Source organism: Mycobacterium sp. MUNTM1 (genome assembly GCF_054660795.1).
The window spans coordinates 115,344-173,014 of the sequence record NZ_BAAGDE010000003.1 but is presented as its reverse complement, the minus strand read 5'-3'; the positions used below and the strand labels follow the sequence as shown (position 1 = coordinate 173,014).

Here is a 57,671-nt window from a genome sequence, read left to right as displayed (position 1 = left end):
CACATCGTGCGCGTGCGCCGGCAACGCAGGACCGGCGAGCCGTTGCTGGTGACCGACGCCTGGCTGCCGCCGGAACTGGCCCCGGTGCTGACCGAGGCCGCATTGCGGCGCGCGCCGCTCTACGAGCTGCTGTCCGACGGCGGCATCACCATGAACCGGGTGCGACACGAGATCACGGCCGAAATCGCGGGCCCGCGCAACGCGCAGCTGCTCGACATGCCGATCGGCGCGGCCCTGTTGCGGGTCAACCGCCTCGTCTACGCGGCCGACGCACCACACCACTACCTCTCGGCCCTGCTATCGCCGAGCCGAAGTCGCGTGCTGCTCACCCAGGCGGCCGACGAGATGGACACCGGTGACCGCCTGAGAATCGCCCACGACGTCGGCGGGCAGAGCCGCTAGGACGCGCCGCGGACCGCCCTGTCGATCGCGCTGGAGTCGGGTGCGCAATCACCGGCGCCGGCCACCAACGTCGCCAGCGCACCCGCCGCGCACGCACGCTGCAACGCCAGCCGCCGCCGATCCCTCGAGCCCGGATTGGACGGCCAATTCGCGGCCAGCACGCCGGCGAACACGTCGCCGGCCCCGGTGGTGTCCACCGGATCCACTTTCGGAGCCGGCACCGTGTACTCGCCGTCGGTGCCAACGTAGCGGGCGCCGTGCGCGCCCAGTGTGATCACTAAATGATCTGGGCGCCAAGGCCATTCGTCGGCTTCGTCTTCGTTGGTGATCACCACGTCCGCCGCGGCCGCCAATTCGCCCAACGAGCGGGGGTCCTGGCCGGCCGGCGAGGCATTCACGACGACGATCGCTCCCGCCGAACGCGCGTGCTGCGCCGCCGCGACAGCCGTGTCCACCGGTATCTCCAGCTGGGTCAACATCACATCGCAGTCCGCGACGGCCGCACGCGCACGGTCGTCGGTCAGCGTGAAACGACCGTTGGCGCCCGGCGCGACCACGATGGTGTTCTCGGCGTTCGCGTCGACTACCACGACGGCCGTGCCGCTGGGGCCGGGGATCTCGACGGCTCCGTCCAGCCCGACGCCGTTGGCCTCGAGGTGGGCGCGTAGTAGTCCGGCGGCCCCGTCATCGCCCACCGCCCCGACGAACTGCACCTGCGCGCCCGCGCGCGCCGCCGCCACCGCCTGATTGGCGCCCTTGCCGCCGGGGGCCTGGGTCAGCGACGACGCCAAAACCGTTTCGCCAGGCCGCGGAAGGGCATCGACACCCAACGACAGATCGAGATTCACGCTGCCCACTACACAAACCCCAGCCATGACGCCGACGTTAGTCGCGACGGGATGGCAAGGCACACCAGGGCCACCAGCACTTTCGATGCCGAATCGCGTCACGGCAAACACCGAATAACTCGATGGCCGCGCGATATTCTGCTCCGTTAGGGGTGCTGGATCCCGAGAAAAGGGGCAGGCGGTTGACCACGAGCGAGCTAACAGACGCTGAACCCCATATCGATCCCGAACCGGCCCAACCGGCCACGAAGCGCCCGCGTCAGCGTGCCCTGGCGCGATTCCGGTTCGGCATCCAATCCAAGATTCTGATCACGATGCTGCTGTCGAGCATCCTGGGCGTGGCGGTGATCGGCGCCATCGGGGCGGTGTCCGGGCGCAACGCGTTGCGGCAGGTTGAGTCCGAACGCCTGATCGAGATGCGCGAATCCCAGAAGCGAGCGGTGCAGTCGTTGTTCCGCGAGGTGTCGAATTCGCTGATCACCTGGAGCGGCGGGTTCGGCATCAACCAGGCGACGGCGGCCCTCACGGCGGACTTCGCTCAATTGAACAATGCGCAGATCTCTTCGGCCCAACAGCAGTCGCTGGTCGATTACTACGACAAGGACATGATCAAACCGATCAAGCGAATCACCGGGGACACCATCGACATCAGGGCCGTCCTGCCAAGTTCCAACGCGCAGAAGTACGTTCAGGCGTACTACACCGCCGCGCCCCGGCCGAGCCCCGACGCGCTGCCCGTCCTGGACGCGGGCGACGGCAGCGCATGGTCGGCGACCAACGCGCGCTTCGACTTCTACATGCGCGGCATCGTGACGCGCTTCGACTATCGCGACGCGCTGTTGTTGGACATGCAGGGCAATGTCGTCTACAGCGTGCTGAAGGGTCCCGATCTCGGGACCAACATCCTGACCGGCCCGTACCGCGAGTCGAAGCTGCGGGAGGCGTATCAAAAAGCCTTGGCGTCCAACGACCTCGACTTCGTCTGGATCACCGACTTCCAGCAGTACCAGCCGGCACTCGACACCCCCACGGCGTGGGTGGTGTCACCGGTCGGCATGAACGGCAAGTTCGAGGGCGTGATGGCGCTGCCGGTGCCGGTCGCCAAGATCAACAAGATCATGACCGCCGACAAGCACTGGGAGGCCGCCGGCATGGGGCCGGCGACCGAAACGTATCTGGCCGGGCCCGACGACCTGATGCGTTCCGATTCGCGGGATTTCATCGAGAACCCGAAGGAATACCGGCGCTCGGCGATCGACGCCGGCACGCCGCCCGACGTCGTGGACCGGGCGTTGCGGCTGGGCACCACCACCCTGGTGCAGCCGGTTGACACCGCCGGTCTTCGCGCCGCAAAACGCGGCGAGACGGGCGTGGTCAGCGCCACCGACTACATGGGCAACAAGGAATTGGAAGCCTATTCACCGCTGAACATCCCCAACTCCGACCTGCACTGGTCGATCCTCGCGACGCGCGACAACTCCGATGCGTTCGCCCGGCTTGGCAGGTTCAGCAAAAATCTGGTGATCGCGGTCGCTGCGATGATCTTCGCCATCTGCGTGGCCTCGATGTTCGTCGCTCAGGCCGCTGTGCGACCGGTCCGGCGCCTCGAAGAAGGCACCCGCAAGATCAGCTCCGGCGATTACGAGATCAACATCCCGGTCAAACATCGCGACGAAATCGGTGATCTCACAGCGGCGTTCAACGAGATGAGCCGGAACCTGGCGATCAAGGAGGAGCTGCTCAACGAGCAGCGCCGGGAAAACGACCGCCTGCTGCTGGCGTTGATGCCTGAATCGGTGTTGCAACGCTATCGCGAGGGCGAGGAGACCATTGCCCAGAAACATCAGGACGTCGCCATCATCTATGCCGACATCGTGGGCCTCGACGAGTTTTCCAACGACGTGCCGGAAGACGAGTTGGTCGCCACCGTGGACGACCTGTTCCGGCAATTCGATTCGGCCGCCGAAGCCCTTGGCGTCGAACGGATTCGCACCTTCCACAACGGCTATCTGGCCAGTTGCGGGGTGGTCACCCCGCGCCTGGACAGCATTCACCGTGCCGTCGACTTCGCCCTCGAGATCGGTCGCATCATCGATCGATTCAACCGCCAGGCCGCGCACCAGCTGGGTCTGCGGGTCGGGGTGAACACGGGCAACGTGGTGAGCGGGCTGGTCGGCCGCTCCAGCCTGGTCTATGACATGTGGGGCGGCGCGGTCAGCCTGGCGTATCAAATGCACAGTGGCGCACCGCAGCCCGGCGTGTACGTGAGTTCGCAGGTGTACGAGGCGATGCGGGACGTTCGGCAGTTCACGCCCGCGGGCAGCATCTCCATCGGCGGTGCCGATCAGGCCATCTACCGGTTGTTGGAGCGCTGATGAACCTCTTCAACTCGACATGGTTCTACTGGGCGATCGGCATCGCCGTCGGACTGCCGCTCGGGTTGATCGCGCTCACCGAGCTCCACGACGCGCTGCTGCGCCGGAACAGCCCGCTGGCCCGGCAGGTCGGCCTGCTGCGCAATTACCTGCTGCCGCTCGGTGCGCTGTTGCTGCTGTTGGTTCAGGCCTCGCAGGTTCCGGCAGGCGACGTTCCGGTGCGCGTTTTGACCACGGTGTTCGGTCTGCTGGTGCTGGTGCTCGTGCTGTCCGGCCTGAACGCGACGATGTTCGAAGGCGCGCCCGAAAAGAGTTGGCGCAAAAGGCTGCCCACCATCTTCCTGGACTGCGCCCGGTTGGCGGTGATCGGCGTCGGCCTGGCGGTGATGTCGTCCTACATCTGGGGTGTGCGCATCGGCGGCATCTTCACCGCGCTGGGCGTCACGTCGGTCGTCATCGGCCTGATGCTGCAGAACTCCGTCGGCCAGATCGTGTCCGGCCTGTTCATGTTGTTCGAGCAACCCTTCCGCATCGACGAATGGCTGGACACCGGCACGGCCCGCGGGCGCGTGGTGGAGGTGAACTGGCGCGCTGTGCACATCGACACCGGCAGCGGCATTCGGGTCATGCCGAACTCGATGCTCGCCAGCAACGCGTTCACGAATCTCAGCCGCCCGCCCGGCGCGCACAAGCTGACGGTGACGACGATGTTCTCCAGTGTCGACCCGCCGGACCGGGTGTGTGCGCTGCTGTCGCGGATCGCGCAGGGGTTGCCGCAACTCAAGGCCGGCAGCGTGCCGCGCACCGTCCCGGCGGGCGCAGGCGAATACCGCACGACCATCGGGTTGGAGTCACCCGCGGACGCCGGGTCCGCCAAGGCCACGTTCCTGCGCTGGGCCTGGTATGCGGCCCGGCGGGAGGAATTGCACCTCGACGGCGCCGACGACGACTTCTCCACCGTCGAACGGGTAGAGCACGCGTTGCACACGGTGGTGGCGCCGGCGTTGCGGATCGGCGCGGAGGAACAGCGAGCGCTGCGGTCCGCGGCGCGGATTGTCCGCTACGGGGCCGACGAGGTGGTGGAGTACGCCGGCCAGGTGCCCGCCACCATGACGTTCCTGATCTCCGGGCGCGTGCAGCTGACCGCGACCGCCGACGACGGGTCCCTGGTGCCGATCAGCACGCTGGTCGAGGGATCGTTCCTGGGGCTGACGGCGCTGACCCGGCAACCGAACCTGGCCAGCGCGTACGCGCTGGATGAGGTCACCGCGCTGGAGATCGACCGCGAGCACATCGAGCACCTGGTGACGCGCGCGCCGCTGTTGTTGCAGAACTTCGGCAACATCATCGAAGAACGCCGCGGCAAGGTGCGCAGCGCACGGCGCGGCGAGCGGGTGGGGTAGTGGCGATCGTGAGCGCGGCGGTGCCGGGCGAAGCGGGTCGCCACCATCTGGGGTAGTGGCGATCGTGAGCGCGGCGGTGCCGGGCGAAGCGGGTCGCCACCATCTGGGGTAGTGGCGACTCACCCGGGGTTTCGCCGCCGGATACCCTGGTTCAATGAGTCTGCAAGCACCATCGCTTCCTGACTTGCGCCAGGAGGTACACAACGCCGCACGCCGCGCCCGGGTCGCGTCGCGTGTCCTGGCATTGTTGCCGACGGTTGCCAAGGATCAGGCGCTGCGGTCTGCGGCCGACGCGATAGCCGCCCACACCGAGCTGATCCTGTCGGCCAACGCCGAAGACCTCGACGCCGCCCGCGCCGCCGGCACGCCATCGGCGATGCTCGACCGGTTGGCCCTGGACCCCAAACGCGTCGACGGCATTGCCGCCGGCCTGCGTCAGGTCGCCGGGCTGCCCGACCCGGTCGGGGAGGTGTTGCGCGGTTACACGCTGCCCAACGGGCTGCAGCTGCGCCAGCAGCGGGTGCCCCTGGGCGTCGTCGGCATGATCTACGAGGGCCGGCCCAACGTGACCGTCGACGCCTTCGGGTTGGCGCTGAAGTCCGGCAATGCCGTGTTGCTGCGCGGAAGTTCGTCGGCGGCGCGGTCCAACCAGGCCCTGGTGCAGGTGCTGCGGGCGTCGCTGGTCAGCGAGGACCTGCCGGCCGACGCGGTGCAACTGCTTTCCGCCGATGACCGCTCCACGGTGACGCATCTGATCCAGGCCCGCGGCCTGGTCGACGTGGTGATTCCGCGCGGCGGGGCGAGCCTGATCGACGCGGTGGTCCGTGACGCGCAGGTGCCCACCATCGAGACCGGCGTCGGCAACTGCCACGTCTACGTGCACGAGGGCGCCGACCTGGATGTGGCGGAGCGAATCCTGTTGAATTCCAAGACCCGTCGGCCCAGTGTCTGCAATGCCGCCGAGACACTGCTGATCGACATCGGGATCGCCGAGGAGGCGCTGCCCCGGCTGGTGAGCGCCCTGCAGGACGCCGGCGTGACCGTGCACGGTGGATTCTCCAAGGACGCGCACGAGGACGACCTGCGTCGCGAGTACCTGTCGATGGACATCGCGGTGGCGGTCGTCGACGGTATCGACGCCGCGATCGCGCACATCAACGAGTACGGCACCGGACACACCGAGGCCATCGTCACCACCAATATGGCTGCGGCGCAGAAGTTTACGGATGGCGTTGACGCGGCCGCTGTGATGGTGAACGCGTCCACTGCGTTCACCGACGGTGAGCAGTTCGGCTTCGGCGCCGAAATCGGCATCTCCACCCAGAAGCTGCACGCCCGCGGCCCGATGGGGCTGCCCGAGTTGACCTCGACCAAATGGATCGCGTGGGGTGACGGACAAACTCGTCCGGCCTGATATCCCGCGTGCAGCAAGTGTTTTAGGAGAACCGATTGTGAGTGTGCCCGCCCGGTCCAAGCCGTTGTTCGACGACATCGACGACGTCTCGCGGCGGTTGGCCGAGACCGGCTACCTGCCCGACACCGCCACCGCGACGGCCGTGTTCCTGGCCGACCGGCTCGGCAAGCCGTTGTTGGTGGAAGGCCCGGCCGGCGTGGGCAAGACGGAGCTGGCCCGCGCCATCGCCCAGGCCACCGGCTCGGGCCTGGTGCGCTTGCAGTGCTACGAGGGCGTCGACGAGGCGCGCGCGCTCTACGAGTGGAACCACGCCAAGCAGATACTTCGCATTCAAACCAGCAACGCTGCCGGACACGGGGACTGGGACCAGACCAAGGACGACGTGTTCAGTGAGGAGTTCCTGCTGCAGCGTCCGTTGCTGACCGCGATCCGGCGCACCGAGCCCACCGTGCTGCTCATCGACGAGACCGACAAGGCCGACATCGAGATCGAGGGCCTGCTGCTGGAGGTGTTGTCGGACTTCGCGGTGACCGTTCCCGAGCTGGGCACCATCACCGCCGAGCGCACCCCGCTGGTGGTGCTGACCTCCAACGCCACCCGCGAACTCTCCGAGGCGCTCAAGCGTCGTTGCCTGTTCTTGCACATCGACTTTCCCAGTCCCGACCTGGAACGCCGCATCCTGCTGTCCCGGGTCCCCGAGCTGCCCGCGCACCTGGCCGAGGAGCTCGTTCGCATCATCGGCGTGCTGCGCGGCATGCAGCTCAAGAAGGTGCCATCCATCGCCGAGACCATCGACTGGGGCCGCACGCTGCTCGCGCTGGGCCTGGACACCATCGACGACGCGGTCGTCGCGGCCACGCTCGGCGTGGTGCTCAAACACCAATCCGACCAGCAGCGCGCGACCGGCGAACTGCGGCTGAATTAGGACCGCCGCGATGGCCACCCGCCGTATCCGACCCTCCCGGCCGCTCGCCCCACACGGGCTGCCGGGCCACCTGGTGGGATTTGTCGAAGCGCTTCGCGGGGCAGGGATTTCGGTCGGTCCGTCGGAGACGGTGGACGCCGGGCGGGTGATGGCGACCCTCGGCCTGGAGGACCGCAAGGTGCTGCGCGAGGGCCTTGCGTGCGCCGTGCTGCGCCGCTCGGATCACCGCGAGACCTACGACGCGATGTTCGACCTGTGGTTCCCCGCGGCGCTGGGCGCTCGCGCGGTGGTTGCCGACGAGGAGGCCGACGACTCGCGGGACGACGATGCGTTGCCGGCCGACGACGTCGAGGCGATGCGCCAGATGCTGGCCGACCTGCTGACCGAGAACCCGGACCTCGCCGAGATGGACGAGCGCCTGGTCGCGATGATCGCCCAAATCGTGGAGATCTACGGGAAATACAGCTCCAGCCGCGGCCCGTCGTTCTCGTCGTACCAGGCGCTCAAGGCGATGGCGCTGGACGAGCTCGAAGGCAAGTTGCTGGCCGGGCTGCTCGCCTCGTACGGCGAGGAACCCACCCCCAGTCAGGAGGAGATCGCCAAAGCACTTGCTGCGCAGCGGATTTACCAGATACGCAAGCTGGTCGACTCGGAGACCAAACGGCGCACCGCGGAGCAGCTGGGCCGCGACCACGTCCAGATGTACGGCATTCCACAGCTTTCCGAGAACGTCGAATTCCTGCGCGCGTCCGGTGAGCAGCTGCGCCAGATGCGCCGGGTGGTGGCCCCGCTGGCCCGCACGCTGGCGACCCGCCTGGCGGCCCGGCGGCGGCGCGCCAGGGCGGGGGCGATCGATCTGCGCAAGACGCTGCGCAAGTCGATGTCCACCGGCGGTGTGCCGATCGACGTGGTGCTGGCCAAGCCGCGCCCGGCGCGGCCGGAACTGGTGGTGCTATGCGACGTGTCCGGTTCGGTCGCCGGGTTCAGCCATTTCACCCTGCTGCTGGTACACGCGCTGCGCCAGCAGTTCTCGCGGGTGCGCGTGTTCGCCTTCATCGACACCACCGACGAGGTGACCCACATGTTCGGCCCGGAGGCCGACCTGGCCGTCGCCATCCAGCGGATCACCCGGGAGTCGGGCGTGTACAGCCGCGACGGCCATTCCGATTACGGCAACGCGTTTGCGTCGTTCGTGCAGGCGTTTCCGAATGTGCTGTCGCCGCGCACCTCGCTGCTGGTCCTCGGGGACGGCCGAACCAACTACCGCAATCCGGAGATCGAGCTGCTGACCCACATGGTGACCGCCAGCCGGCACGCGCACTGGCTGAATCCCGAGCCCAAGCATCTGTGGGGCAGCGGCGACTCGGCGGTGCCGCGTTATCAAGAGGTCATCCCGATGCACGAGTGCCGGTCCGCCAAGCAGCTGGCCGCGGTGATCGACCAGCTGCTGCCGGTCTGACACCGCCTTCGTGCGGGCGTCGCTCGCCTCGCCGAGTGTCACGCCAGCGTGGCGTCGGACCGCGGTTGCCACGCCAGCGTGACGCTCGCGACGAATCGAACCCGTACCTGGGAAATCGGGCCGTAACACCGGCTCAAGTAAGCTGGCAAATCGTGCAAAAGCAGCTTCGCAGGTTAGGGGTGATGGGTGGGACGTTCGACCCCATCCATTACGGCCACCTGGTTGCCGCCAGTGAGGTCGCCGACCTGTTCGACCTCGACCAGGTGGTGTTCGTGCCCAGCGGACAGCCCTGGCAGAAGGAGCGGCAGGTTTCCGCCGCCGAGGACCGGTATCTGATGACGGTCATCGCCACGGCGTCCAATCCCCGCTTCTCGGTCAGCCGGGTCGACATCGACCGCGGCGGTCCCACGTACACCAAGGACACGCTGAGCGATCTGCGCGCCCTCAACCCGGACTCCGAGCTGTACTTCATCACCGGGGCCGACGCGCTTGCCTCCATACTGTCGTGGCAGGGCTGGGAGACGGTGTTCGACCTGGCGCGCTTCATCGGGGTCAGCCGGCCCGGCTACGAGCTGCGCCGCGAACACATCACCGGCGTGCTCGGTGAGCTGCCCGACGACGCGCTGACCCTGGTCGAGATCCCGGCGCTGGCCATCTCCTCTACCGACTGCCGTCAACGCGCGGCGCAGCGCCGGCCGCTGTGGTACCTGATGCCCGACGGTGTCGTGCAGTACGTCTCCAAGCGCCGGCTCTACCGCGACGAGGGGCCGCCGGTGATCGTGAACGAGACACGCCTGAGCACAGGGGAACACCCGTGAGCGCCACCCCGGAGGCCATCGACATGGCGACGGTGGCCGCCGGCGCCGCCGCCGCCAAGCTGGCCGACGACGTCGTGGTCATCGACGTTTCGGCCCAGCTCGCCATCACGGACTGCTTCGTGATCGCCTCGGCGTCCAACGAGCGACAGGTCAACGCGATCGTCGACGAGGTCGAGGAGAAGATGCGGAAGGCCGGCTACAAGCCGGCGCGTCGCGAGGGTACGCGGGAAGGCCGCTGGACGCTGCTGGACTATCGCGACATCGTCGTTCACATTCAGCACCAGGAAGACCGCGACTTTTATGCCCTGGACCGGCTGTGGAGTGACTGCCCGATGGTGCCGGTGGAGCTGGACGAGCGTCCCGAGGACTCTGAAGGCTCGGGTGCGCAATGAGCATTCGTCGTCTGATCATGTTGCGGCACGGGCAAACCGAGTTCAATGCCGGCAGCCGGATGCAGGGCCAGCTGGATTCCGAACTGAGCGAACTCGGGCGGGCGCAGGCGATCGCCGCCGCCGAGGTGCTGGGCAAGCTGCAGCCGTTGCTGCTCGTGTCGTCGGATCTGCATCGCGCCTACGACACGGCGGTCAGGCTGGGGGAGGTGACCGGTCTGCCGATCCGGGTGGACCAGCGGTTGCGCGAAACCCATCTGGGCGACTGGCAGGGACTGACCCACACCGAGGTCGACACGCAGGCCCCGGGCGCGCGGCTGGCCTGGCGCGAGGACGCCACCTGGGCGCCGCACGGCGGTGAGAGCCGGGTCGACGTCGCCGCCCGCAGCGTGCCGCTGGTCGCCGAACTGGTGTCCGGCGAGCCGGAATGGGGTGATCCCGACGGGCCGGATCGCCCGGTGGTGCTGGTGGCCCACGGGGGTCTCATCGCCGCGCTGTCGGCCGCGCTGCTGAAGCTTCCGGTCGACAACTGGCCGATTCTGGGTGGCATGGGCAATGCCAGCTGGGTGCAACTGTCCGGCCACAGTGACGATCCCGCCGACGCATTCGACGTCATCCGTTGGCGTCTGGATGTGTGGAACGCTTCGGCGCAGGTGTCCAACGATGTCCTCTGAGCGGCCACCGAGGCCTACCCTGCTGATCTTCGCCGACTCGTTGGCCTACTATGGGCCGACCGGGGGTCTGCCCGCCGACGATCCGCGCATCTGGCCGAATATCGTTGCAGCACAATTGGATTGGGATGTCGAGCTGATCGGCCGCATCGGTTGGACGTGCCGCGACATCTGGTGGGCGGCGACCCAGGACCCGCGGGCCTGGGCGGCGCTGCCCAGGGCCGGCGCCGTCATCTTCGCCACCGGCGGCATGGATTCACTGCCGTCGGTGCTGCCCACCGCGCTGCGCGAGCTGATCCGCTACGTGCGGCCGCCCCGGCTGCGGCGCTGGGTCCGCGACGGCTACGGCTGGCTGCAGCCCAGGCTCTCGCCGGTGGCCCGCTCGGCCCTGCCCCCGCACCTGAGCGCGGACTACCTCGAACAGACCCGTGGCGCAATCGATTTCAACCGCCCCGGCATTCCGATCGTGGCCTCGCTGCCATCCGTGCACATCGCCGACACCTACGGCCGCGCGCACCACGGGCGCGCCGGGACGGCGGCCGCGATCACCGAATGGGCGCAGAACCACCAGGTGCCCCTGGTCGACCTCAAAGCCGCTGTCGCCGAGCAGGTTATGAGTGGGCGCGGGAACCCCGACGGCATCCACTGGAATTTCGAGGCTCACCAGGCGGTCGCGGAGCTGATGCTCAAGGCGCTCGCCGAGGCCGGCGTGGCAACGATGCGGGACGCGCAGCGCGATGAGGAGGCGCCGCGCAATCAAGTAGGCGTGTCTGACGAGAAGCCCCGCGGGTAGCGCCGTGACTGTCGTGGTGGTGACCGACTCGTCGGCACGTCTGCCCGCCGAGCTGCTGGAGAAGTGGGGGATACGTGTCGTTCCGCTGCACATCCTGCTCGACGGCAACGATTTGCGCGACGGTGTCGACGACGTTCCCGGCGACATCTACAAGCTCGCGGCCACCACCGCCGCGGCCACTCCGGCCGAACTGGCCGACGCGTACCAGCAGGCACTGACCGACAGCGGCGCCGACGGCGTTGTGGCCGTGCATATTTCGTCGGCGTTGTCGGGCACCTGCCGGGCCGCCGAGCGCACCGCCGCCGACCTCGACCCGAACGTGCGCGTCGTCGACTCCAAGTCGGCCGCGATGGGCACCGGTTTCGTCGCGTTGGCCGCCGCGCGGGCCGCGGCCGACGGTAAAGACGTCGACGCCGTCGCGGACGCGGCGCGCGCGGCCGTGGACCGCGGACACGCCTTCATCGTGGTGCACCGGCTGGACAACCTGCGCCGCAGCGGACGCATCGGCGGGGCGAAGGCGTGGCTGGGCACCGCGCTGGCACTCAAACCGTTGTTGCGCATCGATGACGGCAAACTCGTTCTGGCCCAACGGGTCCGAACGGTCAGCCACGCGACGGAGGCGATGATCGACCGGGTCTGTCAGGTCGTCGGCGATGACGCCGCCGCCCTGGCGGTGCACCACGTCAACAACCCGGACGGCGCGCGTGAGGTGGCGACGGCGCTGGGCGAGCGGCTGCCGGCGTGCGAGCCGGCGATCATCACCGAGCTGGGACCGGTGCTCGCGCTGCATGTCGGCGCGGGCGCGGTCGCGGTGAGCGTGGCGCTCGCGGCGAATTAGGTGGCGCCCACCGGCCGTCGCGCGTTGTCACCGCGCGGGTGCACCACTTGCGGCCACCAGAACCACCGCCCGAGCAGGGTGGCGATCGAGGGCATCAGCAACGTGCGCACGACCAGCGTGTCGAGCAGCAGACCGATGCACACGGTCGAGCCGAACTGACCGAGCACCCGCAGATCGCTGCCCAGCATGGACGCCATGGTGAAGGCGAACACCAGACCGGCGGCCGTCACCACCCCGCCGGTGCCGGCCATCGACCGGATGATGCCCGTCTTGAGCCCGCCGTGGATCTCTTCGCGGAACCGGGAGACCAGTAGCAGGTTGTAGTCGGACCCGACGGCCAACAGGATGATGACCGACAGCGCCATCACGATCCAGTGGATCCTGATGCCGAACAGATCCTGCCAAATCAACACGGACAGACCGAAAGACGCCGCGATCGAGCTGGCCGCCGTGCCCACGATCACCAGCGCGGCCACCACACTTCGGGTCAGCAGCAACATGATCATGAAGATCAGCGTGAGCGCCGACACCACCGCGATCATCAGGTCGTATTTCTCGCCGTCGGCCATGTCCTTGAAGGTCGCGGCGGTTCCGCCGAGATACACCCGGGCATCCGACAGCGAGGACTGCTTCAACCCCTCCTGCGCGGCGGTGCGTTCGGCGTCGACGCGCGCGATGCCCTCCGGCGACATCGGATCGCCCTGGTGGGTGATGAAGAACCGCGCCGACTTACCGTCGGGCGACAGGAACATGCGAAGACCCGTCTGAAAGTCGGGGTTGTCAAAGGCTTCCGGCGGGAGATAGAAGAAGTCGTCGTTCTTGGAGTTGTCGAAGCTTTGCCCCATCACGATGGCGGTGTTGCTCATCGCCTCCATCTGGTCGATCATCGCCTTGAACGTCTGGTAGAGCGTCAGCGTGATGCCCCTGGTGGTCTTCAGCGTGGTGATCAGCGTGGGAAACAGCGCAGTCAGGTCGCGTGAGGCTTTGGCGGTGTGCGCGATGTCGGTCGTCAAATAGTGGAACTGCTCGGCCAGTTGGTCGAACCCGTCGAACGTGTCGAAGAGGGACCGCAGCCCGATGCACACGGGAATGTCGTAGCAGTGCTTCTCCCAATAGAAGATGCTGCGTATCGGCCGGAAGGTGTCGTCGAAATCGGCGATGTGGTCGCGCAGGTTGTCGGTGATCTGCGACGTCACGGCCGTAGTCTTTGCGCTGTCGTCGGCGGCGTTGGCCAGGTCCAGCGACACCTCGTATTGGCGCTGCGTGGTGTCGATCTGGGTTTGCAGGTCGTCGGCCATCTTGAGGATGTCGTTCATGCGTTCCTTGAGGAAGCCCATGTTCTGCATCGTCGTCTGGCTTTGCACGCTGTTCTGGAAAGGAATCGAGCTGTGCTGAATCGGAATGCCCAGTGGCCGGGTGATGTCCTGGACCATGGCGATGCCGAGCGTGCGCATCTCGTTCTTGGCCACCCGGTCCAGCACCAGCATGTCCGCCGGGTTCCGCATGTCATGGTCGGACTCGACCATCAGCAGGTCGGGATTCATCCGCGCTTCGGAGAAATGCCGGTTCGCGGCCTCTTGCCCTTGATTGGATGGGGCTGACAACGGCAGGTAATGGCGGTCGTTGTAGCTGGTGTGGAAGCTCGGCAGGGCGATCATGCCGACCAGCACTACCGCGGCGCTGACAGCCAAAACCGGTGCGGGCCAACGTACTACGGCGGTGCCCACCCGGCGCCACAGCCGACCACGCTTGGCCTGCTTCTCGAAGAGGTGGAAGCGGCTGCCGATGAAGACGACCGCGGGGCCCAGCGTGATTCCGGCCAGCACCACGACCAGCATGCCGATCGCCACGGGCGCGCCCATGGTGTTGAACCAGGGCAGCCGCGAAAAGCTCAGGCAGTAGGTCGCGCCCGCGATCGTCAGGCCAGATCCCAAGACGACCGGCGCGACGCCCTTGAAGGTGGTGTAGTACGCGGTTTCTCGATCCTCGCCGGCGGCCAGCGCCTCCTGATAGCGGCCGACAAGGAAGATGCCGTAGTCCGTTCCCGCGGCGATCGCCAGCATGGTCAGGATGTTGGCGGCGAAGGTGGTGAGCCCAAACGCGTTGTGGTACGCGAGGACCGCGACGACGCCGCGCGAACAGGCCAGTGCGACAAAGGTCATGAACAGCTGCACGAGTGTGGTCACGATGGACCGGTAGACCAGCAGCAACATGATCGCGATGGCACCCAGGGTGAACAGCGTGATCTTGGCCAGGCTGGCGTTACCGATGATGTGCATGTCGTCGGACAGCGCCGCGGGACCGGTGACGTAGGCCTTCACGCCGGGTGGCGCCTTGTTCTCGTCGATCACCTTGCGCACGGCGTCCACGGATTCGTTGGCCAGGGTCGTGCCCTGGTTACCGGCGAGGTTCACCTGAACATAGGCGGCCTTGGCGTCGGCGCTCTGCGCGCCGGCGGCGGTGAGCCGGTCGCCCCAGAAGTCCTGGATGTGCTGAATGTGCTTGGGGTCCTGGCGGAGTTGCCGAATCAGCTTGTCGTAGTACTGATGCGCGTCCGGGCCGAGCGGGTGCTGACCCTCCAGCACGATCATGACGGTGCTGTTGGAGTCGAACTCGTGGAAGTTGTGGCCCAGGCGCATCATCGCCTTCATCGACGGTGCGTCGAGCGGTGTCATCGGCGCCGAGTGCGCCTCGCCGACTTTCTCCAATGTGGGGACGATGACGTTCACCAACACGGTGATCGCGACCCAGCCAATGATGATCGGTACCGCGAAGATGCGGATCGCGTGGGGAAGGTAGGGGCGGTGGCCCCGCTCGGCCTTGGACAGGCGCCCCGTTGTGATCGGTCCGGTGTCAGCGGCGCTCAGGTCGCGCTCGGTCTCGTTGCTCGTGTTGCTCATGCGGACTTCACCAGGCAGAAGGTCTGGGCGTTATGGCCGTTGGAGTTCTGGTTGTCGCGGACGACGCCGTCCACGGTGATCTTGCAGCTGATCGTGCTGCCGTCGCTCTGCGCCATGATGTTGGCGCTCACCGACGGCAGCGTGGTCGAGATCGTGGCCGTCCAGGGCAGTGGGGCGTTGTTGACCTGATGCGTGTTGGCGTTTTCGTCCCAGTAGTTGATGTTCGCGGTCGTACCCGGGTTGCCGGAGATTTCGTAGACGACGACCTTCGGGTTGAACTGCACGATTTCGATCCCCTTGCCGGCGTTTGCGTTGAGATCTTCCGAGCCGAAGATCTTGTGCAGCCGCGACACGATCAGCGCCGAGGTCGCCAGAACGACCACCAGCAGCAGCGGGATCCACCCTTGTTTCAGTACGCGGGTCACAATGCCGGGGCGGGGACCTGAGTCCGGACTAGCCACCACCTGACCGCCTTCCGCAAAGCTCACCAACCGTCGCCGACGACACCACTGTCAACGGAACATTTGCTCAGTTAGGGATCCTAACCTTAGTGCACGCAAGCGTTCCTCCCGGGGGCCGCCAGTTGTGGCGAACGGCATACCCGCTAGTAGGACAGCCGACCGGTGACGGGGGGCAAGTCCGCCAGCGTCACGATGCCGGGCTCGGCGGCCACCACGGCCGGGACGGCGTTGGTAACTGGCATCGCGGTGTAGATCATTCCCAGTCCCATGAACCCGGGCTCCGTCCAATCCTTGGGCGGCAGGCAGTGCAGCACGGTGCGCATGTTGGGCAGCCCGAATACCTGGATGACGTGGCCGTGCTCGAGTGGTTTGGGTGGGACGACGTGGCTGCCCATCGTCCAGTTGAACCCGACGCTGACGACGTTGCGATCGCCGACCCAGCCGCGGTGGTAGCCGTAGACGCTGCCGACCGTTCCGGCGGGAATCTTCATGAAGCCCAGATCGGAGTCGCCGGTGGCCGCGGTGAACGTGACGTCGAAGGTCATCTTGTCCAGCTTCGCCCCGATCGCGTCGGCCATCATCGCGGCCGATTCGGCGAACACCTCGCTTTCCCGCCGGACGTTTTCGGCCAGCCCGGGGGTGTCGGGATCTTGCGAAAACCCCATGGCCGTCTGGGTTTCCGCCGATTCGTAGGTCGAGCAGTCGACGGACTCGGTGATCCGGATCTCGTCGACACGCTCGCACGAGGCGGACAGCACCATGCCCACCATGTTCGTCATGCCTGGGTGGGCCCCGCTGCCGAAGATCGTCGAGTTGCCCTTCTGGCAGGCGTCCTCGATGCGCTTGAGGTCCTGCGGTGTCTGCTTGCCGCCGGTGATCCACGCCGCGCTGGTGCACACGTTGACCCCCGATTCCAGCAGCCGCACCAACTCATCGACGCACGCCCACAACGGGTTATAGCAACACGCGTCGGCGCCCAGGGCCAACAGCGCGTCGATGTCGTTCGTCGCACGCACCCCGGTCGGCTCGGGCCAGCCCGCCAGATCGGCGGCGTCGACGCCCACCTTGTCCGCGCCGTGCGCGTACACCCCGGCCAGTTCGAGGTCGGGCCGCCCGATGATGGCGTGCAGCGAACGGCGACCGATGTTCCCCGTCGTCCACTGGATCACCCGCAGCGGACGGGACGGACTGGTCGTTTTCATGCGGGCTCCTTTGCCGTGCGATTGACTCATTATGTTCAACCCGGACCACGTGCACACCAGCCGGTGGTCAAAGGCCGGCCGCGCCGGCCGCCAGGAACAGGCAGCCGGCCGCGCCAAACAGAAGCGCGACTTCGCGGCGGCGCCGCGATCGAATCCAGCTGTGCAACGCCTGCATCGACCTGGCGGTTCTCTCGGGCGCCAGTGAATAGGCGAGCAGCGGAATTTCCACGAGGGCGAAGGCCACGATGTTGAACATCAACAGCGTTGCGACTTGCGTCGGGACTGCCGCGCCCGAGGCCAGTATGACCGCTAGCGCGGCGAGATAGTCGACCGACGGCAATGCGATGCTGCTACCGGCGATTCCCGCGACCGACAACGAATGCCCCCGCAGAAATCGTTGGGCCGGCGTCGCCAATCCTGCTTGGTGCGAGCCCAATCGCCCGGGGATGCCCACGGCCACGGCGACGGCGGCCGCCAGCGCCAGGAAACCGATCAAGATCTGAACCTTCGGCACGGTGAAGTAAGTGGACTCCGTCAGCGCGCGGCGAAGCAGGAACAAGACCACCAGCCCCACCGTCATTCCCATCGCGAAGGCGCCGGCCAAGAACGCGAGCAACTGCAACGCCGGCCTGGGCCGGTTCAGCATGAGCACCGTCATACCGATCCGAAAAGGTTCGACGCTGACGGCAACGGCCATTACCAGGACGGTGATCAACATGGATACGGCTGCACCCCGCAGTTGGTTGGTTCAGGCGTCCAGCCGGACAAACCGCTCCTGCCGGTACTCCTCGATACAGGCGGCGCGGCGGATCTTGCCGCTCGTCGTGGTGGGAATGGATCCGGGTGATACCAGCACCACGTCTTCGACGTTCAAGCCATGCGCGTTGGATATCGCGGCGGTGACATCGCTTCTGACGCTCGCGAGCCGGTGCGCCGTGTCCTGGGAATCGCTGCGCTCCTTGAGTTCGATGATGCTGACCAGCTTTTCGGTACCGTTGGCCGGGACCGATATCGCCGCGACCCGGCCGCGCGTGACTTCCTGGACGGTCGTCTCGATGTCCTCGGGATAGTGATTGCGCCCGTTGATGATCAGCAGATCCTTGATGCGGCCGACGATGAAAAGCTCGTCGTCGAAAAGGAAACCCTGATCGCCGGTTTTCAGCCAGGGCCCGCGGGGTGTGCCCGGCGACGGGTCCACCAGGGTGGCGCCGAAACAGGACTGTCCCTGCGGCGGTCTGCGCCAGTAGCCGTCGGCCACGTTTTCGCCATGCACCCAGATCTCGCCGACCACCCCGGGCGGGCACTCCCGGTTTGTGTCGCAGTCGACGATGCGCAGCGTCGGTGACTGCGCCACTTGGTATTTCACCAATCTCGTGCCGGTCCCGGCCGCGCACCGCCGAGCGCGTCCGGCGGAGAGCTCCCCGGCATCGAAACGAACCGCGCCGGATGATTCACTCCAGGTGCCCGCCGCCGCGAAGACGGTTGCCTCTGCCAAGCCATACGATGGACGCACCATCTCGTCGCGAAAATTGAAGTGAGCGAACCGATCAACGAATCGTTGCAAGGTGGCCGGCTCCACCCGTTCGGCGCCGCTGATGATGCCCAGCACCCCACCGAGGTCCAGCCCGGCCAGGTCGCTGTCGGAAGTTTTGCGGGCGGCTAAGTCAAAGGCGAAGTTCGGTGCCGCGGACCACGCGTGCGGGTTGCTGGCCAGGGCCTGCACCCATCGAGCCGGGTTCTCCAAAAACGAAATCGGACTGCTCAATTCGCCGCGGTAGCCACCCAGGACAGGGGCGCAGACCCCCAGCACCAGACCCATGTCGTGGTAGAAGGGCAGCCAGGAAACGATGGTGAGATCCGAGGGGGCCTTGACTTGGGCATCGGCGAAAAAGCCGCGCATCAGCTGTTCGAAATTCACCTTGAGGTTGCGGTGCGAGATCATCACCCCGGTGGGCCGCCGTGTTGAACCCGAGCTGTACTGCAAATAAGCGACGCTGGGCAGGTTGGCCGCCCGAACGTATGGTCCGCCATCGACGTCGAGATTCAGCGAATCGATCTCGACGATCTTGGGAACCGCGGCAAGGCCGGCTTTGTCAACGTATTCGGTGATGTCGTCGGCGACCGCGGACGTCGTCAGGACAACGGACGGCGACGTGTCGGCAAGCACGGCGCTGACCCGCTCATGACTTGAGCCGCGGTGCGGCAACGGGAGTGGAACCGCGACGAGCCCGGCCTGCATCGACCCCAGAAACGCCGCAATGTAGTCGAGGCTCTGGGGGGCAAGGATCACCGCGCGGTCTCCGACCGAACCATGAAGGTGAAGCTCGCGTGCCACGTTGATGGTTCTGCGCGACAACTGCGACCAGGTGAGGCTCTCGCGAACACCCGCCCAATCGCGCTCGTAGTCGGTGAAGGTGAACGCGATGTCGTCGGGACGCAAGCTGGCCCGTGCGTGCAGCATCGAGAGAATAGATGACTGGGACATAGGCATCACATCACGTCCGTACGGATAGTCGGTTTTTCTTGCTCGGAGTCAGTGGTCGGCTTCGCCTGCGCCGTGCGACAACACGGACATGGCCCCGGCCACGATCTGCGACATCGGGTCCGCGCCGCCGCCGAACGTCGCCTGGTTGGCCGGCGCGGTGACCTCGGCCGGGTCGAAGCCGTGCACCGGGTCCACCTGCACCGGGGCGGTCGCCGGGTCGTCGTTGCGTGAATAGCCCGCGTTCACCCGGGGGACCAGGATCGCATCGAGCCTGTTCAGCGTGTCTTCGTCGATCCCGATGTATTTCAGCGGCATCACCAGCGGAAGGTGCTTTTCGGGGATCATGATCGTGGTGTCTTTGGCGCCACGGGAATTGATCGTGGTCCTGATGTTTTGCGGCGGCACCATGCTCGGATTCGTGAAGGCCACCGCGGTGTGACCCGTGGCCAGGCCCAGCAGCGTGTTGGCGAGCGCGAACATGTTGTCCGGACGATCGGGAAAGTCTGCGATCGAGTCGTATGCGGCGACGAACCTGTTGGTGTCGTACTGGCTCTCGTACGGCGGCGGCATGCGGTAGTCGAGCGCGGGTACGACGCTGCCGACTCCGAACATGGCGGTCAGAAAGCTCTGACCGAAGGCGTGGCGCCCGATCGGGTCGCCGAAGGTGGCGAAGTTCAGCGTGTTCGGTGGGGGAGCGGTGGGATCGTTCGCCAGTCGGGCCTGCTCACCGTCGACCACGAAGGCGCCCTCCGAAAGGCCGATCGCTGTGCCGGGGCGCCCGGTGGTGCGAATCGCCGCATCGAGATTATCAATCCCCTGGTCGACCGATTCGCCAACGCTCGGGCCGTCCATTCCCAGGCCGGGGAAGGTTTCATCGAGCTTGCCGATGCCCGGGAAGAGTCGCTCGAGCACGTGTCCCTGAACCTGCCCCGCTGGATATCGAACGATTTGGCGTTGCTGGCCGGGAAACCAGTCCGCGCCCTCCATACGGATGTATTGGTCGTAGGGGATGCCCAGCACATGCGCGCCACCAAGAGCGTAGGCGGTCTGGTCGCCCGGCGCGCCCGGGGTCGGCGGTCCGCCGATGGGCTCGCCGTCGGCCGCTGCCGTCCCGATGCCGAAATACCCTGCGGTACTAACAGTTAACAGCGCCGCAACTTCTGCGAGTAGTTGCTTCATCCCTACTCCTGACCCGTCGGCTTCTCTAGTCTCACATACGTCATGGGTGCGTGCTAATTGGGTTCCGGCTCGGGGTGCCCGACGGATGTTCGCGACGATGCCCGCCGCAGCGGTCGCCGGACGGGCATTCGTGACGGCCACCAGTTGGCCCGGCCGGCGAGCACAGCGATGGCGGGAACGGTGACGGTGCGCACCAGGAAAGTGTCCAGCAGAATACCCACGCCGATCACCACACCGCCCTGGACCACGGTGCCGATGCTGGAGAACAGCAGGCCGCACATCGAGGCCGCGAAGATCAGACCCGCGGCGGTGATCACTCCGCCCGTCGAACTCAGGGTGCGGATGATGCCGTAACGCATGCTGTGCGGCGACTCGTCACGCATCCGCGAGACGAGCAGCATGTTGTAGTCGGCGCCTACGGCGACCAACACCACGAAGGCAAGTGGCGGCACGCTCCAATGCAATTGCTGGCCGAGTAGGAATTGGAATACCAGAACGCCGATGCCCACCGCCGACAAATACGAAATGACCACGGTGGCAACCAGATACAGCGGTGCGACAATCGCGCGCAGCAGTGCCATCAACGTCAGTAGCACCACCAGCAGGGTGACCGCGATGATGAATTTGATGTCGTGCTGATAGTAGTCCCGGGTGTCCTTGAGGCCCACGGTGTATCCGGCCATCGACACCTCCGCGTCCGCCAATGCGGTATTGGGTTGGGCGCCCCGGGCCGTCGCGGTGATGGCGGTGACCTGATCCATCGCTTCCGTGCTGAACGGACTGAGTTTGCTTTGTACCAGGTACCGCACCGAGTGGCCGTCCGGCGAAATGAACACCTTGGCGGCCTGCTGGAACTGCGGCAGGTGCAGCAGCTGCGCCGGGATGTTGAATCCCGCCATCGCCGGATGGGCCGCGTCGTGCTTCAACGACAACAAAAACGCCGCCGACTCGCTGAGCCCCGCGCCCAGCTGCTTGACCTTGTCGACGAGTTGGGCCACCGCGTCGGCCACCTGCCGGCTCCCGCCGGCGAATTGGTCGGCACCGTTTTGCAGGGTGGTCAGGTTGGCCTGCAGGCCGCCGGGCCGGTCCATTCCCATCGCCCGCAGCACGTCGTTGAGCTTGGCGAGTGCGCTGCGCAGGCGGTCCGTCGACGCTTTCAGGGCCCGTTTGTCCGGATACGTCTGCAGTTGGTGGGACAGGTCATTGATCGCGTCGAGGTCCGCTTGACCGCCCGGACCCACCAATTGCTCGAACGTCGCGCGGGTGGCGCTGCACGACGAGTCGGCATCGCAGACCGGGTTGCCCTGCAGCGCCGCCAGCACCGGGCCGATCCAGGCGAACACGTTCTTGGCGGCGGTGAAGTTCCACCCCATGGCGTTGCTGAGCGCGTTGACGTGGTCGACCAGCCGGGCCGCGATGTCGACCTGGTTCACCAGCGCGTCGCCGCTGTACTGGCTCTTCGTCGACGAGAACGCATTCTCCAGTTCCCGCACGCTGGCGGCGAGCTGGTTGACCTGGCCGCGGACTTCGCCGAAGTTGTCGGCCAGCGTGCCGGCCCCTCGGGCCAGGCGGTTGAGGTCATCGGTTTGGTCGTTGATCATGGTGGACCCGCCGGCCAGCATGCTGCCGATCGCGCCGGCCTGATACGTGGCTCGGAATTGTTCCGGCACGTTCCCGGTGGGGCGGGTGATGCCGCTGACCACACTGACGTTCGGCAATTGGCTGACTCGATCGGCCAGTTGCTCCAAGTCGGCGAGGGCCTGCGGCGTGCGAAGGTCGTGCGGTGACCGGACGAGGATGTACTCCGGGATGGACTGATTCACCGGGAAATGACGCTCCAGGGCGGCATACCCGACCGAACTCGGGGCGGACGGCCGTAAGGCCTTGCGATCGTCGTAGTTGTAGCGCACCAGGCCCGCGCAGCTGGCCAGGATGATCAGCACCAGCACACTGGCGACCAGATGTGCCCTGGGCCGGCGCACAATGCGGATGCCGGAACGCCGCCACAATCCGGTGGTCAGCTCGCGGCGGGGCTTGATCCACCCTCGCGGCCCGGCGAGCACCATGATCGCCGGCAGCAACGTCACCGCGGCAAGAAAGGCCACGCCGATCCCGATCGCCGACGAGATTCCGACCGTCTTGAACACGCCCATCCGGGCGAACCCGATCAGCAGAAAGGTGATCCCGACCGTACTGGCCGACGCGGTGATCACTTTGCCGATCGAGATCAGGGCCTTCCTGACCGCCTGATCGAAATCGTCTCCCTGGCGCAGATAGTCGTGGTAGCGGCTGATCAGAAAGACGGCGTAATCGGTCCCGGCGCCGGCCATGATCGCGCTCAGGAAGACGATGGACTGGTTCGATACGCCCGAGCCCGTCAACTGCGAGTAGCCCGCCACGGCAGCCTGCGCGATCACCAGCGACAACAGGATCGTCACCAACGGCAGCACCATCGTGACCACGCTGCGGTACACCACCAGCAAGACGATGAGCACCAGAACCGCGATCGCCAGCTCGATCGGTAGTCGATCCCGCTCTCCTGCGACGGTGAGGTCGGCGACGGTCGCCGCGGGGCCGGTGAGGTTCACCGTCAAAGACGTTGGAGCCGGACCGTTTTCGTGTTTTTCCAAGGTCCGTTTGACGATGTCGGCGATCCGCTTGAACGCCGCGTACGACTGCGGGGTGCCCAACTCGCCCGCAACGCCGACCGGCAGCACCCAGGCTTTGTGGTCCTTGCTGGTCATGACCGAACGCAGGGGCGGCGCGCTGACGAAATCCTGCACCATCACCACGTCGCGGCTATCGCGGCGCAGCGCGTCCACCAGCGTGCGGTAGACGGCTTCGTCGGCGGGACCGAGACCCCTCTCATCGGTCAAGGCCACCAACAGCAGGTCATCCGAGCCCGATTCGTGAAACGCCTCGGTCATCTGGTGGGCGGCGACATTGGATGGTGCGTTGCCCGGCAAGATCGCCAGCGGATGCTTCTGGGCCAACTCACCCAGGGACGGGAAGGCCAGCGGCAGCGCGACCGCCAATGCGGCCCAGAACCCGATCACCAGCCAGGGCCAGCGCACCACAAAATTGGCTATCCGGCGCATCTCGACCTCATCCCCGGCCAGCGCGGTTGGCGGCGCCCGGCGGCGGCACCCGCCGATGCCGTAGCCGAGCCGCGCGAGTTTCCACGAGCCATCGAACTAATCCACGCTACGCAACGCGCCCCCAATGCCCGGTGTCGGCGACCCGCCCGCATATCGACCTCATCGTTTCCAGGTAGCGGGCAACCGACTTGTGAGCGACCGGATTGTCCGGGTACATCATGGCCATGGCCGTACCCTCGCCGTACCGGAACAGATAAATGGTGAGCTGATATGAATACCGGCCGTCGGAGTAGATCCCTATGTTGTTCGCGTAGCCGAGGTCGGCCGCGGCAAGAACGGCGTTGAGGGGAGCGGCGCCGGCATGGAAAAAATTCGAGACGGGAAAGTTGGGTTGCGGCCACTTCAACCAGGGCGCCAATTCCAATACCCGGTAATACGGCACCTTTGCCAATTGCTGACCGGAATCGAAGGAGGTCTGCGCCGTCCACGCGGCATCGGCGAACGAGGCCGCGGCGATGGGCACGGTGATCGGGACCAGGCCGGTAAACCAGCCCTGCGTCATGAAATTGTCCGTGGTTCTGCGGGTGTCCCGGGGGGTGAGGCCGTAATACGTGAGGGCGCCGGTGAGCTCGTGCTCTACCAGGGCGATGCAGGCGAACAAGCCACCGATGAAACGCACCCCGACGGCTGTGCAGGCCGATTCGAACCGCTCCGTCTGTTCGGCGTCCATCACGAGCTCGGAGACCATGGCGCTGGCGGTCGCCTCGGACGGGTTACCCAGTGGCAGCGGAAATTCCGGAAAGCTGCCATTGTTGTTCTCCGCGAAGTCAATCCACGCGCGCACCTCGGGCAAATCCACGGTCAACGCCGACGTGTCCTCCCGCTCGCGGGCGCAGAAATCGTCGAAGCTGCCGGCATCGGGAAGCTCGAGGGGTTCGCTGCCCGCGCTCGCCGCCGCATACATTCCGTTGGCCTCGAGCATCGTCGTGCCGATCAGAGTCGCGTCCCCGTGCACGTGATCCATGGCGGCGAAGAAAGTGAAATATTCCTCGTTTTGCACGACCCCGAACGTGAAGCAGCCCCACTCCAGCGGATTGGGTATCGCCACGACATGAGTGCGTATTTCATCGACCGTCATTTCGCCGTGGTCGATCGGCGCGAATTCGATGTCAGCGGGATTGCTGACCGTGTGCCTGACAAACTCCCCATCACCGCTGTGGTTGAACCAGCTGCGGAACGTGTCGTGGCGCCGCAAGTAGGCGTTGACGGCGTAATTCATCGCTGAGATGTCACAGCGGCCCGGCACGTCACAGGTAGCGATGATTTGACGGGAAAAATCGAGCCCCGCGGCGGTTCGCTCGTGATAATTGCGCAAATGCTGGCCCTGCATGTAGCTGACCGGAACGGAACTGGCCGGCGCTTGTCGCACCTTCTCGGCGGCCGCCGCCGTCGGGTGCCAGGAGATGACCGGTCCGGGGGCCGGTGTCCAATCACCGAGCGAGCCGATCGTGATTTTCCCGATGCGCAATTCAGTCTCCTCGGTCTGGACGGCCGCGGTTCGGCCCACCGGTCGCGGCACCAAGATAACCCTCTCCGGAGTGACCCGAGCGAGGTGCGCGCACGCGCGGGCGACAGCTCACCGACACGGCAGGCGGTGGTGAGGATGAAACGACCCCACGCCGGATGCGGGCCGGCGCCGACGGTTGACAATACTCGCGCGATCACCCGACGATACTTATGCAACGCGCCCCGGAGAAGTGCCATACTCGTTTGATCGTTATACACGTGCACAACGGGACCGGCATGCGTAGATTGGCTGACGGACCCGATCGTTTCGCCGCCGCAAATCTTTTCGGTCGGTCAGCGATGGCTGAGCCGGCGGGGCTACTTGTCTGGCTAGGAGTCGAGATGGGCCATGCGTCGGAATATCGGATCAAGGCCCTTTGAGAGCAGGCAAGTCATCGCACGCCCCGAAGGATCTGGGAAGGCAACCACGTTGTGGGACACAAGATCCCGCGCGAGGGTGGTGGGCTCGTCTGCATCCTCTGGACGCAATGCCTGCAGGCAGGTCGAGGCGGCGCCTGTGGCTGACGCAGCGACGGGGGTCTGCCCCCCGATCCCGCCGGGTGTATTGTCGTCGCCTATACCGGAAGCCTTCCTGCAGTCGATGACTGGCTGGGAGCGCGAAATTGAATGCTGCGCTTGGGAATATCTGCGGCACGGCGGGTCGGGGTGCTCTCCGAACACCGGGCTGGCTTGGTGGTGAAGTGAATTGAGCTGACGACGGTTGCTGGAGGCAGTGCACCAGCAAAATTCCGCACGCTGTCTGCTCCGGGGGTGCGCGGCGAGCGGCGAAAGATCTGGTACGGAACACCACGGCCGTGGCGCTGACACGCTGGCCCACGGCGAATGGAATCCTCGCGAGCCGAAGCAGAGAGGACAGACAACCGCATGTCAACCGCCGAAGGTCTCATCGAGCCATCATCCGGTTTCGCGATCGTCGGCTACGCCGCGCGTTTTCCCGGCGCCGCGGACGCCGATGAATTCTGGCAGGTGCTGGCCGAGGGCCGGGATGCGGTATCGGAAGTGCCCAGGGACCGGTGGGATGCCGACGAATTCTTCGACCCGGATCCCGACGCGCCCGGCAAGGTTGTCACCCGCCGGGCCGGTTTCGTCGATGACGTAACAGGGTTTGACGCGCCGTTTTTCGGTATGTCGGTGCGCGAGGCCAGGCTGTTGGACCCGCAGCACCGGCTGCTGCTGGAGACGGCGTGGCGGGCGGTGGAACATTCCGGCACCGCGCCAACGGATTTGGCGAACAGCAACACCGGTGTGTTCATCGGGATATCCACCCACGACTACCTGGGGATGGCGTCCGACGAGCTGACCTACGACCAGATCGAGGCCTATACCGCGATCGGGACATCGTCTGCCGCCGCCGCGGGCCGGATCAGCTATCGGCTGGGGCTGCAGGGCCCGGCGGTCGCGGTGGACACCGCGTGCAGCTCGTCGTTGGTGGCCATCCATCAGGCCTGCCAGGCGCTGCGTCTGGGGGAATGTGACCTCGCGTTGGCCGGCGGCGCGAACGTCCTGCTCACCCCGGCGACCATGATCACCTTTTCCCAGGCACACATGCTCGCGCCCGACGGGCGATGCAAGACCTTCGATGCGGCCGCCGACGGCTACGTCCGTGGTGAGGGTTGTGGTGTCCTCGTCGTGAAGCGGCTCGAGGACGCGATCCGCGACGGCGACCGGATTCGGGCCGTGATCCGGGGCAGCGCGATCAACCAGGACGGCGCGTCGGGCGGTTTGACAGTGCCGAACGGTGTTGCCCAGCAACGAGTTATCGCCGAGGCGCTGCAGCGCGCCGGTATCGCACCCGGCGACGTCGACTACCTGGAGGCTCACGGCACCGGCACGTCGCTGGGCGACCCGATCGAGGTCCAGGCCGCGGGTGCGGTGCTCGGCGCGGGGCGCGAGGCGAGCAGACCGCTGCTGATCGGCTCGGTGAAGACGAACATCGGGCATCTGGAAGCGGCCGCCGGGATCGCGGGCGTTATCAAGGTGATCCTGGCGCTCGAGCACGGGACGCTGCCGCAACACCTGCACTTTCGCAACCCGTCGCCGCACATTCCTTGGGATCGACTTGCGGTGCAGGTGGTCAAGGAGGCGACCGCTTGGGAACGCAACGGTCGGCCCCGCGTCGCGGGCATCAGCTCGTTCGGGTTCGCCGGAACCAACGCACACGTGATTCTCGAGGAACCGCCCGTCGGAATGGGTCGGGCCGCGGCACCGCCAGTTGCCGTCAAGCCGGCCGGGGATCGCCGGTTTCAGGTGCTTCCGCTATCGGCGCGAACGCCCACCGCTTTGGTGCAGATCGCCGACGCGTACCGCAACTGGTTGAGCGCGCATCCGGACACCGCATTGGCCGATCTGTGCTTCACCGCCGGGACGGGCCGGGCACACTTCGAGCACCGGGCCGCACTGGTGGTCGATTCGACGCAATCCGCCGGCGAATTGCTCGGGGCACTGGCCGACGACCGGCCGGCCCCGGGTCTGCTGTGCGGTGTTTGCGAGGACGCGCCGAAAACGGCGTGGCTGTTCACCGGTCAAGGCAGCCAGTACGCCGGCATGGCCAGGGAGTTGTTCGACACCGAGCCGGTGTTCGCCGAGACACTGACCCGCTGCGCGACAGTGCTCGCCGACGTCCTCGAAAAGCCTTTGCTGGACGTAATTTTCGATACGGATGACCAAGCCAACGAAAAGACGTTGCGACAGACCAGCTATGCCCAGCCCGCATTGTTCGCGGTGGAGATGGGCCTGGCCCGGCTCTGGCAATCATGGGGCTTCGAACCCGACGTGGTGGTGGGCCACAGCGTCGGCCAGTATTCGGCGGCCTGCGTTGCCGGGGTGCTGCGCCTCGAGGACGGTGCGCGGCTGATGGCCGAGCGCGGCCGGCTGTTCGGCAGTTTGCCCGCGGGCGGTCGGATGGTGGCGGCGTTCGCCGCCGCGGCCCGCGTCGAGGGCCTGACCGACGAGTTCCCGAGCCTGTCGGTTGCCGCGTACAACGGTGCCAACACCGTGTTGTCGGGGCCTGCGCAGGATCTCGAGCAGGCGGTGGCCAGGTTGACCGCCGAGGGAGCCCGGTGTGACTGGCTCGACACCAGCCATGCGTTCCACTCGGCGCTGCTGGATCCGATTCTCGACGAGTTCGAGGCGTATGCGAACCAGTTCAATTTCGGTCCGCCACAACGGATGTTGATCTGCAACCGGACCGGCTCCGCCCTGGGCAGGAGCGTCAAGCTCGATGGGGCCTATTGGCGTCGTCATGCGCGCCAGCCGGTGGAATTCGCCAAGAGCGTGCGCACGCTTGCCGACCTGGGTTGCAAGGTGTTGCTGGAGATCGGCCCCCAACCTGTGCTCACCGCCGCGGCCCTGCGGGCATGGCCCGACCCGGCGACCGCGCCCCGGGCGATCGCGTCATTGCGTCGCAACACCGCCGACCACCGGCAGATCACCGAAGCGCTTGCCGAGGCTTACATTGTCGGTCACCTCCCGGACTTCGGTGCCGCCGTCGGGCCGGCGCGCAAGCTTGACCTGCCCACCTATCCGTTCCAGCATCGCCAGTACTGGTTCAGCGAGAAGCGGGTCCCGCCCAGTAGCCAACCGGCCTCGAACCAGACCACAGCCGTCCGGCTTCTCGAAGACGGCCGGATCGCCGAACTCGCGGAGTTACTCGACGGCGCGAGCGCTGATCAGCAGACCCTGGACGTGCTGACGAAGCTTGCGGCACAACACAATCAACAGCGTGAGAGTCGGTCCGTCGCGGACGACCGTTATGAGATCCGCTGGGACAAGTCCACGGTCCTCGGCTCCGAAGCGGACGCCGGCGAAGCCACCTGGCTCCTCGTCGGCGATGACACCGATACCGTCCAGCCGTTGGTCGATGCGCTGACTGCGCGAGGGCACCAGTACCGGATCCTCGCCATGCCCGCGTCCGACGCGGACGAGGAACGGCTCGAGATCGTATTGCGCGCCGCGTCGGCGGAGGAAATGCCGCTGCGCATCGCGCTTGTCGCGGCGCTGGATTCCGGTACCGCACCATCGATGCGGTCGCTGCTGCGGATGCAGCACCGGGTACTGGCCGGAACACGGCGACTTTTCCGTGCCGCAGCCGCCGCCGAACTGCGCCAACCGATCTGGTTGGTCACCCGCGGCGCGCAACGAGCCACCGACGCCGACGCCGTGTTCCCGGATCAGAGCTGCCTATGGGGATTCGGCCGGGCCGCGTCCCTGGAGTATCCGCAGTTGTGGGGCGGGCTGGCCGACCTGGCGCAGGGCAGCGCCGAGGAACTGTCCCGGTTCATCATGGTCGCGTCGGCACCGCGCGACTCGGCCGCTGGGGAAGACCAGATCGCGCTGCGTGGCTCGGACATCTACGTACCCCGGCTGGTGCGACGGAGCGGGCCTCCGCCCACAGCACCGCTGACATTGCGTGCCGACGCAACGTATCTGGTGACCGGTGGGCTGGGTTCGATCGGACTGGAGGTTGCCGGCCATCTGGCCGCGCACGGCGCCCGGCACCTGGTGCTGACCGGCCGCCGCACACCCGGCGAAGCCGCACAGCGGCGCATACATGCCCTCGGCGAACAGTACGGTTGCGAATTCCGGGTGATGGCGGCCGATGTCGCCGACGCGCACCAGGTTGCGCGGCTGTTGGGCACTGTTCGCGCCGAATTGCCGCCGGTGGCGGGCATCGTCCATGCCGCGGGCGAGATCGGTACCACCCCGCTGAGCGACCTGGGAGACGCCGAAATAGATCGGGTTTTCGCCGGAAAGGTCTGGGGAGCTTGGCATTTGAGCGAGGCCGCTGCCGATCTGCGGCTGGACTTCTTTGTCAGCACTTCTTCGATCGCTTCGGTATGGGGCGGTCTCGGTCAAACGGCATACGGTGCGGCCAATGCCTTCCTCGACGGGCTGGCGTGGCGGCTGCGCGAGCAGGGCGTCAATGGGATCAGCGTCAACTTCGGTCCCTGGTCGGCCGGCATGGCCGACGAGAACGCCCGAGCGCGACTGGCGCAGCGCGGAATCAAGACGCTCTCTCCCGCCGATGCATTGGCGGGGATGGCCGATGTCATGGCAAGTCCCGTCGCGCACGGGGTGGTGGCCCGGATCGATTGGTCCCGCTTCCTGCCGCTCTACCAGCAGGCGGGGCAGCGGTCATTGCTGGCGGAGTTGGCCCGCGAGGTGCCCGATTTCGCCCCGACACCAACGCCTTCCGGGAAGGTGGAGCTGGTCGAGCGTCTCGCCGGCGCTCCGGTGCAGCAGCGCAGGAAACTCGTGACGGATTTCCTACGCAACGCGGTGGCCGAGGTGACGCGTGTCGATGCCGCGGAGATCCGCGAGGACGCGGGATTCTTCGACCTCGGCATGGATTCGCTGATGGCCATCGAATTGCGGCGTCACATCGAGCAAGGAGTGGGCAAGCAGATACCGGCCACCCTGGCGATGGATTACCCGCGGCTGTCTGATGTCGCCGATTACCTACTCGGCGACGTGCTCGGACTCAGCGGGCAGGCGGACGCCAAACCCGCACCCCCGCCCGCCGCGCCGGCGGTCGCGGGCCGGGCGAACGATCCGATCGCGATCGTCGCGATGGCGTGCCGTTTCCCCGGCGCGCCCGATCCGGAAGCCTTCTGGGAGGTGTTGTCCGGCGGTGTGGATGCCATCCGGGAAGTCCCGGAAGACCGTTTCGACATCGACGAGTTCTACGATCCGGATCCGGAAACCCCGGGCAAGATCTACAGCCGATTCGGCGGATACCTGGATCAAATCGACGAATTCGATCCGGAGTTCTTCGGCATCTCACCGCGCGAAGCGGTGTGGATCGACCCGCAGCAGCGGCTGGTGCTGGAAACGGTGTGGGAGGGCTTGGAGCGTGCCGGGTATTCCCCGGCCGCGTTGCGCGGCAGCCGAAGCGGCATCTTCGTGGGAGTGGGCGCCAACGAGTACTCGCACCTGCTGTCCGCCGAGTCGGTGGAGAAGATCGAGCCGCACTTCATCACCGGCAACGCGCTCAACGCCATCTCCGGGCGGGTTGCCTTTGCGCTGGGCCTGGAAGGACCCGCGGTGGCGGTCGATACCGCTTGCAGCTCGTCGCTGGTGGCCGTCCATCAAGCCTGCCAGGCGTTGCATTCCGGTGACTGCGATTTGGCGTTCGCCGGCGGTGTGAACGTGTTGTTGAGCCCGGTATCCAACATCGCCGCGTCGCGCGCCCGGATGCTCTCACCCGTCGGGCGATGCAAGACCTTCGATGCCACCGCCGACGGATATGTGCGCAGCGAAGGCTGCGGGATCCTGGTGCTCAAGAGGATGAGCGATGCGGTGCGCGACGGCGATCGGGTGTGCGCGGTCATCCCGGCCAGCGCGGTCAACCAAGACGGAGCGTCGAGCGGTCTGACGGTACCCAATGGTGGTGCACAGCAACGGCTTATCGCCACGGCGCTGAGCCGCGCTGGACTCTCCGGCGGTGACGTCGACTACCTCGAGGCGCACGGGACCGGCACCGCGCTGGGGGATCCGATCGAAGTGCAGGCGGCCGGCGCCGTCTATGGTGCCACCCGTGACACCGACCGGCCGTTGCTGATCGGATCGGTGAAGACCAACATCGGCCACCTCGAGGCGGCATCCGGGGTCGCCGGGCTGATCAAGGTCGTGTTGTCGCTGCAGCATGAAATGTTGCCGCAGAGCCTGCACTTTGAGACACCGTCGCCGCATATCCCGTGGGACTCGTTGCCACTGCGAGTGGTGGACAAGGCGGTTCCCTGGCAGACCAACGGCCGGCGGCGGCGAGCAGGGGTCAGCTCGTTCGGGTTCACCGGCACCAACGCACACGTGTTGATCGAGGAGGCGCCGCAACCGGTGGCGACGGAAGGCGTCCTCCCGGCAGCCGAATCCGACGCGCAGCCAGTCGACGTGCTGCCGCTGTCCGCGCGGTCACCGGAGGCGCTGCTGGCGTTGGCGCGGCGATACGAAGAGTGGTTGCAGGCTCATCCAAAGGCAGACATCGGCGATCTTTGCTTCACTGTCGGGGCCGGGCGTTCGCATTTCGAGCACCGGGCCGCGCTGGTGGTGGATTCGGTTCAGAGCGCACGCGAGGCGCTGGCCGACCTGGCCGACAACCGGACCCGACCGGGAGTGGCGCGCGGCGAGTGCAAGGACCCGCCGACGACAGCGTGGATGTTCACCGGGCAGGGCAGCCAGTATCCGGGGATGGCCCGCGAGTTGTTCCACGCCGAACCGGTTTTCGCCGAAACAGTGACACGCTGCGCGGACGCGATCAACGGGTTGCTGCCGCGTCCGTTGATCGAAGTGATCTTAGCGACCGATAAGGATACCGGTGGCGAAGCCGGAAAAACGCTGCGGCATACCGCATTTGCGCAGCCAGCGCTATTCGCCGTCGAGATGGGCCTGGCCAGGCTGTGGCAGTCCTGGGGTGTCGAGCCCGACGTGGTGCTGGGGCACAGCGTGGGTCAATACGCGGCGGCCTGTGTCGCAGGGGTTTTCAGCCTCGAGGACGGGGCACGTATGATGGCCGAGCGTGGCCGGCTGTTCGGCAGCCTGCCCGAGGGTGGACGAATGGTGGCGGTGTTCGCCGACGCCCAGTACGTCGAGGAGCTCGCCAACGACTTCCCCCGGGTATCGGTGGCCGCCTACAACGGTCCCAACACGGTGCTCTCGGGTCCCGGCGCGGATCTGGAACAGATTGTGGCCCGCGGTGGCAGTGACGGGATCCGGTGCAGCTGGCTGGAGACCAGCCATGCCTTCCACTCGGAGCTGCTGGAGCCGGTGCTCGACGAATTCGAGTCGTGTGCTGCGCGTCTGGATTTCGCCGTGCCGACGTTGCCGCTGGTCTGCAACCGCACCGGCACCGTGCTCACCATCGAAACCCCGCTGGACGCAAGCTATTGGCGGCGGCATTCCCGCCAGCCCGTGCAGTTCGCCGAAAGCGTGCGCACCGTGGCCGCGCTGGGCTGCTCGGTGTTGATGGAGATCGGTCCGCAACCGGTGTTGACCGGGGCCGCGGTGCAGGTCTGGCCGGAACACCTGGCCGCGCCACGCGCGATCGTTTCCCTGCGGAAGGGCGTCGGCGATCGGCGACAGATCGCCGAAGGACTGGCCGCGGCGTACGTCAGCGGTCATCGCCCCGAGTTCGCCGCGCTGCATCGGCAACCGCGCCGCAAACTCGAACTGCCCACCTATCCGTTCCAGCGTCGGCGCTTCTGGCCCAAGACTTCCGGCATCGCCGGTATTGATGGTCAGGGCGCCGTGGCATCCGGGCTGCTGGGCAGCGCGAAAGAGCTCGCCTCCGGCGACTCCGTCTACACCAGTAGGTTGTCGGTGAAGTCGCAGCCGTGGCTTGCCGATCACGTGATCTACGGCACCGTCGTCGTCCCCGGGGCGACCTATGCGGCGATGGCCCTGGCCGCCGTCGGGCCGCCGGCGCGCGTGCAAAGCGTCTATTTCTATGAACCGATCATCCTGCCCGAGAAGGCTTCTCGCGAAGTGCAGCTGAGTCTGCATCCGCTGCAGGAGGGCGGCTGGAGCTTCAGGGTGGACAGCCGCCCGTATGGAGTCCCCGATGCCGACTGGTCGTTGAACGCCGATGGCACCGTCGTCTCCGGCGTCGAGGACGAGCCGGCGGACGATCCGGCCGAGCCCATCGACACCGTGGTCGAGCGGATGGAGCGCAGTCGTCCGCAACTGCTCTTCGACAGCTTCGCCGAAAGCGAACTGGAATGGGGGACCACGTGGTCCACGTCGCTGAAGTCGCTGTGGATCGGCGACGGTGAGGCGGTCGGTGATGTCACCGTGGGTGACGAACTCTCCGAGCACCTCGGAACGGAGCCCATCCATCCGGTGCTGCTCGACCTGTGCACCGGTGTCGTCTTCCCGGCGTTCCCCGCCCTTCTCGCAGCCGAACAGGGCTTCAATGATCTGTTGCTGCCGTTGCGGTACGGGCAGGTGTCCCTCCGGGAGAAGATGCCGCGGCGCTTTTATTGCCGCGGAAAATGGCGGGCCAGCGCGCTGGACAGCGAAACCCAGGTCTTCGACATCGATTTCGTCGACCGGGACGGTCGCCACCTGGGCGGGATACGCGAGTTCACGGTCAAGCGCGCGCCCCGCGAGGCGTTGTTGCGTGGACTCGGTGGCGATGCCACCCGGTTGCTGTACACCCTTGGCTGGCACGAGGTTCCGCCCCAGCCGTCGAACGATGGTGTCGTAAACCCAACCGGAACATGGCTGATCGCCGGATTCGACGAACTGGCGGCGCAACTGCCTGGCTGCATCTCGTTCGACCGGAATACCGATCCGAAGCCCTTCGGGCAGCTGGTGGCGGGCGCGGAGGACCGCGGCGGCCCGGTCGCCGGCATCGTCTGGCGGGCAGCGCAATCGAGTGCAGAAGAGTCGAGCGCCGAATCCGTGACGCGGCTGGAAACCGAGGTCGCCGGGCTGTTGAGCGCGGTGCAGACCTTGCAGAGCGCCGATGGCTCGGCGGTCAAGCTTCCCGGTGGTCTGTGGATCATCACCGAACGGGCGGTGGCGACCGAGTCCGGCGAGCCGGTCGACCCGGTGCAGGCGGCGCTGTGGGGTCTCGGGCGCACCATCGTCAACGAGGAACCTGCCCTGCGGTGCAGGCTGGTCGATTGCGACGGGTCGGAGCAGGCCGTGCGGGCGCTGGCCGGTCTGCTCGGCGCACCCCTCGATGAACCCGAACTGGCGGTGCGGCAAGGAAAACTCCTGACATCCCGGTTACTGCCCTGGGCGCGCAGCGGTCATCTCGCGGTGCCCCGCGGCACCGACTATGTCCTTGAGCCCACCGAACGCGGCGCGATCGACAACCTGCGTCTGATCGAGAAGGAGGCGCTGCCACCGGCCGAGGGCTGTGTGCAGGTCCGGGTTGAGGCCGGCGGTTTGAACTTCCGGGAAGTGCTCAATGTGCTGGGCCTCTACCCGGGCGATCCGGGGCCGCTCGGCGGTGACTTCGCCGGCACCGTCACCCAATTGGGTAGCGGCGTCACCGGACTCGAGGTCGGCCAGCGCGTCTACGGTTTTATGCAGGGCGCGTTCGCCAGCCGGTTCAACGTGCCGGCCCAGCTGCTGGCGCCGATTCCCGACGGCGTGAGCGCGGTGGATGCGGCGACCATTCCCGCCGCGGCGCTCACGGCCCGACTCGCGTTCGACTGGGCGCAGCTGAAGCCCGGTGACCGGGTGCTCATTCACGCGGCCAGCGGTGGTGTCGGATTGGCCGCCATCCAGCTGGCACAGCGACACGGTGCGATCGTCTTCGCCACCGCGAGCACCTACAAACGCGCGACGCTGCGCAAGCTGTGTGTGGAGTATGTCTACGACTCGCGCACAACCGATTTCGCCGACCAGATCCTTGCCGACACCGACGGCGCCGGTGTTGACGTGGTGCTCAACAGCCTGACCAATGAGGGATTCATCGACGCGACCGTGCGGGCCACCGCCCAACATGGCCGTTTCGTCGAGATCGCTAAGCGAGACATCTGGACGCGCGAGCAGATGGCGGCGGCTCGTCCCGATATCGCCTACGAGATCGTCGCGTTGGACTGGGCCTGCGTGGAACAGCCGGAGCACATCCATGCGCTGCTGACCGAGGTATCGGACGGGTTGGCCACCGGTGATTGGAAACCATTACCGGCCGAGATCTATCCGCTGGCCGAGGCGAAGACGGCGTTTCGCCGCATGCAGCAAGCGCGGCACATCGGAAAGATCGTGCTGCAGATGCCGAACCCGCTGCAGCCGCGCGGCGATCGCAGCTATCTGATCACCGGTGGGCTGGGCGCCATCGGCCTGCACATGGCGGCCTATCTGGCCCAGCTCGGTGCCGGTGACATCGTGCTGACCAGCCGGCGTGCGCCCGACGCCTCGGCGCGACGGGCGATCGACGACATCACCGAGCGCTACCGCTGCCGCATCCACACCTTTGCCGCCGACGTCGGTGACGCAGCGCAGGTCGAACAGCTGCTGGCACGGATCCGCGCCGAACTGCCCCCGATGGCGGGAGTGGCGCATCTGGCGGGCGTGCTCGACGATGCGCTGCTGTCCCAGCAGAGCCTGGAGCGCTTCCGAACGACATTGGCGCCCAAGGCATTCGGCGGGTGCCATTTGGACCGGTTGACGAAGGACGACGACCTCGACTTCTTCATCGTGTCGTCCTCGGTGTCCAGCCTGCTCGGTTCACCCGGGCAGGCCAACTATTCGACGGCCAATGCGCTGCTCGACGGGCTGGTCGCACAGCGACAGGCGCGAGGCTTGCCGGCGACCGGGGTCAACTTCGGTCCCTGGGCCCAGGGGGGAATGGCTTCGTCGGAGGCCGCTCGCGCCAATATCGGTGCGCAAGGACTCATTGCGCTGGAGCCGACGGCCGCGCTGGCCGCGCTCGCCGAGGTTGTCGCCAACGGCACCGCGCAGGCCACCGTCATCAAGGCGAACTGGCAGCGGGCGGCGAAGCTGCTGGGCGGTTCTCGCCCACCGATTCTCGACCTCGTCCTGCCCAGTGCCGTCGGGGAGGCAAGTGGCGATAGCGAATTGCTCAAGCAGTTGCACGAGATCCCGGTGGCGCAGCGCGCCGATTTCATCACCGAATTCCTGCAGCGCGAAGTGCAGGGCTTCCTGCGGCTCGCGCAACCACCCGCTGCATCCAGCCGCTTCCTGGATCTGGGAACGGATTCCTTGATGGCCGTCGAACTCCGCAACCGGTTACACAGCCAATTCGGCGGCGCCTTCACGATCAACGCGACCGCGGTATTCGATTATCCGACGATCGGCGGCCTGGCCGAGTATCTCGCAAATCAGCTGCCCGACGCGGAATCGGTTGCGGCGCCGGAGTCGAACGCGGATTCTGTTGCGGCGACAGGATCGAGTTGATACGCGGCGGGTTCAGCCGGCGATATCGAAGGCTGAGTTCACCTTCGTCGGCCGGACCCGCACCACCAATTCACCGGGAACGGCGTTGCGGCGGCCGAACTCGTCGGCGCGATCTGCCCCCATGTAGCGTCCACCGATCCGGGTAGCGATCTCGAGCAGGTCCGCCGCACCGTCGTACATCGTCGCGATGCCCTGCACCTGTACAAACGAGTAGGGTGGGGACGGATCGTCGACACAGATCACGGCACGTGAATCCCGAGCCAGCGCATGGCCTTTCGCGGTGTCGCGCCCGGTATTGAACACCAGCTCACCGTCATCGACGACGAACCACACCGGGGCCACCAGCGGTCGGCCGTCGGCAGCCACATACCCCAGCATCCCGGTGCGGGTGCCGGCCGACAGGAACTCGATGACCTTCCCGGTCAGCTCCGCGGACTCGGCCATGCGTTACAGGCGGGCCAGGTCGTAGTCGCCGAGGTGATCGATCAGGTTATGCAGGTGCTCGCCCGAGGTGCCCAGGGTGTTTTCGATCGCGGTGAGCCGGGCGGCGTAGTGGCTGACCGGGTATTCCGCCGTCACCCCGATGCCGCCGTGCATCTGCACCGACTCCTGCGCGATGTGCCGGCCCGAGCGGCCGATCTGCAGCTTGGCGCGCGAGGCGATCACTGGGTCGATATTGCCGTCGGCGATCGACATCGCCGCGTACAGGGTCATGCTGCGGGCCAATTCCAGCGACACATACATGTCGGCGGCGCGCTGGGTGAGTGCCTGGAATTTGTTGAGCGTGACGCCGAACTGCTTGCGCGTCTTGAGGTAATCGGTGGTCAGCCGCAGCGATTCCTCCATGGCCCCCAGCGCCTCGGCGCACAGCGCCGACTGGATGCGCACGACGGCGTCGCGGATGGCGCCCGAGGCGTCGGCCGCCTCGCCGAGGGGCTCTGCGGCGGCGGAGTCCAGGTCGATCTGGGCGCCGCGCTGTCCGTCGAACGTCCGGTACGGGTGCCTGGTCGCCGCTGCCGCGTCGACGAGGAACAGCCCGGTGCCACCGCTCGGCAGCGCCGCGCTGACCACAAGGGTGTCGGCGCAGTCCCCGGCGAGCACGGGGTTCTTCCGGCCGCTCAGCCTCCACGAATCACCTTGCTGCTCAGCCTTCGTGCTCACCTCGGCGGCCGGCTTGCGCTGGCCGGGCTCGAGGTGGGCGAAGGCCAGCAGCCGCTGCCCGCCCGCGACCTCGTCGAGCAGTCGCTTCTGCTCGGCGCTGCCCAGCTCGGCGATCAGCGCGCCGGGACCCAACGCGGCGTGCAACACCGGTTCGGGGGCCAGTCGGCGCCCGACCTCGTGGAGCACCACCATGATCTCGATCTGGCCGGACTCTTCCGGCTCGAAACCCAGACCGAGAATTCCCGTGTCCGCGAGCTGATTCCACACCTCTCGGCTCCAGCCGAGATCGGAGCCGATGACCTTGTTGCGGCTTTCCGGGTCATAGGTGCGCGACAACAAATCCCGGGTGGTGTCGCGGAGCAGGGCCTGCTCGTCGCTCAGTTGAAAGTCCATGGCTGCCTCACAATCCCAGAATCGTCGACGCGATGATGTTGCGCTGCACCTCGCTGCTACCGCCGTAGATCGACGTCTTGCGGTAGTTGAGGTAGTGCGGCGCACTGTGTTGCGCCCAGGACGGCGACGAAATGTCTGCGCCGTTGGCCGGCAGCGCATCCGGACCGGCCACCTCGACGAGCAGTTCGGTGGCCGCCTGCTGCAGTTGGCTGCCGCGCAGCTTGAGCACCGAAGACGCCGGGTTGGGTTGGCCGTCCGCGGAGTCGGTCACCACTCGCGACTGCGTGAGTTCCAGTGCCAGCAGCTCGTTTTCGGCCTCGGCCAGCCGCGCCGCGAACAGTGGGTCGCTGAGCACCCCGGTGGCCGCCGCGTGCTTCTTCACCTCGGCGAGGCGCACCTTGGTCCGCCCCACTCCGGCGATGCCCGTGCGCTCGTTGCCCAGCAGGAACTTCGCGTACGTCCAGCCCTTGTTCTCTTCTCCGACAAGCTGATTGGCGGGCACCCGGACGTCCTCGAAGAAGACCTCGTTGATCTCGTGGCCGCCGTCGATCGTCTTGATGGGCCGCAGCGTGACGCCCGGGGTGTTCATCTCGAACAGCAGGAACGAGATGCCGGCCTGCCGCTTGGGCGCCTGCGGGTCGGTGCGGACCAGGCAGAAGATCCAGTCCGCGTACTGCCCGAGCGTGGTCCAGGTCTTCTGGCCGTTGACGACGTAGCTGTCGCCGTCGCGGACCGCGGTGGTGCGCAGCGACGCGAGATCCGACCCCGCCTCGGGCTCGGAGAATCCCTGGCACCACCAGATGTCGAGGCTGGCCGTCGGGGGCAGGAAGCGTTGTTTGACCTCCTCCGAACCGAATTCGGCGATCACCGGCCCCACCATCTTGGTGTTGAAGTTCAGCGGCTCGGGGACGCACGCCAGCTGCATTTCATCGGCCCAGATCTGATGCTGGGTCGGCGTCCAGTCCTTGCCGCCCCACTCGACCGGCCAGTTCGGTACCGCCAGGCCGTGCTCGTGCAGGATCTTGTGGCTGGCGACGATGTCGTCGTGGTTCACTTCCGCCGAGCCGCGGCGCACCCGCTCGCGCACCTCCTCGGGAATCTTGGTCGTGTAGATGGTGCGGAGTTCGTCGCGGAACGCGGCTTCCTCGGGCGTGAGCGCCAGTTGCATGGCAGCCTCCTGTCGTTTCTCCGGTGACCGCGACGACGCAGCGCCCAGAGCTGTTTTCTGGCGGTGCCGGTCGTTCGCTCGACTTCCATCTTGACCCATCCCTCGCGGGCCCTGTGCACAGCCTCGGGTTAATGCACAGACCGGCGCCGCGGCGCCGTTGAGCGGGGTCGTCGTGGCGGTCCGCGGACCTACCGTCGGCCCATGCGAACAGAACTTCCCGCGGAGCGCCTGCAGCGACGGCTCAACGCTGAACCGGAGACCGATGCGCACGCCGGACCCGAGGACGCCGCGTCGGTCTCGACGGACGACACCCCGGACGACGACCAGAATTCGCTGCTGCCCCGGTGGCTCCCCGACGCGTCGCGGGACCGGGGCTGGGTGGCCAGGGTGCGCGCCGACCCCGGACGCGCGGGCGCCATCGGGCTGGCCGTCGTGGCGGCGCTGGCGGTGCTGGTCACGGTCTTCACGTTGCTGCGCGATCGGTCGGCGCCGGTGATGTCGGCCAAGTTGCCACCGGTGCAGAAGGTGTCGACGGCCGGCCCCAGGTCGTCGACGAGCCCGGGTGCCGCGCCACCGCCGGGTCCCGACCGCCCGGTGGTGGTCAGCGTGGTCGGTTTGGTGCACACCCCGGGCCTGGTGACCCTCGCGCCGGGCGCGCGCATCGCCGACGCGCTGCAGGCCGCCGGCGGTGCGGTCAACGGCGCGGACACCATCGGACTGAACATGGCCCGACCGCTCGATGACGGCGAACAGATCGTGGTGGGCCTCGCGCCCGCTCCCGGGCAGCCCACGCCCCTGGGCAGTTCGGTGGCCGCCGGAACGACGCCGACCTCGAAGGCCCCGGCTCCGACGCCGGGATCGGTCAAGCCGAAGCCGGGCCAGGCGCTCGACCTGAACACCGCGACCGTCGAGGAACTCGATGCGCTGCCCGGCGTCGGACCGGTCACCGCGGCCGCGATCGTGGCGTGGCGCCAATCCAACGGCAAATTCACCAGCGTCGAGCAGCTGGCCGACGTCGAGGGGATCGGGCCGGCGCGGTTGGAAAAGCTGCGCGCCCTGGTCCGTGTCTGACCCGGGTGGTTCCTGCCGGGCCGGGCGGATCGCCCTCGGGGCATGTCGATGTGCGCCTGGTGCCGGCTGCGCTGACCTGTTGGGCGGTGACCGCCGGCGGGATCTGGTGGACCGCCGGCCGACTCCTCGCCTGGTGCTGCCTCGGTCTTGTCGCCGCGTCCGGTGCGCTGGCCTGGCGCGCCGCGCGCCGGCCCGGTCGAACGACGCGGCTGCGGGCGATCGGCGCCGGCCTGGCCGCGATCGGTGTGGTGGGCGCGGGATACGGCTTCGCCATCGCGCTGCGCACCGACGCTGTCGTTCAGCACCCGATCACCGCGGCGTTCGGCAGCAGCGCCCCGGTCACCGTCACGCCCACCGAGAGCCCGATGTCGCTGGGCGCCGGTCGGTTGCTGTTCAAGGCCTCCCTGCAACGTCTGCGCGACGCCCAAACATCGGGCCGGGTCGTCGTTTTCGCGCGCGCCTCGGACTTCGGCGCCGTGATGGTGGGCCAGCCGGTGCAGTTCACCGCGCGCATCACCCGGCCGGCCCGTCGTGACCTGACGGTCGCGGTGCTCAACGCGTCGGGCCGGCCGACCATGGGCACCGCGAGCGCCGTGCAGCGAGCCGCGCACGGGGTGCGCAGCCGGTTCGCCGCCGCCGTCCGCGACACGCTGCCCGGCGAGCAGGCGGCGATGCTGCCCGCGCTCGTCCTCGGTGACACCTCGGCGGTGCCGAGTGGCACCAGCCGGGACTTCCGTGCGGCGGGGATGACGCACCTGATGGCAGTGTCGGGCGCCAACGTGACGATCGTGTGCGCCGCCGTGCTGTTCTCGGCGCGGTTGATCGGGCCCCGCCCGGCCGTCGCCCTTGCCGCGCTGGCTTTGATGGGCTTCGTCATCGTCGTGCAGCCGACGGCGAGTGTGGTGCGGGCGGCGGTGATGGGTGCCATCGCGCTGGTGGGAATGCTGTCGTCGCGTCGGCGCCAAGCCATTCCGGCGCTGGCCGCCACGGTGCTGGTGCTGCTGGCCGTCGCCCCGGCGCTGGCTGTCGACGTGGGATTCGCGCTGTCGGTGGTCGCCACCGCCGCCCTGATCGTCGTCGCGCCGGTGTGGTCGCGCCGCCTGGTGGGGAACGGCTGGCCGAAGCCGCTGGCCGACGCGCTCGCCGTCGCCTGGGCCGCGCAAGTGGTGACCGCGCCCCTGGTCGCCGCGATCTCGGGCCGATTCAGCGTGGTTGCCGCGCTGGCGAACCTCGTGGTGGCCGCCGTGATCGCGCCGATCACGGTGCTCGGCACCGCCGCGGCGGCGCTCTGCGGGATATGGCCGGCCGCCGCGCGGCTGTTGATCCGGTTCACCGGTCCCGAGTTGTGGTGGGTCGACGGAGTGGCCCGCTGGGCGGCCAACCTGCCCGGCGCGACCGTGCCCGTCCCGGAGGGCATGACCGGCATGCTGCTCGTCGGCGGTGTCACGGTGCTGGCGGTGGTGCTGTGGCGGTGGCGGCCCTTCCGCGTCGCGGCCGCGGCGGCGGCGCTGACCGGGCTGGCCTGGGTGCTGTCCGGCCTGGGATAGGGCGGGTCGTCGGCCCACCGGATCCCCGAGCGGCGTCGTCGGCGGGGCGTGACACCATCGTGGGGTGAGCGAGGTTTCGCCGTTGCACCTGGTCCTGGGAGACGAGGAACTGCTGGTCGAACGGGCGGTGGCCGACGTGCTGCGGTTGGCGCGGAAACGGGCCGGCACCGACGACGTTCCGGTCAACCGGATGCGGGCGGGCGACGTCAGTACGTATGAGCTCGCGGAGCTGCTGAGCCCGTCACTGTTCGCCGACGAGCGCATCGTCGTGCTCGAGGCCGCCGGCGAAGCGGGCAAAGACGCTGCCGCGGTGATCGTTTCGGCCGCGAACGACATGCCGACGGGTGTGGTGCTGGTGGTGGTGCACTCGGGCGGTGGGCGGGCCAAGGCGCTCGCCACCGAGCTGCAGTCGCTCGGCGCCGAGGTGCATGCGTGCGCGCGAATCACCAAACTGAGCGAGCGCATTGACTTCGTCCGCAAGGAATTTCGCGGCCTGCGCGTCAAGGCCGACGAGGAGACGGTGACCGCGATGCTGGATTCGGTCGGTTCCGATCTGCGGGAGTTGGCCTCTGCCTGCTCGCAGTTGGTCGCCGACACCGGCGGGGTGGTCGATGCCGCCGCGGTGCGGCGCTACCACAGCGGCAAGGCCGAGGTGAAGGGCTTCGACATCGCGGACAAGGCGGTGGCCGGCGACATCGAGGGAGCCGCCGAGGCGCTGCGGTGGGCGATGATGCGGGGCGAGCCGCTGGTGGTGCTGGCCGATGCCTTGGCTGAGGCGATCCACACGATCGGCCGGGTCGGGCCGCTGTCGGGGGACCCCTACCGGTTGGCGTCGCAGCTCGGCATGCCGCCCTGGCGGGTGCAGAAGGCGCAGAAGCAGGCCCGGCGTTGGTCGCGTGACTCGGTGGCGACCGCGATGAAGGTGGTCGCGACGCTCAACGCGAACGTCAAAGGGGCGGTGGTGGACGCCGACTACGCCCTGGAATCCGCGGTCAGGCAGGTCGCTGAGCTAGCAGCCCAGCGCGGCCACTAAAGGCGGTGGCGGGTCGTCAGATTTTGTTGAGGGCCTGCGCCAGCGCCGACTTCTTGTTCGCGGCCTGGTTCTTGTGGATCACGCCCTTGCTGGCCGCCTTGTCCAGCTTGCGGTTGGTCGACACCAGCAGCTCGGCGGCCTTCTCCTTGTCGCCGGCGTGGGCGGCCTCGCGGAACGCGCGGACGGCGGTGCGCAGCGACGACTTCACCGACTTGTTGCGCAGGCGAGCGCGCTCGTTCGTCTTGTTGCGCTTCTGCTGCGACTTGATGTTGGCCACGCTGGAGTTCCTTCTTCGATTAGACGTTTTATGGGGTCGCCGGATACCACCACAGCGATTGCCCAGGTTATCAGTGAGTTACGTTTTCTCCCAAAACGGGAACACGTGGGCTGCCAGAACGTCGACTTGAGGCAGCATCTGAACAGTGAGTCTTACGAACCAGCTTGACGACAGCAAGCGGGGTTTTCGCGCTGCGCGTTCTGAGCGCATCTTCGGCGGCTACAACATGTCTTCGGACGCCTACGAGATGGCGTTCGACGAGATGTTCGATGCCCAGGGCGCCGTCCGCGGTCCCTACAAGGGCATCTACGCCGAGCTTGCGCCGTCGGACGCCTCGGAACTGAAAGCTCGCGCCGAAGCGCTATCGCGCGCCTTCCTCGACCAGGGGATCACGTTCTCGTTGTCGGGTCAGGAACGGCCGTTTCCGCTGGACCTGGTGCCGCGGGTCATCTCGGCCGCGGAGTGGGCCCGGCTGGAGCGCGGCATCACCCAGCGGGTCAAGGCGCTCGAGATGTATCTCGATGACGTCTACGGCGACCAGGAAATCCTGAACGACGGCGTCATCCCGCGCCGCCTGATCACCTCCTGCGAGCATTTCCACCGCCAGGCGATGGGGATCGTCCCGCCCAACGGCGTGCGGATCCACGTCGCCGGCATCGATCTGATCCGCGACGAGAAGGGCGTCTGGCGGGTCCTCGAGGACAACCTGCGCTCGCCCTCAGGTGTGTCCTATGTCATGGAGAACCGGCGCACCATGGCGCGCGTCTTCCCGAACCTGTTCGCCACCCATCGGGTGCGCGCGGTCGACGACTACGCCTCGCACCTGCTGCGGGCGCTGCGCAACTCCGCGGCCACCAACGAGGCCGACCCGACGGTGGTGGTGCTGACCCCGGGCGTCTACAACTCGGCCTATTTCGAGCATTCGCTGCTGGCCCGCCAGATGGGCGTCGAGCTGGTCGAGGGGCGCGACCTGTTCTGCCGCGACAACCAGGTGTACATGCGCACCACCGAGGGCGAGCGTCAGGTCGACGTGATCTATCGGCGCATCGACGACGCCTTCCTGGACCCCCTGCAGTTCCGTGCCGACTCGGTGCTCGGGGTGGCCGGCCTGGTCAACGCCGCCCGCGCCGGCAACGTGTCCATCTCCAGCGCGATCGGCAACGGCGTCGGCGACGACAAACTCGTCTACACCTACGTCCCCACGATGATCGAGTACTACCTGGGCGAAAAGCCCCTGCTGGCCAACGTGGAGACGTTGCGCTGCTGGCTCGACGACGAGCGCGAAGAGGTGCTCGACCGCATCGACGAGCTGGTTCTCAAGCCGGTAGAGGGATCCGGCGGCTACGGCATCGTGTTCGGCCCGGAGGCCTCCGAGAAAGAGCTGGCTGCCGTCGCGAAGAAGGTGCGCGACGATCCGCGGAGCTGGATCGCGCAGCCGATGATGGAGCTCTCGACGGTGCCGACGCAGATCGGCAACACGCTGGCGCCGCGCTACGTGGATCTGCGGCCGTTCGCGGTCAACGACGGCGACGACGTGTGGGTGCTGCCCGGCGGGCTGAGCCGGGTGGCCCTGGTCGAGGGGTCGCGGGTGGTCAACTCCAGCCAGGGCGGCGGCTCCAAGGACACTTGGGTGCTGGCGTCGCGGGCGGCCGCAGGCGACCATGAGCTGGAGGCGGCGGAGGTGGTGCGCTCGCTGCCGACGTCCATGCCGGACCCGTTGGTCGACGACGGCCCGCGGCTGACATCGGTGCCACCACAGCAGGCGCAACCCACCGAACTGCCCCAGCGCGAGCAGCTCGAGCAACAGCAACAGCAAAGGACGGTGGACGATGCTGGCACGTAACGCCGAGGCGCTCTACTGGATCGGGCGCTACGTCGAGCGCGCCGACGACACCGCCCGCATCCTGGACGTGGCGCTGCACCAGTTGCTCGAGGATTCCAGCGTCGACCCCGATCAGGCGTCGCGCCTGCTGCTGCGGGTGCTCGGCATCGATCCACCGGAGCACGACCTGGACGTATGGTCGTTGACCGACCTGGTGGCCTACAGCACCAACGCCCAGGGCGGCTGCTCGATCGTCGACGCGATCACCTCGGCGCGGGAGAACGCGAAGTCGGCGCGCGAGGTGACCTCCAGCGAGATATGGGAGTGCCTCAACACCACCTATCACGCCATGCCCGAACGTGAACGTGCCGCCAAACGCCTTGGGCCACATGACTTCTTGTCGTTCATCGAACGACGCGCCGCGATGTTCGCCGGCCTGGCCGACTCGACCCTGTCCCGCGACGACGGCTACCGCTTCATGGTGCTGGGCCGGGCGATCGAACGCGTCGACATGACGGTGCGGCTGCTGCTGTCGCGGGTGGGAGACAGCGCTTCGTCCCCGGCGTGGGTGACGCTGTTGCGTTCGGCGGGCGCACACGACACTTACCTGCGGACCTACCGCGGCGTGCTGGATGCGGGCCGGGTGGTCGAATTCATGTTGCTGGACCGGCTCTTTCCGCGGTCGGTGTTCTACTCGCTGCGGCTGGCCGAACACAACCTCGACGAGCTGGTGCACAACCGGCAGAGCCGGATCGGGGCCACCGCCGAGGCGCAGCGGCTGCTCGGCCAGGCGCGCAGCGAGTTGGAGTTCGTCCAGCCCGGTGTGCTGCTGGAATCGTTGGAGAGCCGCCTGGCGGGGCTGCAGCGGACCTGCCGCGACGTCGGAGAGGCGTTGTCGCTGCAGTACTTCCACGTGACGCCGTGGGTGGCGTGGTCGGACGCGGGCCAGCGCGCCCGACTGGTCAGCAGGAAAGGGGACGGCTGATGTGGCGGCTGCGGGTGGTGCATACCACGGGCTACGCCTACCAGTCGCCGGTGACCGCCTCCTACAACGAGGCTCGGCTGACCCCGCGGTCGAACACTCGGCAGAACGTGATCCTCAACCGCGTCGAGACCATCCCGGCGACGCGGTCCTACCGCTACATCGACTACTGGGGCACCGCGGTCACGGCGTTCGACCTGCACGCACCCCACACCGACCTCACGGTGATGTCGTCATCCGTCGTCGAAACCGAGCGGGCCGAGCCGTTCTCGACGGAGGTGGGCTGGAGCGACCTGCAGTCGGAGACCGTGATCGATCGCTACGACGACCTGCTGCGTCCCACCGAGCACACCCCGGCCAGCAAGCGCGTGGCGTCGGTGGGCAAAAAGATCAGCAAGACCCACGAGCCGGCCGAAGCCGTTGTCGCCGCGGCCAATTGGGTGCGCAACGAACTCGAATACCTTCCCGGGACCACCAGCGTGGCATCCTCGGGGCTGGACGCGCTCAAAGAGGGCAAGGGCGTCTGCCAGGACTTCGTCCACCTGTCACTGATGTTGTTGCGCAGCATGGGGATTCCGGCGCATTACGTCTCGGGCTACCTGCATCCCAAACGTGAAGCCGTCGTGGGGGACACCGTGGACGGACGAAGCCACGCCTGGATCGAGGCGTGGACGGGCGCATGGTGGAGCTATGACCCCACCAACGACACCGAGATCACCGAGCAGTACGTGGGCGTGGGCGCGGGTCGCGACTACGCCGACGTGTCCCCGTTGAAGGGCATCTACTCCGGGGAGGGCGCCACCGACCTCGACGTGATCGTGGAGGTGACCCGGCTCGCCTAGCCGCGGCGATACCGTTGCTCCGATGAGCGATTCAGCCGCCGGCGGGACCCGGCGCGACGACAACCGACGCGGGCGTGGCGGCTCGCCCCTGGCCGCGCTGTTGCTGGTCTGCATCGGGCTGCTCATCGGCGGCATCACCATCGGGGTCGCGGTGGGCGGCGTCATGCCGTTGCCCTACGGCCCGCCCAGCGCCGTCGTGAGCTACGTCCGCGCCCAGCCGACCGCCGTGCGCATCATCGCGGTTGCGACGTTCGCCTCGTCGGTGCCGCTGGCGCTGTACGCGGCGATCGCCGGTGCCCGGTTGCGCCGGCTCGGGGCCGGCGCCGGGTCGGCCGCGGTCGCGCTGACCGGCGGGGCCCTGGCCGCCGGAGCGCTCGGCCTGGCCGGTCTGCTGGGTTGGGCGTTGTCGATTCGCGACGTCGCAGCGAATGCCGCGGTGGTCCGGGCGCTCTACCTGCTGGTGTTTCTCACCGGCGGCCCGGGGCACATCGTGGCGTTGGGCCTGCTGGTCGGCGCCCTCGCGGCGCCCGGCAACGGATTGCTGCCCCGGGCGGTCGCGTGGGCAGGGGTGGCGACGGCCGCCCTCGCCGAAACGACGACGGCGGTGCTGATCTGGCCGGCGCTGGGTGTCATCCTGCCGGTCGCGCGGGTACTGACCCTGACCTGGCTGATGGTGGCGGGAGTTGCGCTTTCCCCTGCGGCGCAACGAGATTCGGCGGCCCGGTAACCCGCGGGGTCACGAAGGCGCGTCGACCTGGACCCGGTGCAGGTCGTCACCGAGTTCGATGCGCCCGCCGAATTGCGCGGCCGCCAGGGCCCGCCACTGTTCTTCCTGGCCGGGCACCAGTGCCGGCACGTAGTGCGTCATGACCAGGGTGCCCACCCCCGCGCGGGCCGCGGTGGCCGCCGCCTCCTCAACCGAGGAGTGGTAGTCGCAGATGTCCTGCAGCCGCTGCTGGGGGATGTTGGCGACGATGTCCTTGCGGATCACGGTGTGCACCAGCGCGCCGGCGCCGGCCGCCAGGTCGTCGAGGCCGGCGCACGGGACGGTGTCGCCGGCGAGCACCACCGAGGCGCCCTGGTAATCGATCCGAAAGCCGATGGTCGGGGCCACCGGCCGGTGATCGGTGGGCGCCACCCGGATGGTTATCCCGTCGCGGTCCCAGGCGGCGCCCTCGGTGTATTCGTGGATGTCCACCGCCGGTGGCTCGTTGATGTCGCTGTGATGGGCGATCCGGTAGCCGATGTCGTGCCGGAACGCGTTCAGCGTCGCCGCGACCGCCTCGGCGGTGCCGGGCGGTCCGATGATCGGCAGCGGCGCGGGATCGGGGCTGAAGGTGCTGATCCACCGCGTGATGAGGACGTCGCCGAGGTCGCCGATGTGGTCGCTGTGCAGGTGAGTCAGCAACAGGGCCGTCAAGCCGGCCGCGCCCACCCCGATCGCGGCCGCGCGCTGCAGCACCCCACGTCCGCAATCGACCAGGAACGTGTGCCCGCCGGCCCGCACCAGCGTGGACGGCCCGGCTCGGTTCGGATCGGGGATCGGACTTCCGGTGCCCAGCAGCGTGACCTCGATCATGGGGCTATCTTGCAAGCAAGCGCTGGCCGCAGTGGCCCAATCGGCCGATCTGCGCGGCTTTCACCGTTTGGACACGATCTGTTTGCAGCTTCTCTTGGTGGCTTTTCCGCCGCGCGAGTTAGCCGTAGCCTGATGTGAAGCGGATCACAACCCGGCTGGAGGCCTCGATGCGGATAGCGGACGTCTTGCGGAACAAGGGCGCGGCGGTGGTGACCATCAACCCGGACGCGACGGTTCGCGAGCTGCTGGCGGGGCTGAGCGAGCAAAACATCGGCGCCATGGTCGTAGTCGGCGACGAGGGTGTGGTCGGCATCGTCTCGGAGCGCGACGTGGTCCGCCAGCTGCACACGCACGGCGCCAGCGTGCTGTCCCGCCCGGTGTCCAAGATCATGACGTCGATGCTGGCCACGTGCACCAAGACCGACGAAGTCGACGCCATCAGCGTATTGATGACCAAGAACCGGGTGCGGCACGTGCCGGTGCTGGACGGCAAGAAGCTGATCGGCATAGTCAGCATCGGTGACGTCGTGAAGACCCGCATGGAAGAGCTCGAGGCCGAGCAGCAGCAGCTGCAGTCCTACATCACGCAGGGCTGAGCCGGGCACCCACGGCGAAAAAATTCGCTCGGACTCACGCTGAGTGCACGCTCGACGCGCACTAACGCCAGGAGTAGTCGGAGCGCAGCCGCGCGGCCACCGCATCGAAGATCTCGCGATCCAGGATGGCGCCCTCGCGGCGGATGCCCTCTTCGGGCACGTCGAGCACCCGGTCGAGTCGGACCCAGCTTGGCCTGCCCTCGTAATCCCAAGGGCCGGAACCGATTCCGATCCAATCGTGATCCGCGGCGTGACGTTCCTGGCTGGACACCATCAACCCCAGCAGGACGCTGCGGTCCCGTCCGACCACCAGGACGGGGCGGTCCTTGCCGCGGGTGGGGTCGTCCTCGTAGACCACCCATGTCCAGACGATCTCGCCGGGATCGGCCCGGCCGTCCAGGCTCGGCGCGTACACCAGCTTGCGGGCGCGATGCGCGGTCGGGAGGCTGCCGCTGGTCACCGGCCGGCCGGTGACGGGCGCCTCGGCGGGAGGCGGCGCGACCGCGGCGATGACGTTCGCGGTGATCCGCACGGCCTGCTGCAACTCGCGCAGCACGGTCTGGGAATTCTGCACCTGCCGGACCAGGCGCGGAGCCCCGTTGAACACCAGATTCTCCGCGAACCGCTGGAACGTCTTCCACTGGGATTTCCGGGGAGACGGCATATTCGCAGCATAGACGCGAGCGGCGGGCTGCGACTGTGTCCAAGTAGGTCGTGGCGGCCCGGTCTGGATACGCTGGACATACCCGCGAACCGGCCCGGAAACGGCCGCGACGCGCCCCGCCAAGCTTGCACGCACCAGGAGATTCCCATCAGCAGTTTCGCCGACAAGACCTTCACTGCGCCGGCGCAGATTCGGAATTTCTGCATCATCGCCCACATCGACCACGGCAAGTCCACGCTGGCCGACCGGATGCTCCAGCTCACCGGCGTCGTCGACGAGCGGTCCATGCGCGCCCAGTACTTGGACCGGATGGACATCGAGCGCGAGCGCGGGATCACCATCAAGGCCCAGAACGTGCGCCTGCCGTGGCGGGTCGGTGACACCGACTACGTGCTGCACCTGATCGACACCCCGGGCCACGTCGACTTCACCTACGAGGTGTCCCGCGCGCTGGAGGCTTGCGAGGGTGCGGTGCTGCTGGTCGACGCCGCGCAGGGCATCGAGGCGCAGACCCTGGCCAACCTCTACCTGGCGCTGGACCGCGATCTGCACATCATCCCGGTGCTGAACAAGATCGACCTGCCCGCCGCGGACCCCGACCGCTATGCCGCCGAGATCGCCCACATCATCGGCTGCGAGCCGGGCGACGTGCTGCGCGTATCGGGCAAGACCGGGGACGGCGTCGCCGACCTGCTCGACCACGTGGTGCGCGAGGTGCCGCCGCCGCAGGGCGTCGCCGACGCGCCGCTGCGCGCCATGATCTTCGACTCGGTCTACGACATCTACCGCGGTGTGGTGACCTACGTCCGGGTGGTGGACGGCAAGATCACGCCGCGCGAACGCATCGCGATGATGTCCACCGGCGCCACACACGAACTGCTCGAGGTCGGCATCGTCTCGCCCGAGCCGAAGGCCAGCGACGGCCTGGGCGTGGGGGAGGTGGGCTACCTGATCACCGGGGTCAAGGACGTGCGCCAGTCCAAGGTCGGTGACACGGTGACGGCGGCCCGGCACGGCGCCACCGAGGCGCTGACCGGATACCGCGAACCCAGGCCGATGGTCTACTCGGGCCTGTATCCGGTGGACGGCTCCGATTATCCGGTTCTGCGTGACGCGCTGGACAGGTTGCAACTCAACGACGCGGCGCTGACCTACGAGCCGGAGACGTCGGTGGCGCTGGGCTTCGGATTCCGTTGTGGCTTCTTGGGTCTGCTGCACATGGAGATCACCCGCGAGCGCCTGGAGCGAGAGTTCAACCTGGACCTGATTTCGACGTCGCCCAACGTCGTCTATCGCGTCGTCAAGGAAGACAACACCGAAATCGTGGTGACCAACCCGTCGGACTGGCCGGAAGGCAAGGTCCGCACCGTTTACGAGCCGGTGGTCAAGACCACGATCATCGCGCCCAGCGAATTCATCGGCACCATCATGGAGCTGTGCCAGTCGCGCCGCGGTGAACTGGGCGGCATGGATTACCTGTCGCCCGAACGGGTCGAGCTGCGCTACACCATGCCGCTGGGCGAGATCATCTTCGACTTCTTCGACTCGTTGAAGTCGCGCACCCGCGGCTACGCCAGCCTCGACTACGAGGAGGCCGGCGAGCAGGAGGCGCAGCTGGTCAAGGTCGACATCCTGCTGCAGGGCGAGGCCGTCGACGCGTTCAGCGCGATCGTCCACAAGGACGGGGCCTCGGCCTACGGCAACAAGATGACCACCAAGCTCAAAGAGCTGATCCCGCGCCAGCAGTTCGAGGTGCCCGTCCAGGCCGCGATCGGATCGAAAATCATTGCGCGCGAAAACATTCGCGCGATCCGAAAGGACGTGTTGTCTAAGTGCTACGGCGGCGACATCACCCGTAAACGCAAGCTTCTGGAGAAGCAGAAGGAAGGCAAGAAGCGGATGAAGACCATCGGGCGCGTCGATGTGCCGCAGGAGGCGTTCGTCGCGGCGCTGTCCGCCGACGCCGCGGGGGATAAGGGCAAAAAGTAGCCATGCGGATACGGGGGTTGGCGGCGACGCTGATGGCGGTCGTCGCGGTGGCGACGGGCTGCGGTGGCGTCGTCGCGGGAACGGCGAAGCCGGCGCCGAATCTGAAGCCTCAACCGCTGAGCGGCGCGATGGTCAAACAGGTGCTTCTCGACGGGCCGACGCTGTCGCGGATGCTCAATCAGCCGTTCGTGGCGCGGGACCCAGCCGAATTCGGCGGGCCCGAAAAGCTGTATCAGGTCAAGCGATCGATGTCGCAGGCCGGTTGCCTGGGCGTGACGGCGATGCTGCAGCAGGGTGTGTACCAGTCCGCCGACGTGAAAGACGTTGCGACGCAATCGTGGTGGAATAACGGCGAGCCGGCGCAGGTGATCGTTGTCGAGGAGGGCGTGGTCACGCTGCCGTCGGCCGTGCAGGCCCAGGCCCTGTTCGCGCAGTTCTCCCAGCAGTGGCAGCAGTGCAGCGGCATGACGACGTCGGAACAGAGCGGCCCGATCAGCACCACGAACGTCATCAGCGACGTCCGCACCACGGATTCCACCATCGCGGCCACCAAGATGGCCACGTCCGTCCTGCCCAACATGCCGCCGCTGCGGCCCACCCCGCAGGCACGCGCGATCGGCATCCGGTCGAACTGCCTCGTCGAGGTTCAGGTGGTGTTCTTCGGGGGGAGACGGTCCTCCGACCCGGGATCGGCCAACATCGATACCAGCGCCATCGACGTCGCCCACGCCTTGATGGACAGAGTCAGCGCCCTGGGCTGACGTCGCGGCGGGCGCCGGGAAGGCAAGGAACCACGTGAAAAGCAGCTGGCGATCGCTGGCCGCTTTGGTTGTGGTGCTGCTGGCGAGCGGGTGCACCGAAACTATCGCTGGCACAGCAAGTCTGGCGCAAAGCGCGGGGCGGGTGCCGGCCATCAAGCGGGCCCTGTTCGACGGTACCGCGCTGGCAAGGCTGCTCGGCCAACCGTTCCAGCCCTACCCGCACTACTCGGAGTTCGGGGGCATCGACAAACTGGGCACCAATTGGGACAACGGGGTGCCCGCCGACTGCATCGGCGTCGTTCACATGATGCAGCGGGTCGCCTATGTCTCCGCGCCGCTGCAAGAGACGGCCGCCGAAATGTGGGTGCACAAAGGTGATTCCGTGAAGGTCGACAGCGTCCAGCAAGGCGTCGTCGCGTTGCGGACGGACGCGGACGCCAACGCGTTGTTCGCCAGGTTCGCCGCGCAGTGGCAGAAGTGTGACGGGACCACGCTGATGGTGGAGCCCATCGATATATGGGGTTCGGATGCCATCTCCGATGTACACGTCGCGGATTCGGTTGTCGCGGCTACGGTTTCGATGGGATGCGGCCCACACGGGGGTTTGAACGCAATCCCGACGGGCCGGGCCCTCGGCGTCAAGGGACCGTACCTGGTCGAGGTCACGGTCGAGTTCATGCCCGTCTCCAGTCCGGGAGACGCGGGCACTGGCGACATCAACACCACCGCCATCGAGCTCACCCACGCGCTGATGGACAAACTCAACGCCCGCGGCTGAGGCGGCTACGCCTACATCGGCGCGTTCGCGGGCTGGAACATCCCGGAGCCGTCGGCTTCCTCCTCGGCGCGGATGACGTGCACCACCGCGTTGATCAGCGCCAGGTGGGTGAACGCCTGCGGGAAGTTGCCCAGCTGCCGACCGGTGCGCGGTTCGATCTCCTCGGCGTAGAGGTGCAGCGGGCTGGCGTAGGACAGCAGTCGCTCACACAGCCGCTTGGCGCGCCGCACCTCCCCGATCTCGACAAGCGCCGACACCAGCCAGAACGAGCAGATCGTGAAGGTGCCCTCCTCGCCGGACAGCCCGTCGTCGGTTTCCTCGACCCGGTAGCGCAGCACCAGGCCCTCCTGGGTCAGTTCGTCGGCGATCGCCAGGACGGTGTTTCGCACCCGCGGGTCGTCGGGCGGCAGGAACCGCGTCAGCACCACCAACAGCAGCGAGGCGTCCAGCGCGTCGCTGCCGTAGCGCTGGGTGAACACCCCGCGGGAGTCCACGCCGTGCTGCAGGATGTCGTTCTTGATCTCGTCGGCGATGGCGTGCCACTGCTGGGCGTAGCTCTTTTCGCCCTGCCGCTCGGCCAGCTTGGCCCCGCGGTCGAGCGCCACCCAGCACATCACCTTCGACGACGTGAAGTGCTGCGGTTCTCCGCGCACCTCCCAGATGCCCCGGTCCGGCTCGCGCCAGTGCTTGATCGCCTCTTCGACCTGCTTCTTCAGCACCGGCCACAGCGTCTCCGGAACCTGTTCGCGCGACTTGGCGTGCAGGTAGAAGGAATCCAGGATGGAGCCCCAGATGTCGTGCTGGATCTGGTCGTAGGCGCCGTTGCCGATGCGGACCGGGCGGGCGTGGTCATAGCCGGACAGGTGGTGCAGCTCTTCTTCGACCAGGCTGCGTTCACCGCCCACGCCGTACATGACCTGCAGCGGGTGCCGTTCGTTGTGGTTGGCGCCGGAGACGTCGGCGATGAAGGCGAAGAAGTCGTCGGCCTCGCGGTCCAGCCCCAAGGTGTACAGACCCCACAACGCGAACGTCGAGTCGCGCACCCAGGCGTAGCGGTAATCCCAATTGCGTTCGCCCTGCGGCGTTTCCGGCAGCGAGGTGGTGCTGGCCGCCAGCAGCGCGCCGGTGGGCGAGTAGGTCAGGCCCTTCAACGTGAGCGCGCTGCGCTGCAGGTACGCCCGCCACGGGTGGTCGGGGAAGTTGCCGATGTTGATCCACTGCCGCCAACACTCGGTGGTCTGCCACATCTTGTCGGCGGCCTCTTGGTATGTCTGCGGCGCCGGGTGCTTGGTCCAGCTCAGCGCGACGAACACGTCGTCGCCCTCCTTCATCCGGGTGCGCGCGCGTGCCTCCCGGCCCTCCAGGCCGATCCGCAGGTTGCTGGTGAGCCGCAGCGTCGGGTGGGCGTCCGGTTCCCTGGTGGCGCGGGCGACGGCCTCGCCGTACGCGTTGGCGGAGTACTCCCAGGCGGCGCCGACGCGGTGGTAGTCGAACGCCGGCTCGCAGCTCATCATCAATTCGACGGTGCCGCTCACGCAGCGCACGGTGCGCAGCAGGATGTGCTCGGCATCCCAGTCCATCGGGGTGCGCCGGTGCGTCCGCGACCGCCGCTCCAGGTCGTGCCAGGGGCCCATGACCAGCGCGTCACGCACGATCAGCCAGCCGGTGTGGGTCTGCCAGGTGGTCTCCATGATGAGACTGCCGGGAAGGTACCGGCGGGCCGACGGCACCGAGACGCCGTAGGGGCCGAGCCGGAAATGACCGGCGCTGCGGTCCAAGATCGCGCCGAACACGCTGGGGGAGTCCGGCCGGGGCACGCACAGCCATTCCACCGACCCGGCCGGGGAGATCAGGCAGGTGGTTTCCCAATCCGACAGGAACGCGTAGTCGGCAATCGGCGGGAATGGGTTCCGTAGGGCGGCGCTGGGAGCGAGGGGCCCGGGCGTGCGCAAATCGATGGACGACGACATCGACGCTGCGGAGGCGCCCTGATAGGCGTCCTCGGGCATGGCGTCGGCCGGCTGGTCTTCGGGTTGGGCATGCAGAACCATCTGGACATCATCGCTGCTCAGCGATCTCGCGTCCAACGTTTCGGTGAGGAGGCGTGGCGCGCGCTTCACCGCTTGGCAGGCAGGCGGCCCGCTTTTCCCTCACCGTGACGTGGACGCGGCGTGGGCCGGCCCTACGCTGGTCTTCGGGCATTGGTCTTCGACCTCCGGGCCGAATAGGGTGAGCCACGTGAACGCGTTCCTCAACTGGTGGGACGGCAACGAACTATGGCTTTCGGGCCTCCCGTTCGTCCTGCAGGCCATGGTGGTGATGCCGATCGTGCTGGCGGTGGCCTACGCCACGGCGGCCGTGCTGGACGGCGTGCTCGGCAAGGGCATCGAGCTGATGCGCCGTGCCCGCCACGCCGACGGGACGCCCGAGTAACGCCCATGCCCCGGTCACACGTGACGCTGGTTCTCGTCATCCTGGTGGTGCTGGTGGTCATCACGTGGTTGGTGACCCACTTGATGCACCACTAGCCGGCCTCGCCCGTTTGCTCAGCCACCGTCGCGGTGGCGGCAAACCCAATTCCTGTTAGGCTTCCCGCCATGCGCGTGGCATTTGGCATTCCGGGGTGCTTTGCCTTCGTGCACTGTTGTCGCTGACTCCCACACCCGTGCGCGGTCTGGTCTGGAGTTTTCGAATTCTCCTGAAGTTCTAGGTGCCTATCCGCAGAAACGGGACCGATATCCCATACGTTCTGCATCGGAAGGCCCTCAATGGACATCAGGACCGCATCGCACTGGCGGCCCGTCCTCGCCCTTGCCCTGATTGCTGGGCTGGTCGCCGGATGCCACGGCGGGGCCAGCGATGCCGTCGGCGGCGGTGGGCTGTCCGACGCGCGCACCAGCATCACCCTGGTCGCCTACTCGGTCCCAGAACCGGGATGGAGCAAGATAATTCCGGCGTTCAATGCCTCCGACGAGGGCAAGGGCGTGCAGGTGGTCACCTCCTACGGGGCCTCCGGTGACCAGTCTCGCGGCGTCGTCGACGGCAAGCCGGCCGACGTGGTGAACTTCTCCGTCGAACCCGACATCGCTCGACTGGTCAAGGCCGGCAAGGTTTCCAAGGACTGGAATACGGACGCCACCAAGGGAATTCCGTTCGGCTCGGTGGTCACGCTGGTGGTGCGGAAGGGCAATCCGAAGAACATCAGGGATTGGGATGATCTGTTGCGGCCGGGCGTCGAGGTCATCACGCCCAGCCCGCTGAGTTCCGGATCGGCGAAGTGGAATCTGCTCGCGCCGTACGCCGTCAAGAGTGAGGGCGGCGCGCACAGCGACGCCGGGGTGGATTTCATCAAGAAGTTGGTGACCGAGCACGTCAAGCTGCGTCCCGGGTCGGGGCGCGAAGCCACCGATGTCTTCGTGCAGGGCAGCGGCGACGTTTTGATCAGCTACGAGAACGAGGCCATCGCCACCGAGCGGGCGGGCAAGCCGGTCGAACACGTCAACCCGTCGCAGACCTTCAGGATCGACAACCCGGTGGCCGTGGTCAACACCAGCCCGCACCTGGATGCCGCCGTCGCCTTCAAGAACTTTCAGTACACGGCCGCGGCCCAAAAGGTCTGGGCGCAGGCCGGTTTTCGCCCGGTCGATCCGGCCGTCGCCGCCGACTTCCGAAACCAGTACCCGGTGCCTGCGAAACTGTGGACCATCGCCGACCTGGGCGGCTGGACCACGGCGGATCCGCAGCTGTTCGACAAGAACACCGGCAGCATCACCAAGATCTACACGAAGGCCACCGGATGACGGCCATCACGCCGGACCCGCTGGCAATCAGGCCCGAGCTCAGCGGTGACACGCCACCGGGACCGCCTCCCGGCCGCGGCCGCGGCACCACCG

42 protein-coding genes (2 of these 42 cut by a window edge) are annotated in these 57,671 nt (G+C 67.2%); 26 read left to right on the top strand and 16 right to left on the bottom strand.

The features are described 5' to 3' along the window. Positions 1 to 402, top strand: the 3' portion of a protein-coding gene (locus tag ACYQ8K_RS03190; RefSeq protein WP_459967008.1) for a GntR family transcriptional regulator. The gene continues 411 nt to the left of window position 1, outside the view; the window shows 402 of its 813 coding nt (coding positions 412-813); its start codon lies beyond the left edge, outside the window; its stop codon occupies positions 400 to 402. Here the strand turns inward: ACYQ8K_RS03190 and ACYQ8K_RS03185 are convergent. Further along, complete coding sequence (locus tag ACYQ8K_RS03185) at positions 399 to 1,277, bottom strand: ribokinase (RefSeq protein ID WP_459966973.1); 879 nt, start codon at positions 1,275 to 1,277, stop codon at positions 399 to 401. The genes ACYQ8K_RS03190 and ACYQ8K_RS03185 overlap by 4 nt on opposite strands. Before the next feature lie 155 nt (positions 1,278 to 1,432). Between ACYQ8K_RS03185 and ACYQ8K_RS03180 the strand changes: the two genes are divergently transcribed. The 10 genes from ACYQ8K_RS03180 (at position 1,433) to ACYQ8K_RS03135 (ending at position 12,335) form a co-directional block, all read left to right on the top strand. Next, positions 1,433 to 3,625, top strand: coding sequence for an adenylate/guanylate cyclase domain-containing protein (locus ACYQ8K_RS03180; protein ID WP_459966972.1), 2,193 nt, complete (start codon positions 1,433 to 1,435; stop codon positions 3,623 to 3,625). Beyond that, complete coding sequence (locus tag ACYQ8K_RS03175; RefSeq protein ID WP_459966970.1) at positions 3,625 to 5,028, top strand: mechanosensitive ion channel domain-containing protein; 1,404 nt, start codon at positions 3,625 to 3,627, stop codon at positions 5,026 to 5,028. The genes ACYQ8K_RS03180 and ACYQ8K_RS03175 overlap by 1 nt, the downstream gene beginning before the upstream one ends. Before the next feature lie 154 nt (positions 5,029 to 5,182). Then, positions 5,183 to 6,442: a glutamate-5-semialdehyde dehydrogenase gene (locus ACYQ8K_RS03170; protein WP_459966969.1), complete on the top strand. Its 1,260-nt coding sequence runs from the start codon at positions 5,183 to 5,185 to the stop codon at positions 6,440 to 6,442. Between the two features lie 37 nt (positions 6,443 to 6,479). Next, complete coding sequence (locus ACYQ8K_RS03165; protein WP_459966968.1) at positions 6,480 to 7,367, top strand: AAA family ATPase; 888 nt, start codon at positions 6,480 to 6,482, stop codon at positions 7,365 to 7,367. A 10-nt stretch (positions 7,368 to 7,377) separates the two neighbouring features. Continuing rightward, positions 7,378 to 8,826, top strand: a complete 1,449-nt coding sequence (locus ACYQ8K_RS03160) for a vWA domain-containing protein (RefSeq protein ID WP_459966967.1) — start codon at positions 7,378 to 7,380, stop codon at positions 8,824 to 8,826. Positions 8,827 to 8,978: 152 nt separating this feature from the next. Next, positions 8,979 to 9,644 carry a nicotinate-nucleotide adenylyltransferase gene (gene nadD, locus ACYQ8K_RS03155; protein ID WP_459966965.1) on the top strand — a complete coding sequence of 222 codons (666 nt, stop codon included), beginning with the start codon at positions 8,979 to 8,981 and terminating at the stop codon, positions 9,642 to 9,644. Beyond that, positions 9,641 to 10,036, top strand: coding sequence for a ribosome silencing factor (gene rsfS, locus ACYQ8K_RS03150; protein ID WP_459966963.1), 396 nt, complete (start codon positions 9,641 to 9,643; stop codon positions 10,034 to 10,036). Before nadD ends, rsfS begins: the two co-directional genes overlap by 4 nt. Beyond that, entirely contained in the window at positions 10,033 to 10,707 is a 675-nt protein-coding gene (gene gpgP / locus ACYQ8K_RS03145) for a glucosyl-3-phosphoglycerate phosphatase (RefSeq protein ID WP_459966961.1), read from the top strand. Before rsfS ends, gpgP begins: the two co-directional genes overlap by 4 nt. Further along, positions 10,697 to 11,497, top strand: a complete 801-nt coding sequence (gene octT / locus ACYQ8K_RS03140; protein ID WP_459966960.1) for a diglucosylglycerate octanoyltransferase — start codon at positions 10,697 to 10,699, stop codon at positions 11,495 to 11,497. Before gpgP ends, octT begins: the two co-directional genes overlap by 11 nt. 4 nt (positions 11,498 to 11,501) lie before the next feature. Continuing rightward, entirely contained in the window at positions 11,502 to 12,335 is an 834-nt protein-coding gene (locus tag ACYQ8K_RS03135; RefSeq protein ID WP_459966959.1) for a DegV family protein, read from the top strand. Here ACYQ8K_RS03135 and ACYQ8K_RS03130 read toward each other — a convergent pair. The 8 genes from ACYQ8K_RS03130 to ACYQ8K_RS03095 all read right to left on the bottom strand — a co-directional run bounded on the left by ACYQ8K_RS03130 (position 12,332) and on the right by ACYQ8K_RS03095 (position 25,188). Further along, on the bottom strand, positions 12,332 to 15,235 hold the full coding sequence (locus ACYQ8K_RS03130; RefSeq protein WP_459966958.1) for an MMPL/RND family transporter: 2,904 nt from the start codon (positions 15,233 to 15,235) through the stop codon (positions 12,332 to 12,334). The genes ACYQ8K_RS03135 and ACYQ8K_RS03130 overlap by 4 nt on opposite strands. Further along, complete coding sequence (locus ACYQ8K_RS03125; RefSeq protein ID WP_459967006.1) at positions 15,232 to 15,699, bottom strand: MmpS family transport accessory protein; 468 nt, start codon at positions 15,697 to 15,699, stop codon at positions 15,232 to 15,234. Before ACYQ8K_RS03125 ends, ACYQ8K_RS03130 begins: the two co-directional genes overlap by 4 nt. Before the next feature lie 140 nt (positions 15,700 to 15,839). After that, the gene (locus ACYQ8K_RS03120; RefSeq protein WP_459966957.1) at positions 15,840 to 16,898 is read right to left on the bottom strand and encodes an NAD(P)H-dependent amine dehydrogenase family protein; all 1,059 of its coding nucleotides are present in this window, start codon (positions 16,896 to 16,898) and stop codon (positions 15,840 to 15,842) included. Positions 16,899 to 16,965: 67 nt separating this feature from the next. Next, on the bottom strand, positions 16,966 to 17,616 hold the full coding sequence (locus tag ACYQ8K_RS03115; protein ID WP_459966956.1) for a GAP family protein: 651 nt from the start codon (positions 17,614 to 17,616) through the stop codon (positions 16,966 to 16,968). Positions 17,617 to 17,646: 30 nt separating this feature from the next. Next, positions 17,647 to 19,383, bottom strand: coding sequence for an AMP-binding protein (locus ACYQ8K_RS03110; protein WP_459966955.1), 1,737 nt, complete (start codon positions 19,381 to 19,383; stop codon positions 17,647 to 17,649). A 48-nt stretch (positions 19,384 to 19,431) separates the two neighbouring features. Next, positions 19,432 to 20,562 carry an acyltransferase PE gene (pe, locus tag ACYQ8K_RS03105; protein WP_459966954.1) on the bottom strand — a complete coding sequence of 377 codons (1,131 nt, stop codon included), beginning with the start codon at positions 20,560 to 20,562 and terminating at the stop codon, positions 19,432 to 19,434. Positions 20,563 to 20,615: 53 nt separating this feature from the next. After that, the gene (locus ACYQ8K_RS03100) at positions 20,616 to 23,660 is read right to left on the bottom strand and encodes an MMPL/RND family transporter (RefSeq protein WP_459966953.1); all 3,045 of its coding nucleotides are present in this window, start codon (positions 23,658 to 23,660) and stop codon (positions 20,616 to 20,618) included. Between the two features lie 106 nt (positions 23,661 to 23,766). Further along, positions 23,767 to 25,188 carry a condensation domain-containing protein gene (locus tag ACYQ8K_RS03095; RefSeq protein ID WP_459967005.1) on the bottom strand — a complete coding sequence of 474 codons (1,422 nt, stop codon included), beginning with the start codon at positions 25,186 to 25,188 and terminating at the stop codon, positions 23,767 to 23,769. Positions 25,189 to 26,111: 923 nt separating this feature from the next. On the opposite strand from ACYQ8K_RS03095, the gene ACYQ8K_RS03090 reads away from it, so the two are divergent. Next, positions 26,112 to 37,115, top strand: a complete 11,004-nt coding sequence (locus ACYQ8K_RS03090) for a type I polyketide synthase (RefSeq protein ID WP_459966952.1) — start codon at positions 26,112 to 26,114, stop codon at positions 37,113 to 37,115. A 12-nt stretch (positions 37,116 to 37,127) separates the two neighbouring features. Here ACYQ8K_RS03090 and ACYQ8K_RS03085 read toward each other — a convergent pair whose 3' ends face one another. From ACYQ8K_RS03085 to ACYQ8K_RS03075, 3 genes are read right to left on the bottom strand one after another with little or no spacing between them, the layout of a single operon-like run. Further along, positions 37,128 to 37,559: a PPOX class F420-dependent oxidoreductase gene (locus ACYQ8K_RS03085; protein WP_459966951.1), complete on the bottom strand. Its 432-nt coding sequence runs from the start codon at positions 37,557 to 37,559 to the stop codon at positions 37,128 to 37,130. 3 nt (positions 37,560 to 37,562) lie between these two features. Next, positions 37,563 to 38,669, bottom strand: coding sequence for an acyl-CoA dehydrogenase family protein (locus ACYQ8K_RS03080; protein ID WP_459966949.1), 1,107 nt, complete (start codon positions 38,667 to 38,669; stop codon positions 37,563 to 37,565). Between the two features lie 7 nt (positions 38,670 to 38,676). Further along, positions 38,677 to 39,837 (bottom strand): acyl-CoA dehydrogenase family protein, encoded by a 1,161-nt coding sequence (locus tag ACYQ8K_RS03075; RefSeq protein WP_459966948.1) that lies wholly within the window; start codon positions 39,835 to 39,837, stop codon positions 38,677 to 38,679. A 201-nt stretch (positions 39,838 to 40,038) separates the two neighbouring features. Between ACYQ8K_RS03075 and ACYQ8K_RS03070 the strand changes: the two genes are divergently transcribed. The 3 genes from ACYQ8K_RS03070 to holA all read left to right on the top strand — a co-directional run bounded on the left by ACYQ8K_RS03070 (position 40,039) and on the right by holA (position 43,488). Continuing rightward, a complete protein-coding gene (locus ACYQ8K_RS03070) occupies positions 40,039 to 40,908 on the top strand; it encodes a ComEA family DNA-binding protein (RefSeq protein ID WP_459966947.1) in 870 nt (289 codons plus the stop codon). A gap of 50 nt (positions 40,909 to 40,958) precedes the next feature. Continuing rightward, positions 40,959 to 42,455 carry a ComEC/Rec2 family competence protein gene (locus ACYQ8K_RS03065; RefSeq protein WP_459967004.1) on the top strand — a complete coding sequence of 499 codons (1,497 nt, stop codon included), beginning with the start codon at positions 40,959 to 40,961 and terminating at the stop codon, positions 42,453 to 42,455. 64 nt (positions 42,456 to 42,519) lie between these two features. Next, the gene (gene holA, locus ACYQ8K_RS03060) at positions 42,520 to 43,488 is read left to right on the top strand and encodes a DNA polymerase III subunit delta (RefSeq protein ID WP_459966945.1); all 969 of its coding nucleotides are present in this window, start codon (positions 42,520 to 42,522) and stop codon (positions 43,486 to 43,488) included. 16 nt (positions 43,489 to 43,504) lie between these two features. On the opposite strand, the gene rpsT is transcribed toward holA, so the two are convergent. Continuing rightward, the gene (rpsT, locus tag ACYQ8K_RS03055) at positions 43,505 to 43,765 is read right to left on the bottom strand and encodes a 30S ribosomal protein S20 (RefSeq protein WP_007769864.1); all 261 of its coding nucleotides are present in this window, start codon (positions 43,763 to 43,765) and stop codon (positions 43,505 to 43,507) included. Positions 43,766 to 43,910: 145 nt separating this feature from the next. On the opposite strand from rpsT, the gene ACYQ8K_RS03050 reads away from it, so the two are divergent. Genes ACYQ8K_RS03050 through ACYQ8K_RS03035 form a run of 4 tightly spaced genes read left to right on the top strand, consistent with a single transcriptional unit; the run spans position 43,911 to position 48,138 of the window. Beyond that, positions 43,911 to 45,608, top strand: coding sequence for a circularly permuted type 2 ATP-grasp protein (locus tag ACYQ8K_RS03050; protein ID WP_459966944.1), 1,698 nt, complete (start codon positions 43,911 to 43,913; stop codon positions 45,606 to 45,608). After that, positions 45,595 to 46,572, top strand: coding sequence for an alpha-E domain-containing protein (locus tag ACYQ8K_RS03045; protein WP_459966943.1), 978 nt, complete (start codon positions 45,595 to 45,597; stop codon positions 46,570 to 46,572). The genes ACYQ8K_RS03050 and ACYQ8K_RS03045 overlap by 14 nt, the downstream gene beginning before the upstream one ends. Then, positions 46,572 to 47,411: a transglutaminase family protein gene (locus tag ACYQ8K_RS03040; RefSeq protein ID WP_459966942.1), complete on the top strand. Its 840-nt coding sequence runs from the start codon at positions 46,572 to 46,574 to the stop codon at positions 47,409 to 47,411. The genes ACYQ8K_RS03045 and ACYQ8K_RS03040 overlap by 1 nt, the downstream gene beginning before the upstream one ends. 22 nt (positions 47,412 to 47,433) lie before the next feature. Then, on the top strand, positions 47,434 to 48,138 hold the full coding sequence (locus tag ACYQ8K_RS03035) for a hypothetical protein (protein ID WP_459966941.1): 705 nt from the start codon (positions 47,434 to 47,436) through the stop codon (positions 48,136 to 48,138). A 9-nt stretch (positions 48,139 to 48,147) separates the two neighbouring features. Here ACYQ8K_RS03035 and ACYQ8K_RS03030 read toward each other — a convergent pair whose 3' ends face one another. Further along, positions 48,148 to 48,990 (bottom strand): ribonuclease Z, encoded by an 843-nt coding sequence (locus ACYQ8K_RS03030; RefSeq protein WP_459966940.1) that lies wholly within the window; start codon positions 48,988 to 48,990, stop codon positions 48,148 to 48,150. Positions 48,991 to 49,157: 167 nt separating this feature from the next. Between ACYQ8K_RS03030 and ACYQ8K_RS03025 the strand changes: the two genes are divergently transcribed. Beyond that, entirely contained in the window at positions 49,158 to 49,586 is a 429-nt protein-coding gene (locus ACYQ8K_RS03025) for a CBS domain-containing protein (RefSeq protein ID WP_007769872.1), read from the top strand. A 61-nt stretch (positions 49,587 to 49,647) separates the two neighbouring features. Here ACYQ8K_RS03025 and ACYQ8K_RS03020 read toward each other — a convergent pair whose 3' ends face one another. Further along, a complete protein-coding gene (locus tag ACYQ8K_RS03020) occupies positions 49,648 to 50,250 on the bottom strand; it encodes a type II toxin-antitoxin system PemK/MazF family toxin (RefSeq protein ID WP_459966939.1) in 603 nt (200 codons plus the stop codon). A gap of 78 nt (positions 50,251 to 50,328) precedes the next feature. Here ACYQ8K_RS03020 and lepA point away from each other — a divergent pair, with 78 nt between their 5' ends. Genes lepA through ACYQ8K_RS03005 form a run of 3 tightly spaced genes read left to right on the top strand, consistent with a single transcriptional unit; the run spans position 50,329 to position 53,778 of the window. Beyond that, positions 50,329 to 52,239 carry a translation elongation factor 4 gene (lepA, locus tag ACYQ8K_RS03015; protein ID WP_459967003.1) on the top strand — a complete coding sequence of 637 codons (1,911 nt, stop codon included), beginning with the start codon at positions 50,329 to 50,331 and terminating at the stop codon, positions 52,237 to 52,239. Between the two features lie 2 nt (positions 52,240 to 52,241). Further along, positions 52,242 to 53,000 (top strand): sensor domain-containing protein, encoded by a 759-nt coding sequence (locus ACYQ8K_RS03010; RefSeq protein ID WP_459966937.1) that lies wholly within the window; start codon positions 52,242 to 52,244, stop codon positions 52,998 to 53,000. Positions 53,001 to 53,034: 34 nt separating this feature from the next. Further along, positions 53,035 to 53,778, top strand: coding sequence for a sensor domain-containing protein (locus ACYQ8K_RS03005; protein WP_459966936.1), 744 nt, complete (start codon positions 53,035 to 53,037; stop codon positions 53,776 to 53,778). An 11-nt stretch (positions 53,779 to 53,789) separates the two neighbouring features. On the opposite strand, the gene ACYQ8K_RS03000 is transcribed toward ACYQ8K_RS03005, so the two are convergent. After that, positions 53,790 to 55,829 (bottom strand): glycoside hydrolase family 15 protein, encoded by a 2,040-nt coding sequence (locus tag ACYQ8K_RS03000; protein WP_459966935.1) that lies wholly within the window; start codon positions 55,827 to 55,829, stop codon positions 53,790 to 53,792. Between the two features lie 187 nt (positions 55,830 to 56,016). Here ACYQ8K_RS03000 and ACYQ8K_RS02995 point away from each other — a divergent pair, with 187 nt between their 5' ends. The 3 genes from ACYQ8K_RS02995 to cysT form a co-directional block, all read left to right on the top strand. Continuing rightward, positions 56,017 to 56,211 carry a hypothetical protein gene (locus ACYQ8K_RS02995; RefSeq protein WP_459966934.1) on the top strand — a complete coding sequence of 65 codons (195 nt, stop codon included), beginning with the start codon at positions 56,017 to 56,019 and terminating at the stop codon, positions 56,209 to 56,211. Positions 56,212 to 56,546: 335 nt separating this feature from the next. Beyond that, complete coding sequence (locus ACYQ8K_RS02990) at positions 56,547 to 57,578, top strand: sulfate ABC transporter substrate-binding protein (protein WP_459966932.1); 1,032 nt, start codon at positions 56,547 to 56,549, stop codon at positions 57,576 to 57,578. Next, positions 57,575 to 57,671 carry the 5' portion of a sulfate ABC transporter permease subunit CysT gene (cysT, locus tag ACYQ8K_RS02985; RefSeq protein WP_459966931.1) on the top strand. It continues 776 nt past the right edge of the window, so the window shows 97 of its 873 coding nt (coding positions 1-97); it begins with the start codon at positions 57,575 to 57,577; its stop codon lies beyond the right edge, outside the window. The genes ACYQ8K_RS02990 and cysT overlap by 4 nt, the downstream gene beginning before the upstream one ends.

Bases quoted from the DNA above. Each gene is read 5' to 3' on its own strand.
- ACYQ8K_RS03040 (WP_459966942.1), top strand. From the start codon at position 46,572: ATGTGGCGGCTGCGGGTGGTGCATACCACGGGCTACGCCTACCAGTCG.
- ACYQ8K_RS03185 (WP_459966973.1), bottom strand. From the start codon at position 1,277: ATGGCTGGGGTTTGTGTAGTGGGCAGCGTGAATCTCGATCTGTCGTTG.
- ACYQ8K_RS03025 (WP_007769872.1), top strand. From the start codon at position 49,158: ATGCGGATAGCGGACGTCTTGCGGAACAAGGGCGCGGCGGTGGTGACC.
- ACYQ8K_RS03070 (WP_459966947.1), top strand. From the start codon at position 40,039: ATGCGAACAGAACTTCCCGCGGAGCGCCTGCAGCGACGGCTCAACGCT.
- ACYQ8K_RS03160 (WP_459966967.1), top strand. From the start codon at position 7,378: ATGGCCACCCGCCGTATCCGACCCTCCCGGCCGCTCGCCCCACACGGG.
- ACYQ8K_RS03045 (WP_459966943.1), top strand. From the start codon at position 45,595: ATGCTGGCACGTAACGCCGAGGCGCTCTACTGGATCGGGCGCTACGTC.
- octT (WP_459966960.1), top strand. From the start codon at position 10,697: ATGTCCTCTGAGCGGCCACCGAGGCCTACCCTGCTGATCTTCGCCGAC.
- pe (WP_459966954.1), bottom strand. From the start codon at position 20,562: ATGAAGCAACTACTCGCAGAAGTTGCGGCGCTGTTAACTGTTAGTACC.
- ACYQ8K_RS03080 (WP_459966949.1), bottom strand. From the start codon at position 38,669: ATGGACTTTCAACTGAGCGACGAGCAGGCCCTGCTCCGCGACACCACC.
- gpgP (WP_459966961.1), top strand. From the start codon at position 10,033: ATGAGCATTCGTCGTCTGATCATGTTGCGGCACGGGCAAACCGAGTTC.
- ACYQ8K_RS03175 (WP_459966970.1), top strand. From the start codon at position 3,625: ATGAACCTCTTCAACTCGACATGGTTCTACTGGGCGATCGGCATCGCC.
- ACYQ8K_RS02990 (WP_459966932.1), top strand. From the start codon at position 56,547: ATGGACATCAGGACCGCATCGCACTGGCGGCCCGTCCTCGCCCTTGCC.
- ACYQ8K_RS03075 (WP_459966948.1), bottom strand. From the start codon at position 39,837: ATGCAACTGGCGCTCACGCCCGAGGAAGCCGCGTTCCGCGACGAACTC.
- ACYQ8K_RS03115 (WP_459966956.1), bottom strand. From the start codon at position 17,616: ATGTTGATCACCGTCCTGGTAATGGCCGTTGCCGTCAGCGTCGAACCT.
- ACYQ8K_RS03035 (WP_459966941.1), top strand. From the start codon at position 47,434: ATGAGCGATTCAGCCGCCGGCGGGACCCGGCGCGACGACAACCGACGC.
- ACYQ8K_RS03010 (WP_459966937.1), top strand. From the start codon at position 52,242: ATGCGGATACGGGGGTTGGCGGCGACGCTGATGGCGGTCGTCGCGGTG.
- ACYQ8K_RS03170 (WP_459966969.1), top strand. From the start codon at position 5,183: ATGAGTCTGCAAGCACCATCGCTTCCTGACTTGCGCCAGGAGGTACAC.
- ACYQ8K_RS03120 (WP_459966957.1), bottom strand. From the start codon at position 16,898: ATGAAAACGACCAGTCCGTCCCGTCCGCTGCGGGTGATCCAGTGGACG.
- ACYQ8K_RS03000 (WP_459966935.1), bottom strand. From the start codon at position 55,829: ATGGTTCTGCATGCCCAACCCGAAGACCAGCCGGCCGACGCCATGCCC.
- ACYQ8K_RS03110 (WP_459966955.1), bottom strand. From the start codon at position 19,383: ATGTCCCAGTCATCTATTCTCTCGATGCTGCACGCACGGGCCAGCTTG.
- ACYQ8K_RS03085 (WP_459966951.1), bottom strand. From the start codon at position 37,559: ATGGCCGAGTCCGCGGAGCTGACCGGGAAGGTCATCGAGTTCCTGTCG.
- ACYQ8K_RS03100 (WP_459966953.1), bottom strand. From the start codon at position 23,660: ATGCGCCGGATAGCCAATTTTGTGGTGCGCTGGCCCTGGCTGGTGATC.
- ACYQ8K_RS03020 (WP_459966939.1), bottom strand. From the start codon at position 50,250: ATGCCGTCTCCCCGGAAATCCCAGTGGAAGACGTTCCAGCGGTTCGCG.
- ACYQ8K_RS03030 (WP_459966940.1), bottom strand. From the start codon at position 48,990: ATGATCGAGGTCACGCTGCTGGGCACCGGAAGTCCGATCCCCGATCCG.
- ACYQ8K_RS03130 (WP_459966958.1), bottom strand. From the start codon at position 15,235: ATGAGCAACACGAGCAACGAGACCGAGCGCGACCTGAGCGCCGCTGAC.
- ACYQ8K_RS03090 (WP_459966952.1), top strand. From the start codon at position 26,112: ATGTCAACCGCCGAAGGTCTCATCGAGCCATCATCCGGTTTCGCGATC.